32 protein-coding genes and 1 tRNA gene (2 of these 33 cut by a window edge) are annotated in these 57,671 nt (G+C 55.6%); 20 read left to right on the plus strand and 13 right to left on the minus strand.

Features of this window, described 5'->3' with window-relative positions; genetic code table 11:
• Positions 1-627 carry the 3' portion of a hypothetical protein gene (locus tag LAP85_06360; GenBank protein MBZ5496009.1) on the plus strand. Its footprint begins 42 nt before the window's first position, so 627 of the gene's 669 nt are visible here — the last part of the coding sequence; its start codon lies off the left edge, out of view; it ends in the stop codon at positions 625-627.
• A gap of 176 nt (positions 628-803) precedes the next feature.
• Here LAP85_06360 and LAP85_06365 read toward each other — a convergent pair whose 3' ends face one another.
• Positions 804-1,100 carry a hypothetical protein gene (locus tag LAP85_06365; protein ID MBZ5496010.1) on the minus strand — a complete coding sequence of 99 codons (297 nt, stop codon included), beginning with the start codon at positions 1,098-1,100 and terminating at the stop codon, positions 804-806.
• Between the two features lie 120 nt (positions 1,101-1,220).
• Between LAP85_06365 and LAP85_06370 the strand changes: the two genes are divergently transcribed.
• The 5 genes from LAP85_06370 to LAP85_06390 all read left to right on the plus strand — a co-directional run bounded on the left by LAP85_06370 (position 1,221) and on the right by LAP85_06390 (position 9,837).
• Positions 1,221-4,064, plus strand: coding sequence for a hypothetical protein (locus LAP85_06370; protein MBZ5496011.1), 2,844 nt, complete (start codon positions 1,221-1,223; stop codon positions 4,062-4,064).
• Between the two features lie 489 nt (positions 4,065-4,553).
• Entirely contained in the window at positions 4,554-5,951 is a 1,398-nt protein-coding gene (locus LAP85_06375) for a hypothetical protein (protein MBZ5496012.1), read from the plus strand.
• A gap of 184 nt (positions 5,952-6,135) precedes the next feature.
• A complete protein-coding gene (locus tag LAP85_06380; GenBank protein ID MBZ5496013.1) occupies positions 6,136-7,581 on the plus strand; it encodes a DUF362 domain-containing protein in 1,446 nt (481 codons plus the stop codon).
• Positions 7,582-7,596: 15 nt separating this feature from the next.
• Positions 7,597-8,583, plus strand: a complete 987-nt coding sequence (locus LAP85_06385) for a glycosyltransferase (protein MBZ5496014.1) — start codon at positions 7,597-7,599, stop codon at positions 8,581-8,583.
• Positions 8,584-8,637: 54 nt separating this feature from the next.
• Positions 8,638-9,837 (plus strand): TIGR03087 family PEP-CTERM/XrtA system glycosyltransferase, encoded by a 1,200-nt coding sequence (locus LAP85_06390; protein MBZ5496015.1) that lies wholly within the window; start codon positions 8,638-8,640, stop codon positions 9,835-9,837.
• A 9-nt stretch (positions 9,838-9,846) separates the two neighbouring features.
• Here LAP85_06390 and asnB read toward each other — a convergent pair whose 3' ends face one another.
• Positions 9,847-11,724 carry an asparagine synthase (glutamine-hydrolyzing) gene (gene asnB, locus LAP85_06395; protein MBZ5496016.1) on the minus strand — a complete coding sequence of 626 codons (1,878 nt, stop codon included), beginning with the start codon at positions 11,722-11,724 and terminating at the stop codon, positions 9,847-9,849.
• A gap of 521 nt (positions 11,725-12,245) precedes the next feature.
• On the opposite strand from asnB, the gene LAP85_06400 reads away from it, so the two are divergent.
• The 8 genes from LAP85_06400 (at position 12,246) to LAP85_06435 (ending at position 29,246) form a co-directional block, all read left to right on the plus strand.
• Positions 12,246-13,898 carry a glycosyltransferase family 39 protein gene (locus tag LAP85_06400; GenBank protein MBZ5496017.1) on the plus strand — a complete coding sequence of 551 codons (1,653 nt, stop codon included), beginning with the start codon at positions 12,246-12,248 and terminating at the stop codon, positions 13,896-13,898.
• Positions 13,895-15,970, plus strand: a complete 2,076-nt coding sequence (gene prsK / locus LAP85_06405; GenBank protein ID MBZ5496018.1) for a PEP-CTERM system histidine kinase PrsK — start codon at positions 13,895-13,897, stop codon at positions 15,968-15,970. Before LAP85_06400 ends, prsK begins: the two co-directional genes overlap by 4 nt.
• Before the next feature lie 164 nt (positions 15,971-16,134).
• Positions 16,135-17,520 (plus strand): PEP-CTERM-box response regulator transcription factor, encoded by a 1,386-nt coding sequence (gene prsR, locus LAP85_06410; protein ID MBZ5496019.1) that lies wholly within the window; start codon positions 16,135-16,137, stop codon positions 17,518-17,520.
• Positions 17,521-17,554: 34 nt separating this feature from the next.
• Positions 17,555-18,421, plus strand: coding sequence for an exosortase/archaeosortase family protein (locus LAP85_06415; protein MBZ5496020.1), 867 nt, complete (start codon positions 17,555-17,557; stop codon positions 18,419-18,421).
• A gap of 35 nt (positions 18,422-18,456) precedes the next feature.
• The gene (locus tag LAP85_06420) at positions 18,457-19,131 is read left to right on the plus strand and encodes an EpsI family protein (protein MBZ5496021.1); all 675 of its coding nucleotides are present in this window, start codon (positions 18,457-18,459) and stop codon (positions 19,129-19,131) included.
• 614 nt (positions 19,132-19,745) lie between these two features.
• The gene (locus LAP85_06425) at positions 19,746-23,858 is read left to right on the plus strand and encodes a tetratricopeptide repeat protein (protein ID MBZ5496022.1); all 4,113 of its coding nucleotides are present in this window, start codon (positions 19,746-19,748) and stop codon (positions 23,856-23,858) included.
• 69 nt (positions 23,859-23,927) lie between these two features.
• Positions 23,928-28,040: a tetratricopeptide repeat protein gene (locus tag LAP85_06430; protein MBZ5496023.1), complete on the plus strand. Its 4,113-nt coding sequence runs from the start codon at positions 23,928-23,930 to the stop codon at positions 28,038-28,040.
• A gap of 504 nt (positions 28,041-28,544) precedes the next feature.
• Positions 28,545-29,246, plus strand: coding sequence for a PEP-CTERM sorting domain-containing protein (locus LAP85_06435; protein ID MBZ5496024.1), 702 nt, complete (start codon positions 28,545-28,547; stop codon positions 29,244-29,246).
• Between the two features lie 397 nt (positions 29,247-29,643).
• Here LAP85_06435 and LAP85_06440 read toward each other — a convergent pair whose 3' ends face one another.
• Positions 29,644-29,811: a transposase domain-containing protein gene (locus LAP85_06440; GenBank protein MBZ5496025.1), complete on the minus strand. Its 168-nt coding sequence runs from the start codon at positions 29,809-29,811 to the stop codon at positions 29,644-29,646.
• A 1,216-nt stretch (positions 29,812-31,027) separates the two neighbouring features.
• Here LAP85_06440 and LAP85_06445 point away from each other — a divergent pair.
• Positions 31,028-32,092, plus strand: coding sequence for a radical SAM/SPASM domain-containing protein (locus LAP85_06445; protein MBZ5496026.1), 1,065 nt, complete (start codon positions 31,028-31,030; stop codon positions 32,090-32,092).
• Positions 32,093-32,195: 103 nt separating this feature from the next.
• On the opposite strand, the gene tnpB is transcribed toward LAP85_06445, so the two are convergent.
• From tnpB to LAP85_06475, 6 genes are all read right to left on the minus strand, one after another.
• Entirely contained in the window at positions 32,196-32,459 is a 264-nt protein-coding gene (gene tnpB / locus LAP85_06450; GenBank protein ID MBZ5496027.1) for an IS66 family insertion sequence element accessory protein TnpB, read from the minus strand.
• Positions 32,460-33,084: 625 nt separating this feature from the next.
• A complete protein-coding gene (locus LAP85_06455; protein ID MBZ5496028.1) occupies positions 33,085-34,935 on the minus strand; it encodes a hypothetical protein in 1,851 nt (616 codons plus the stop codon).
• 46 nt (positions 34,936-34,981) lie between these two features.
• Positions 34,982-35,785: a nitroreductase family protein gene (locus LAP85_06460; GenBank protein MBZ5496029.1), complete on the minus strand. Its 804-nt coding sequence runs from the start codon at positions 35,783-35,785 to the stop codon at positions 34,982-34,984.
• Positions 35,786-36,685: 900 nt separating this feature from the next.
• Positions 36,686-36,940 carry a transposase gene (locus LAP85_06465; protein MBZ5496030.1) on the minus strand — a complete coding sequence of 85 codons (255 nt, stop codon included), beginning with the start codon at positions 36,938-36,940 and terminating at the stop codon, positions 36,686-36,688.
• Positions 36,941-36,992: 52 nt separating this feature from the next.
• Entirely contained in the window at positions 36,993-38,195 is a 1,203-nt protein-coding gene (locus LAP85_06470; GenBank protein ID MBZ5496031.1) for a glycosyltransferase family 4 protein, read from the minus strand.
• 72 nt (positions 38,196-38,267) lie between these two features.
• Complete coding sequence (locus LAP85_06475) at positions 38,268-40,169, minus strand: TIGR03790 family protein (GenBank protein MBZ5496032.1); 1,902 nt, start codon at positions 40,167-40,169, stop codon at positions 38,268-38,270.
• 63 nt (positions 40,170-40,232) lie between these two features.
• Between LAP85_06475 and LAP85_06480 the strand changes: the two genes are divergently transcribed.
• Together LAP85_06480 and LAP85_06485 are read left to right on the plus strand one after the other, a co-directional pair.
• A complete protein-coding gene (locus LAP85_06480; protein MBZ5496033.1) occupies positions 40,233-40,886 on the plus strand; it encodes a CAAX prenyl protease-related protein in 654 nt (217 codons plus the stop codon).
• Positions 40,887-41,142: 256 nt separating this feature from the next.
• Complete coding sequence (locus LAP85_06485; protein MBZ5496034.1) at positions 41,143-41,661, plus strand: fibronectin type III domain-containing protein; 519 nt, start codon at positions 41,143-41,145, stop codon at positions 41,659-41,661.
• Between the two features lie 132 nt (positions 41,662-41,793).
• On the opposite strand, the gene LAP85_06490 is transcribed toward LAP85_06485, so the two are convergent.
• Entirely contained in the window at positions 41,794-44,154 is a 2,361-nt protein-coding gene (locus LAP85_06490; GenBank protein ID MBZ5496035.1) for a hypothetical protein, read from the minus strand.
• Positions 44,155-44,807: 653 nt separating this feature from the next.
• Between LAP85_06490 and LAP85_06495 the strand changes: the two genes are divergently transcribed.
• The 3 genes from LAP85_06495 to LAP85_06505 all read left to right on the plus strand — a co-directional run bounded on the left by LAP85_06495 (position 44,808) and on the right by LAP85_06505 (position 55,291).
• Entirely contained in the window at positions 44,808-45,545 is a 738-nt protein-coding gene (locus tag LAP85_06495) for a PEP-CTERM sorting domain-containing protein (protein MBZ5496036.1), read from the plus strand.
• Between the two features lie 976 nt (positions 45,546-46,521).
• Positions 46,522-52,113: a fibronectin type III domain-containing protein gene (locus tag LAP85_06500; protein MBZ5496037.1), complete on the plus strand. Its 5,592-nt coding sequence runs from the start codon at positions 46,522-46,524 to the stop codon at positions 52,111-52,113.
• A 424-nt stretch (positions 52,114-52,537) separates the two neighbouring features.
• Positions 52,538-55,291: a hypothetical protein gene (locus LAP85_06505; protein ID MBZ5496038.1), complete on the plus strand. Its 2,754-nt coding sequence runs from the start codon at positions 52,538-52,540 to the stop codon at positions 55,289-55,291.
• A 339-nt stretch (positions 55,292-55,630) separates the two neighbouring features.
• On the opposite strand, the gene LAP85_06510 is transcribed toward LAP85_06505, so the two are convergent.
• The 3 genes from LAP85_06510 to LAP85_06520 form a co-directional block, all read right to left on the minus strand.
• Positions 55,631-55,717 (minus strand) — tRNA-Leu (locus tag LAP85_06510).
• A gap of 39 nt (positions 55,718-55,756) precedes the next feature.
• The gene (locus tag LAP85_06515; GenBank protein MBZ5496039.1) at positions 55,757-57,034 is read right to left on the minus strand and encodes a tetratricopeptide repeat protein; all 1,278 of its coding nucleotides are present in this window, start codon (positions 57,032-57,034) and stop codon (positions 55,757-55,759) included.
• Positions 57,035-57,151: 117 nt separating this feature from the next.
• Positions 57,152-57,671 carry the 3' portion of an ABC transporter permease subunit gene (locus tag LAP85_06520; protein ID MBZ5496040.1) on the minus strand. Its footprint extends 293 nt past the window's final position, so only the last 520 of its 813 coding nucleotides appear in the window; its start codon lies off the right edge, out of view; it ends in the stop codon at positions 57,152-57,154.

Below are 57,671 nucleotides of genomic sequence, written 5' to 3' on the forward strand. Positions count from 1 at the left end.
ATGCATGGGTACGCACGACTGATGCGAACTGACCGGCAACTGCGCAAGCTCCTCGGCAATAAAACACTTTCGCGTCTTATTGCCGTGCCCTGCAACTATTATCTACGTACACGGAATCATAAATCTCTGCCTGATAACGCCTTGGACATTGCACCGCTGGAAGGTTCTTTCGGGGAAGAGTTCACCGCACTTGATCGTCAACTCACAGGGGCTGCGGTAATTCGTTGCCGTCGAAGTGCAGAATATCTCAACTGGCGATTCCGCGAGGATCCCCTAAATCATTATACGGTCCTGACAGCACGCCGTCGGAACCAGCTTGTCGGTTTTGCCATCCTTGCTGCTGACAAACAGGATGCGCATCTGCTTGACATCTGTGGGGCTCCCGAAGTCAGCTCGCAGTTGGTGGAAGCAGCGGCCAATGCAATCAAGGACATGCGCGTGGAGACGCTTCGTGCCACAATCTCACAATTCAATCCACTCTCAGTTGTGCTGCAGGAACGGGGATTTTGGTTTCGTGCGCCAGCGGCTAGGGTTATTGCTTACTGCTCTCCCGAAGCTGAGATGTTGAGAAACATGCTGGACAGTCCAAATAATTGGGTATTGACACACTCAGATATTCTAGCCTAACAAGGATGCGCCGAGCGACTCAGTACCAGACATGCCGTTTATGGGGAGTATCGTATGCCCACGCTGTATCTGCGCGGCCCGCAGCTCCCCCCTCAGAACATCTTGACAACTATACTAATAGTACTACTCCTCTAAATCTTGATTCCTGTGACATTCGTTACAATAGATTTTCTATTTCAGTGCGACAATGTGATCGCACCCTGTTGCCGACGCTGGGCTCGCAGGGTTTTCATGCTGTTATGGGAAGTTTCTCGAATGTTCAGACGCAATGAGACATTGGTGGATGCAGCTACCGCCACTGGGGCAAAATTCAGGTTGAGACATTGGCCTTTTTCTACCGCGCCGATGTTCGTTTCGTCGGCAAACTTCACTGCGGACCGTTGCCTGTGCCCAACCTCATTCGCCAATCCCGGTCTTTGTCCTGACGGATTTCTCCCCGATGTCTGGAAGGTGACAAGCTGCTTGGCGATCATATCCGCATCAAAGACGTGCATGCCCATGGCCTATAAAGACCTCTTGGAAGTCAGAACCATCGCCCATTTCAGGACTAACTCGACGACGCCGGCCGTATCGCAGACACTGAGGAGTATGTTATGAAATTGAAGCTCGTAATCGCATTTCTTTTCGTGCTTTATGCTTTTGCTGGACTGTCTCATACTCCCCCAGGACCTGTTGACTCCCTGCAACCAGGGCAATGGTACGAGGTGCCGAACTCGAAGCTGAGAACTTCAGGAGTTGCGTATCCAAACAATCCTTCTGGGCTTGGGGATATTAGCCAGATCATATCCATCTGGAATGGCGGCGCCTTCGACAGCAAACGGGATAGATTGATAATTTGGGGTGGAGGGCATGGAGTTACTTACAGGAACGACGTGTACACCTTCGATCTGAACTTGGTAAATCAGGGCGTTCAGGCCTGGGGAAGGGCGATTGATCCTTCGTTGGTTTTCAATAACCCGGAAACAGAGGTATATTATCCGGACGGTCATCCCAGGTCACGGCATACCTATGGTTATCTGACATATATTCCTGATCCCGTAGATCGGTTTTTAACCCTTGGCGGAACTGCATTTGCTCCCAATGGAAATGTCCATTCTGATCACGTGGATGCCTTCAACTTTACGACCGGAGATTGGGAGATACAGAAGTTTCCTGACCTTAGTGGTGGAACACCAGCCAGCATGTATGGGGCCATCAGCGATTATGACCCTTCAAGCGGTCATGTGTGGTACATGGCTCCCTCGGGGGGGCACTGGCTCATAGAACTAAACCCTGCGGCAAATGGCGGTGCCGGTGCGTGGATAGATCATGGGAACACTTACACAGAGCCAACACCTATAGGGTATTATATGACGGGCGCCCTTGATCCTGTCCGTCATTTGTTCGTTGCCATCGGATGCGCTGGCACCATACTGAACGAAGACTCCCTGCAGCTGCAATCCTGTTCCGGAAACGGCGAAGTGAGATGGTGGAATGCTCAACCGGGAACGCAGGCGGCACATATCGCCACACTCAGCGGGAATTTTGACGTTAACGAAATCATAAAGGAGCGCAATCCGGGCTTCGTTTTTGATCCAGCCATAGGAAAGTTTGTCGCATGGGGCGCCAGTCTGACCGACCCGACCAAGAGGACCTGCGTTTATACCCTCGATCCTGGAGCCGCGCCATATACTGCAGCCTGGGTATTGGAAAAGATTCCGGCGGCCGCGACTAACACCGTAACTCCGACGCATCGGGATCTGTATGGAACTTACGGCAGATTCCGATATAGCCCAAGTAAAAATGTGTTTGTGCTGGTTAATAGCGCAGATGACGATGTGTTTATCTACAAACTCGGCGTGCGAAATGGAGAAACTATCCCTCCGTCGGCTCCCACAGCATTGACCGCGACCACCGTTTCTGCAACGCAGATAGATCTGAATTGGACTGCCTCCGTCGACAATGTCGGAGTTGCCGGCTATATCGTCTACCGCGGCAGCAACCAAGTCGCCTCCGTCACAGCTCCGTCTTACCAGGACACGAACCTTTCGCCCAGCACGCCTTACTCCTATGCAGTCGCTGCCTTCGATGCCGCAGGCAACCTCTCAGCTCTGAGTGCAAGCGTCAGTGCCGTCACTCAAAGCACAACCTTTGATACCGCACCTCCTTCGGTTCCCACAGGCCTCACTGCTACGCCGCTTTCATCGTCACAGATAAACCTTTCGTGGAACGCATCTTCAGACAACGTCGGTGTTGCCGGATATCGGCTGTACCGTGATGGTTTGCTGCTTGCATCCACAACTTCGATATTCTACAGTGACACCATTCTTAGTCCCACCACATCTTACAGCTATCGTCTTGCCGCTTTTGACACGGCAGGTAATCAATCCGCCCAATGCAATGCAGTCACTGCGCAGACACCAGCCATTGGCCAATTGCCCGTTCTGACATTTTCCCAGCTATGCGCGCAGCCGGGTGTACTTAAGTGTGTAGGGTTCAACAGTAACGCTGACATTCCCTTAGGTGCGTATTACCAGCCTTATCAGTCCTTTGGATCACCTTCCGGTATTGATTATATAGTCAGCCAAACCAATCCATCGTTTAATGGAGTCCCGCCCACAATAGACACGACAACCTATGCTTCGGATGGCGGATCACTGAAATTCACCATCCCCTCGCAGTCACCAGCAAATACATCAGGAGATTATTTTACAAATTTTCCTCCCGTGTATCCTGGCAGTGAGTTTTATATCCGTTGGAAAATGAGATTTTCTACCGAGTTTTTGAGCACTCATTTTACAAACAGCGATGGCTTCAAGGTGCTTGCTGTAGGTGAGGGGGATCATGCCAACTGCAGTCCTCAGGCCGCCCTCTCGATCGACTCTGGCGGTGGCTGCTCCCTTACTCACAGTCCGCAAAACATTGTCATAGAAAACATCAATCAGTATGGCATCCCCAGGATGTATCACCATTCCGATGAGACTATAGAATTTGATAACAGTTGGATGGGTCCGATTCTCTGGCAAAATGCCCGACCTTCTCCCAGCTGCGGTTACCATGCTTCCGGCAACTGCTTCCAGTTTTATGCCAACGAGTGGATGACATTTGAACTTCACGTGAAGGTTGGCACTTGGTTTATTGGCCTGCGCAATGCGTGGAATGCTGCGATGGCATCGGGAACTACGCCTAGGAATTCACAGGTCGAACTGTGGGGAGGCCGGGAAGGGCAGCCAATGGAGTATATTATAAGTTTCAATCATTTTGATCTTATAAACAATGACCCAACCCACTATGGCAATTACGGAAAAGTATGGCTTCTCCCATATCAAACAAACAAAGATCCGACGCAAGTTCATCCGATATGTTATGTGTGGTACGACGAACTGATCATCTCGACTCGACCAATCGGGGCGCTTCCTCTGCGACCTGGTGCGCCGGCAAACGCCAAAAAGAAATAAAACACTGGCTCTTGTTGCCCGAAACAACCTGAGCAGCCAGAAGAGGGAGATGCAATCGATAGAACATCGAGTCACCTACTGAATGGACTTTCGCCCCGTTCAACACAATTGTGCTCGTGCGTGGAGCGCTATCCTCTCCAGGAAGCAAAGCCATAACATGCGCAGAATATGCCCGGCGCCGCCATGCACAGGCAATTAACATCGCCGCTTATGGACAGCCCACAGTAGCCTGTAACCAGCTCTGTCTGCAAAGGTTCCGCCAAACGAACATTATTCAACCTGATCTCCGGACACAATTCATGTTGCGTTGCGCATAAATTTCACTATGTTGCCGACCTCACTTTCTTCCGACAGATCGCCGCACGCGAGCGGCTCCCGTGGTACTCTCCGACATGTCCCCTAACACGAAAGGCATGGGCTCCGGTGGGTTTGCCTGGTGCCATTGGCATATTTCCTCGCTACGCCACAGGTTCCAAGGCTGCAGGGGTAATGATCGGCATGTTAGAAAATCTCTATAATCATTGCCCTGTCTCATTACAGACTCTACTCCTAAACGTAAAGGCGTTGGAACTCCACCTAGAACGGTACGGAAGCAAATTTCAGAAAGTCTATGAGCAGTTCACAAAGAATCAATGGATGTCTGTGGCTGACCTGAGGTCCTACCAGAATGAGCGGCTAAAACTCTTGATATCACATGCCTATCGCACCGTCCCCTATTACAACGAGCAGATGAAACGGCTCAGGCTCCTCCCTGCCGATATTCGATCGCTTGAGGATCTGCCCAAATTGCCGGTGTTAAACCGAGACCAGACAAGAGCCAATCTTCATAGACTGACCTCCACAGCATATCCTAAAATCCTACTACGTCATGGCCACACCAGCGGCACAACGGGCTCGCCGTTGGACATATATTACGATATTCGCACCTGCGTCGTTCACCACGCAGCCGACTGGCGCTTCAAGTCCTGGGCCGGTCTCCATTATGGGCAGCCTTACGCTTCATTGCAGGGGAGAATGATCGTACCGATACGACAAGAGCGGCCACCTTTCTGGAGATACAATTACATTAATCATCAGCTCTTTCTGTCAGCCTTCCATCTGCAGCAAGATAACATCGCCTGCTATTTTGACGAGATGTCGAGGCGAAACATACAATTCATCGAAGGCTATCCGTCAACGACCTATATTCTGGCTCTCTATCTTTTGAAAATGGGATCACGGTTTCCGCTAAAGGCAGTTTTTACCTCCTCGGAAACGTTATACGGGTATCAGCGTGAAGCAATCGAAGAGGTATTTGCATGCAGCGTGTATGATTCTTATGGCATGGCGGAACGTGTCACATTTGCCACGGAATGTCCCAGCCACTGCGGCCACCATCTCAACTCCGACTACGGTATCACCGAGTTTCTGGACACGAACGACGAACCCGTGTCCCCTGGCCAGCTCGGCAGAATTGTGGCCACAGGCCTGCATAACTTCGCGATGCCCCTGATTCGATTTGAAATGAAGGATGCGTCGTCGTTAAAGGGTCATGGATGCGAATGCGGGCGTTCTTTTCCTCTCATGCAGGATGTCACTACAAAGAATGAGAGCATCGTCACCCTTCCCGACGGCAGACTTATCTCTCCTTCCGTCCTGACGCACCCATTCAAGCCGATGCACAACATCACAGAATCCCAGATAATCCAGGAGAGCCTCGGAGAACTTACGATAAAGATCGTAAAGAGAGATGGATATACCGTTGAGGATGAAAAAGCGCTGCTCTCTGCCTTCTATGAAAGACTCGGCGGCCAAATCAAGATTCGGGTGGACTACGTGCCGTCCATCCCGAGAACAGAGAACGCCAAGTTTCGGTGGGTTATTTCCAAGGTACCCCCACGCTTTTAGCAAAACTGCCCGCTGCTTGCGCACCGATTGCGCGAGGTGCCTTTTGAGTTTAAAAACCACATCCTAGGAGTATCTAACGCCGGAAAAGCGGAGCATTTTTGTATCTCGTCCTCAGAGGCAATGATTTACTTTAATGGAATTACCTGAATAATAGATCGCACAATACATTACCTTGGGAGAGCCCATGGCATATGAGTGTTCAAGAGTATTCGCCGAGCCCTGCGCCACATATGATAGTCCTGAGATTATGGCCTGTATTGCTCGCTGGGATGACCTCTTTTCCCAGTATCTTCATCCGGGTCAATGTGTGATTCTCAAACCCAACTGGATCAACAGCGCTCATAAGTATCGCCCTGATGAATGGCAAAGCTTGATAACACATCCCAGCGTAATAACTGGCGTGCTTGATTCCGTCCTGCGTTTCCTTCAGGGTAAAGGAAGAGTTGTGATCACCGACGCTCCTGCGACTTCTTGCTCCTGGCGAGCCCTGATGGACCGCATGAGACCTGATCAATGGGTAGAAATGGGTAAGCGTCATGGCATACAGGTTGACATCGTAGACCTTCGCGATGACGAGTGGACCGTCAGTCACGACGTCGCACTGCAGCGCAGAAGACTGCCGGGAGACCCTCTCGGCTCCACACAATGTGATCTTGGCCAATTCAGCGAATTTAATACGCAGCAACAAGGTAGCCGTCGTTACTATGGTGCGGACTATGATATCAATGAAACAAATCTGACCCACTCCAATGGCCACCATAAATACAAACTTTCTAGATCCGTCATTTCGGCTGATGTATTTATAAATCTTCCCAAACTAAAAACCCACAAAAAGGCTGGCATTACCTCCTCGCTCAAAAATCTTGTGGGCATCAACACTTACAAGAATTGGCTTCCTCATTACTCAGTGGGCACACCCGAACAAGGTGGTGATGAATTCCAGCACAATTCAATGAAAAACCGCTGGGAAGGTGCATTGGCGCGTCGCATTAAACACCTCCTGTCGACACAGCCGCGGGCGGGGAGATATCTTCTGCCAGCAATAACCCTTGTGAGAATGTTTTTCGGCGATACCCGGCGAGTCATTCGAAGCGGAAACTGGCACGGGAACGACACCATATGGCGCATGATCCTGGACCTCAATAAGGCTTTATTGTACTGCAATCCCGATGGTTCAATACGACACGATATTCCGCAGACGCGCAAGCCCTATATCAGCATTGTCGATGCCATTACGGCCGGCGAAGGTGACGGCCCCTTGTCTCCGGACCCAAAACACACCGGCCTGTTGATCGCAGGAGCCAACCCGGTTTCCGTTGATGCGTTCTGTGCGAAGCTCATGGGTTTTGACTGGATGAAGATACCTGCAATCAAAAACGCCTTCGCCATCAGGCACTATCCCATCGCAGACTTTAACTACGAGGACATCCATGTTGTGTCCAGCGATCGGCAGTTAAACGGCCGCCTCCTCGACATCCCGGCTCAGATCGGGTGCCGCTTTAAGCCGCATTTCGCATGGGTCGGGCATATTGAAAGCGACCCTGCTGCAACGGGTGCGCCCTCGCGCCCGCCGATCCCGGGACACGCCGAACGAAGCACCTTTCCAAACTACATGCCCGGCGATAAATGAGAGGCAGACGAGCGCATGAGTACCCAGTGCTCCCATAACAACAAGCTGGTATTCATTTCGTGGGCCCTCTCCTGCAGAAGAAGCGACAGCATCGCCCGCAGGCTCGGAGGAACTTCCTATATGGTCTACTCGGGGGCATGGGGAAGCCGATATTCGACGATCGCTTTCAAGTATGCTTCCCAGATCGTAAAGACCCTGAAAATCCTGATCCGAACCAAACCGCATGCCGTCTTCGTAATGACGCCTCCCATCGTCGCCTGTCTTCCAGTCTTGGTCTATGCAAAACTTGCGGGGGCTTCTTACTCGATCGACGCGCACACCGCCGCATTCGTGGACCCACCATGGCGGCACATCCTTTTCATCCACAAATATTTTTCACGGCGCGCAGCTACGACGATTGTAACCAACGAGTATCTTCAGAAATTAGTGCAGGCATGGGGAGCGCATGCAACGATCGTCGCGGATGTGCGCGTCTGTTTCCCGGATCCTGCGCACGTGAGCCTCGACGGCGGTTCCAATATGGCCCTCGTTTGCAGCTTTACCAGGGATGAGCCCGTGGCATTGTTTTTGCGCGCCGCACGCAGCCTGCCCCAAATCAAGTTCTATGTCACCGGCGATCATGCGGATGCGGATCCGAGTCTTGTCAAAAATAGGCCGGATAATGTCGTGTTCACCGGATTTTTGCCGGAGGCCGAATATGTCGGTTTGTTGATGTCCTCGGACGCGGTCATATGCCTGACTACCGTGGACCATACAATGCAGCGGGGAGCGTATGAGTCCATTTATCTCGGCAAGCCGGTGATCACGTCCAATTTCGAGGTTCTCAGGAAAACATTCCATAAGGGCGCAGTCTTTGTCGATAACAGAGTCGAGGACATCGTACGGGGCATTGTTCAGATGAGAGCCGACCTCAGGAAATATCAAGAGGAGGCACAGCAATTGAGGGAAGAAAAGCTGCGTCAGTGGGAAACCGTGGAAGCCGAGCTGCGGCGTTTCTTATAAATCAGGGTTCCGCTCCCCGTCGTCCCCGACGACGATGCGCCAAAGGAATCAAGGATGAACCTACTTTACCTCTGTCATCGGATTCCCTACCCTCCTGACAAAGGTGACAAGATCCGATCTTTTCATCAGATCCGGCATCTTGCGCAACGCCACAGAGTGCATTTGGCGTGCATGATCGACCAGGTCGAGGATCTGCAGGGCATAAACGAGCTCAAACACTATTGTGCTGCTGTTGACACTGTCTACCGCAGCTCATCGTCAGCGAAAACCGCAATCCTGGCCGCCCTGCTGACCAACAAGTCGCTCTCGGTAGCGTCTTTTCACTCGAAGCAACTACAGAAAAAAATCGCCGAACGCCTGGCTTCCGAGCACTTTGACAGAATATTTGTCTTTTCTTCGACCATGGCAGAGTATGTCTGGGATGTAAATCACATTCCGCGCATCATGGATTTTGTCGACGTGGATTCCGAAAAGTGGCGCGATTATGCCGGCTATCATTCATTCCCACGGTCACTGATTTACCGGCAAGAAGCGGTTCGCCTGGCGCACTATGAAGAGCGCATCTCCCTGAATTTCGACCATTCGATATTTGTTTCTGAAGCGGAAGCCAACCTCTTTAGGAGAAGGATCAACCACAGGCCCATCTCTGTGGTTCCCAACGGCGTGGACTTCGACTACTTTGCGCAGCGCGTTGCCAGTCCGGTCCTTGCGGACGGTCCCGTCATCATTTTCGTGGGGGCAATGGACTACTTTCCGAACATAGATGCGGTTCGTTACTTCTGCAAGGACATCTTCCCTCTGGTGCGGAAAAGCAGGCCGGAGGCGCGTTTTTATATCGTGGGAAGCCGCCCCGCGCGCGAGGTTATCAGGCTGGGCCGAATCGCCAATGTCAAGGTAACCGGGTGGGTCCCCGATGTGCGCCCCTACCTGGCGATGGCGTCCGTATCCGTCGCTCCGTTCCGGATCGCCCGGGGCATTCAGAACAAGATTCTCGAAGCCATGGCATCGGGGGTTCCGGTCGTTTCGACCTCACGAGCGGTTCAGGGAATCGGAGCCTCCGAGAAAGACGGCCTCAGAATAGAAGACGAGCCAGGTGCTTTCGCCCGGCAGATCCTGCGCCTGTTGGACGCGCCGCAACTCGGCGAAGAGTGTGCCCAGCATGCCCGAGACTACGTCTGCATTCATCACCAGTGGCAGCAGATTGGAAAGCTGATCGAGGATATCCTCCAGGCCGTGCCGGCGCCCAGGAGCTGAACGGGAGCCTCATCCGACTTCAGGAGCGAAGCGCTGCAGCCACAATCGGAACATTAAGATACTCCACAGCTCGTTGGAGCGGTCTCTGACTCGAGACTGGTGTTGGTCCCACATCTTGCTGATAAATGCGGAGTTGAGGAAGGGATCTTTCCTCCCGATCAGGAATTCCCGGGCATAATCATGGATCCCGGACCGGAACCAATCTGCAAGAGGAACACCGAAACCCATCTTGGACCGATGGATAATGTTGTCCGGCAGGCATCCCTGCATCGACTTCTTGAAAAGGTACTTGCCGGTTCCTCCATTGAGCTTCAATCTGGAGGGCATCCTTGCCACCAGGCCCATCAACACGTGATCCAGCAGCGGGCATCGGACTTCAAGGGAATTGGCCATGCTGGCACGGTCCACCTTGGTAAGGATGTCGTCGGTGAGATAGGTCTTGATGTCGAGGTACTGGATCCGTGAGAGGGGATCGGCCGTACCTGCCCTGTCGTAATGCTCACGAAAGACCTCTATGGTCTGATAATCCTTGAGACGAGCCTTCAGATCGTCCGACAAAATAGAGGGCTTTTCGTAGCCGCGGAATGTCGACATGCTCTCAAAATAGCCCTCCAGAGCATCATGAGCCAGGCTCTGGAAAGTCGTTTTCGCGCGGATGAACCGGGGCGCCCAGTCCATTTTAGGATACATCCTGCCCAAGGGGCCGAAAACCGGCCTTCTCAGCCACAGAGGCATGACGGCCCTCAGGCGATTTTCCTGCTGGTCGAAAAAGTAGCGCCGATAGCCGGCAAAGTTCTCGTCACCGCCATCGCCGCTGAGACAAACGGTGACTTTTTCGCGGGCCACCTGGCTGACAAAGTAGGTGGGAAGCGCCGAAGAATCTGAAAAGGGCTCGTCATAGTGCCAGACCAGTTTCTCGATGGTGCCGATCTTCTCCGGAGTCACAACGCGCTCGTGGTGATCGCTGCCTAAATGCCTGGCCACCTGGCGGGCATAAGCGGATTCGTCGAAAGAATCCTCGGCAAAACCGATAGTGGCAGTCTTCACGGGCTGTTTGAGGATCTGGCTCATCACGAAGACCACTGCCGATGAGTCGAGCCCGCCGGACAGGAATGCTCCCAGCGGCACCTCGCTCATCAGCCTGATGTCCACCGCGGTTCTCAATTCAGCCAGGAACATTTCGAGCCATTGCTTTTCGGAGAACTCTACGTCCTCGGCGAATTTGAGATCCCAGTAGGGTATTTCCCGCAGGTTGGGTCCCTCAAATTTAAGATAATGTCCCGGCCGCACCTTGTGGATCCGGCGGTAGATGGACTTGGGCGCCGGAACGTAACCCAGTGAGAGATAGTCGCTGACGGCGTCCTCACGGATTTCGAGCCGGAGTGCCGGGTGGCAGAGAATCGATTTGATCTCGGAACCAAAAACCAGTTTTTCATCGTCCAGGTAGTAAAAGAGAGGCTTTTTACCCACACGGTCCCGGGCCAGGATCAGTGTTTGCCTGGCCTGGTCCCATAATCCGAATGAAAACATGCCTCGCAGTTTTTCGATGAAACTATCCGGATATTGCTCGTACAGGTGAACGACGGTCTCCGTGTCGGTACGGGTCCGAAAGTCGTGATGGCCTTTCAGCCCTTCCCGAAGTTCCTGGAAGTTGTAGATTTCGCCATTAAAGGTTATCCATATGCTGCCGTCCTCATTACTGAGAGGCTGGCGGCCAGTACTCAGATCAATGATGCTCAGGCGGCGGTGGCCCAAAGCGGCCTGCCGGCCCACATAGACGCCGGATTCATCCGGCCCCCTGTGCCGCTGGATATCGGACATTTTGCGGACCACGAGCTCGTCGATCGGTCTCCCGTCAAAATAGTAAACGCCGCAAATTCCACACAAAGCCGGTACCTCCTGTTCTTGTCGTCACTACCCTCGCCCCACGCCGCCAAGATGGGCACGGGCGAACTCATGAGCGTCCTGGATCGTTCAGTAACATCGGCTCAAATTCCTGCGCCGATATCCATATCTTCGCGGACATTCTAATAAGAATGCCGCCACCGGCAAAGTCCTTTTCAATCCAGCGTGGAAATATCCCCGGGATTGCTTTCCCCCGGCAGGCAATTCCCGTCTCCCGAAACCCGCATTGATCCGGCCCGGGCCCCAGCCAGTCAAAATGGGCCGAGCATGCTTTCAGATTTTGGAGTGCGGCGGCATGGCGCCGCGTTTGAGGTTCGTAATAGCCAAAGCGGCGTCATGCCGCCGCACTCCAGAGCGCCTGCGGCGCGAGAAATTTGTGGTATTTCCGAATCCGTTTGGGCATATCAGGAGCGATGAAATTCACGCGGCCGCTTCGCGGCCTGGTGTATCCATGAATTATTCAGGCCTGCGGGCAAAGGGCGACGAGTGCCGTTCCTTCTCTTATGAAACGTGAACAGATAGTCCGACTCTTGTGTCTCTGCATCCTCTTCGCTCTGACCGCCACGCTCTTGCTGCGTGGCCTGAGCAACACCAGCATTGGCTTTCCAGATGCCGATCGGAACCTGATGGATGGCGTTTTTATCAGAGACTTCCTTCAGGAAATGCCTCTGACCAAGGTATTCGAGTTCACGGCCACTTATTACGCAAGATACCCTGCTCTCAGCATCGGCTACAAACCGCCATTCTTCGCCTTTGTCGAAGCGATCTTTAATATCCTGTTCGGCATCAACCTCTGGGGCAGCAGGCTTGCTGTGCTTGCGTTCGCCCTGGCTGGGGTTTGGGCATATTTCCGCCTGGTGCAGCGCATGTCCGACACCCCGACGGCCTTTTTCTCCTCATCCCTTCTCGTCACGACGCCCTTTGTGGCGCAGTGGGGATGGTACACGATGCTGGAAATACCGGCACTTTCCATGTGCCTGCTGGCTTCCTACGCGTTTTATCTGTTCCTCACAGATCACGGCAAACGTTATCTGTACGCAACGGCAATCCTGGTTCCACTCTCCGCATGGACCAAACAGACCGCTGTCTTCACCGTTCTCTGGTTTTTCTTATATGCCGCACTCGCAGGAAAGCTCCTGGGAATATTAAAGCGCAAATCGACCTGGTTCGCGATGATCATTGCCGGGATGCTCCTGATTCCATTGGCGATCCTGACAATTTGGCTGGGTGAACTCAACATCGCCCAATCCATTGGAGGCGATCCCCCAAAAATCAATCTGCTTGCCAGCAACTCCCGGAGTTACCTGCTGCAGTATATCTATCTTATTTATCATCAACAACTAACCGGCCCGGTCCTGCTCCTTGGCCTGGCGGGCATGGCACTCGCGGCCGCCAAACGGCATCGAGCCAGCCTGTACTTCGCCTGCTTGATCGCAGCTACCTATATTGTCTTTACTTTTTTTGTCAGCGCCAAGGAAGCGCGCTACACGATTTTCTGGATTCCTGCCTTCACCTATTTTGCTGCTTTCCCGATTTACCAATTGAGGAATATCAAGCTCGTTGCAAAAGTTTCATCGTTGATTCTCGTCATTGTGATCCTATATCAAATCTATGCCACCTATCAACGCGAACCCCGTTATGCTACCGGCTACGACCAGGCGGCAAAAGTCGCCCTGAGCAATCTTCGCGGCCCAACGGTCCTTATAGATGCTTACAATAATGGCTATTTCACCTATTTCATTCGTTCCCTGGACCCTGCTCGCAGTACGGTTGTTCTTAGAGGAGATAAGCTGCTCAGCTCCTCCGCTGTCTGGCGTGGCCAGCTGACCATTCACGCTCACAATGAGAGTGATATTCGAGACATACTGGACAAATATGGCGTGACGATCATAGTCATAGAGACGCGGGATTATACCGGGATTCCAATCCACCGACTGCTGCGCAGTTTCCTTCAATCCGAAGACTTCGAACTCATAAAGGAAATCCCCATTGAATCCAACAGTGGTCCACTGTCCGATAACTCGCTGAAGATCTATCGGTATTTAAAAGCAAAACCGCCGAACGCAGAGTTTATCACCCTGGAATTGCCCATCGTCGGCCAGACCCTCAAGGTGCCGATGAAGAAATTGACGGACAGCAAAAAAGATCATCCATGACCTCCCTGGAATTTTTCCAGATCATTTCAGCCTCGATCGGGCTTATTAGCGCAGGGCTCGTGCTGCTGTTCAGGCGTTTCGGGCAGGCTTCGTGGTTGCTTTGCTGTTTCTTTTTCTTCAGCGCCGCCGCCCATGGCACCCTGACATTTGCCTATGATCCCAATGGGACGATGGCAGCGCCGTTTTTCCGTCTGGCGTTTTGCTGTGTGTTTCTGGCTGCCCCGTGCGGGCTTCTTTTTACCTGGAGCATAGCCCGCCCCCATTACCGTCAGGCGCTTGCAGAAAAACGGAAGCTGGTCGCGGCAATTCTCTTCCCGATTCCCGTTCTGCTGATATTTCTGTTATTGCTGCCGCCTGCAGTTGACCAGAGGTTTCTGCCCCCGGCGTTTGTCGCGCTGGGACCGGGGGGATACTTGGCCTCGATCTACCTGCTTGTGGTTTGTGTGATGGCCTTTGCCAACATGGAATCGATCCTCCGCAGTGTCGAAGAGAGTGTCAGATGGGAGGTCAAGTTCCTGATCCTCGGGCTCGCAGCCTCTTATGCGGCAATTACCTACATCGCCTCCAAAGTGCTCCTCTACTCATTCCAGTACGCACTCCTGCCGCAGGATGCAATCCATGTCTTTACCTTGATGTTTCCGATTTCATGCGCCCTGATTCTGGTCTCGTGGCGGAGGAGCTCGGGGAGAAGCGTCATCAGGGTCTCTCAGAGCTTCATCTACAGTTCGATCACCCTCCTGGCGGTCGGCACTTACCTGATTGCTTCGAGCCTGATTGCGCGCTGGGTGAGCCAACGGGGTGAAACGGGGATCAGGACGGAAGCGGTCATCTTCCTCCTTTCCGTTCTTCTGCTGGCGATGGTACTGCTGACAACCCAGTTCCGGCACCGGGCGCGAGCCTGGATTCATCGCAACATCTTTGCCGGCAGGTACGACTACCGCCATTTCTGGCTGGAGGCGACCGAAAGGGTTAAGTCGGTTGACGATCCCCGAAAGACTGCCGACTCCCTGGCGCGCCTGATCCAGAACGCTGTAGGGTCCATCGATGTGAGCGTCTGGCTCCGCCGCAGGAACCCGGACAGGCTGGTCCTGCTCGCCCTGTTGGGCACGATGGCCGACCCCGAATCGACCGAGGTGAGCGGCATCATCGACAAACTGCTGGAGCGAAGCGAACCGCTCATGGAAACCGATCTGGGAAAGATCGCAGACGCCGAAAAGCTCAGGCAATTCATGCAGCGGACGAACGCCTCGATCCTCGTTCCTTTGGTATCGAGTAACAGGATCGTGGGGCTCCTCACGGCCGGTTCCGATCGCACCGGCCGACATTACGACCGGGAGGCGCGCGAGTTTCTGCGCGTGCTCGCAAACCACGCAGCCAGCGAGTTCCACAAGTACGAGCTGCTGGCCACGCTGGTCGAAGCCAAAGAGACAGAAGCGCTGAAATCCTTTTCCACCTTCCTCCTCCATGACCTCAAGAATTTCGCCTCCACACTCTCGCTGATCGCCAAAAACGCCGCGCGCCACCAGGGAAACCCCGACTTTCAGCGCGACGCGTTCCAGTCGGTCTTCGACACTGCGGAAAAAATGAAGCGGCTCTGCAACAATTTACGGACGTTTTCCACCAATCTCGCCGCCAACAAGAAACTGGATGACCTGAATCAGATCGTGCACGCGGCGGTCGACAGTCTCAATGCCGGCCTTTCGTACCGGGTCCATCTTGAACTGGCCGAGCTGCCGCCGATTTTCCTTGATGCGGATGAGGTCCTGCGAGTGCTCCAGAATCTCTTGCTCAATGCGCGCGAGGCGCTATCCCCGGAGGGATCCATTACCATCAAAACGGCCCGTCACGACAGCAGCGTGGAACTCGCCGTGATGGACGACGGCAGAGGGATCGCCAGGGAGTTTCTGGAGAAGGAACTCTTCCTCCCCTTCCACACTACCAAGAGCGATGGCCTCGGCATCGGCCTCTTTCAGTCCAAGAAGATCATTGAAGCTCACGGCGGGAACATCTATGTGGAGAGTGAAGAGGGGAAAGGAACCGTGGTTCGGATCACTTTCCCTGCTGCGACTTAGTTCATAAATATGGCAATGTGTTTTTGGACGCGGATAAACGCTGACGGACGCCGACGGCACGAGGGAAAAGATTGGCGTGCAATCGTACCGGCAGAGTGCCGGCTCCGGAATAAACGATCGGCGCACAGCCTTGGCCCTTCGAACCCATGAAAACCAAGGATGCTATGGCAAGAGCCGGTAAGAACCAGGAAGGCGTAATATCTTCTCTGCCAAAGATTCTGGTGGTCGACGACGACGACCAGATCCTCAAGCAGATCCAATGGGCCTTTTCGACGGAATACCAAGTCTTTATTGCCGGCGATCGCCCCAATGCCGTCGACATTTTCAGGAAAGAGCAGATACCAGTGGTTCTCCTGGACCTCGGTCTGCCGCCGCATCCGCGAGAGGCCGACGAAGGCTTGCTCGCGCTCGAAGAGTTGCTGGCTGAGAATCCGATCGCCAAGGTGATCATCGTCTCCGGCAATTCCGAGAGACAGAACGCGTTGCGTGCCATTGAGAAGGGGGCGCACGATATTTTCCCCAAGCCGGTGGATCTGGATGAATTGAGCGTCGTGCTCAAGAGGGTCTATAAGCGCCTCCAACTCGAACGAGAGAGCATCGAAGAGCGCAGCCTGGCACAGCAGGTCTCTTTTGCGGATATCATCGGATCCAGCCTGCCGATGAAAGGGGTGTTTGCCACCATTCGCAAGGTGGCAAACACCGATGTTCCGGTGCTGATCCTGGGGGAGAGCGGCACGGGCAAAGAGCTGGTCGCAATGGCTATCCACAACCTCAGCCGCAGGAAAAGCGGTCCGTTTGCCGCCATCAACTGCAGCGCCATACCCGAGACGCTGCTCGAGAGCGAGCTGTTCGGCCACGAAAAGGGATCATTCACCGGAGCCACTGCGCAACGCCGCGGAAAACTGGAGTATGCTCAGGGAGGCACCCTGTTTCTTGATGAAATCGGGGACCTGGCACCGGCGCTCCAGGTGAAGATCCTGCGTTTTCTCCAGGATCGGATTGTCGAACGCGTAGGTGGGAGAGAGTCCATTACCGTCGACAGCCGGGTGATTGCCGCTACCCATCAAAATCTTGAGACTGCCGTCAAGGAAAACAGATTCCGCGAGGACCTTTTTTTCCGCCTGGCGGTCGTGACCATATCCCTCCCGCCATTGCGTGAGCGCGCCGATGATGTCATCGAGATCGCGGAGCATCTGGTCAGAGCCTTCTCCGAGGAACTCCATATCGCGCCGAAAAAGTTCACCAGGCAGGCGTTGGTAGCGATGAAAGCACACGATTGGCCGGGTAATGTCAGAGAGCTGCAGAACCGTGTCAAGCGGGCCATGGTGCTCTCGGACGGGCAGTACATCAACGCTGCTGAGCTCGAGCTGGATGCACCTGGCGAAACGCGTGCCAAACCCACATTGAAAGAGGCCAAAGACGAAGTGGAGAAGGAAGTGATCGCCAAGGCACTGCAGGAAAATGGGGGAAATATCTCAAAAACCGCCAAAGCTCTGGGCGTAAGCCGTCCGACATTATACGAGCTCATGGAAAGACACGGGCTTTCGTAGCTCAACAACGAAGAGATCGTAAAAAGGTGAGGACATCATAGAAGCTATCGGAGTCGCACTGCCGCGCAGGTCCAGGATAGCAGCCGTTTTTCTTCTGCTCGCCAGCTTTGCCTTCTCGTATTACGGCGTGATCGCCGGACTGGTCAACGATTGGACGATCGACGAGAATTACTCGCACGGCTTTCTGATTCTCCCGATCGCGCTCTACTTTGTGTGGGAGCGGCGCAGCCGGCTCGCACTTGCCCAGCTCCGGCCAAGTTTGCTGGGCTTGGTCGTGATCCTGGGAAGCATCGCCATGCTGCTCGCCGGCGTGCTGGGATCCGAGTTGTTCTTAACCAGAGTCTCGATTCTCGGAACCATCGCAGGAGCTGTTCTTTTCATTTGCGGCCGGCACCACCTCAAGATCCTCATTTTTCCGATCTCGTTCCTGCTACTGATGATCCCGATTCCCGCCATCATCTTTAACCAGATTGCTTTCCCCCTGCAACTGGTCGCCTCCCGGTTCGGCGAGCTGGTGCTCTCCGGCGCCGGCATCCCGGTTCTGCGCGAGGGAAATGTCATCCAATTGGCAAACACCAGCCTCGAAGTGGCCGAAGCCTGCAGCGGGATAAGATCGCTGATTTCACTGCTCACGCTCGGAATTATCTACGGCTACTTCACGGATGCCAGAATCTGGGCACGATCGGCGCTGGCCCTGGCAACCATTCCGGTCGCTATCCTGGCCAACGGGTTGCGGGTTGCCGGAACGGGAGTGGCGGCGCATCGCTTCGGGCCGGAGGCGGCGCAAGGGTTCTTTCACACATTTTCCGGCTGGCTCATTTTCGTCATAGCCTTTCTAATGCTCTTTGTGCTGCAGCATCTTATCCAATGGCTGGTCCCGGTCTCGCGGCGCAAGACCTGATTCAGACGCACTGCGTAGCATCTGATGGAGGAAACGTGGTCGGCAGAGCACTGATAGTCAGCTGTTTGCTGGTTGCCGGAGCAGTTTATATCGGCTTTGCTTCCAAGTCGGAACCGGTGCCCATACGCCGGTCATTATCAGAGCTCCCGGCCCGGATCGGAGTCTGGGAAGGAGAAGGCGCAACAGAATTGGATCCGACTACCCTCAGAGTTCTTGGAGTGGACGACTATACCAACAGGAGGTACTTCGGCACTGCAGGGGCGTCGGTCGGCCTCTATATAGGGTATTACCGCAGCCAGCGCCAGGGGAACACGATTCATTCTCCGCTCAATTGCCTCCCGGGTGCCGGATGGAATCCCGTTGAGAAGGACATCCTGCCCATTTCCATTAATGCCGGCGCTGTCTCGGAAGGCGCCGACCCGCCACAAACGGAGTTCCGTATCAACCGCATCGTGATTCAGAGGGGCATGGACAAGCAGGTTGTCTTGTACTGGTATCAAAGTCATGGTCGTGTCGTTGCCAGTGAGTACTGGGGTAAGATCTATGCCGTGCTCGATGCCATACGAACCAGCCGGACGGATGCCGCTCTCGTGCGCGTGATCAGCCCTGTGACCAGTGCCGGGGAAGCAGGCGAGACGACCGCCGAGCAGAATGCCGTCACTTTCGTCAGGGATCTGCTCCCACTCCTCGGCCAATACCTGCCTGACTAGCCCGGCTTCTTCCTGAATAAATGGCAGAAAAGGGATCTCTGGACGCGGGAAAACGCCGACAAACGCCGTCAGTATTGGTCCTGTCGCCGTGCAGAAGCTTTTGCCGCCCCGCAGGGGTCAGCGCTTCGCGCTGATCGTGCTTGCCATCCAACTTCGTGAATAATTCAGGTCATACAAAACGAATTAAATTCTGCCGCCTGCCGGGCAGTCGTATGTTGTCTGAATCCCTGAGGCACACATAAGAACCGGGAAGCGACTCTTCGTGCCCGCCAAAATGATTTTGTGGTCATTCAGGCCCGAAGGGCCGGCCGCAAGGCCGGGATAAGGATTGCAGGGAGATGGAGCGCCGAAGGCGTGGCACCTGAAGATTCAATAGTGCCGCGCCTTCGGCGCTCGATTTTCATCCGGAATCGGATCCCGGCCTTACGGCCGGGCCTACGAACTGGCGGCCCGTCGGGCCTTAAAAGCCATTGTTTCATGACACCCCCAAAACTCGTCGCACGCCCGAAATGATCGTTCGCTTGCGGCATTATTTATGGCGCTCTGTATAGCAAGAGAAGGGTCCCCTCTGCAGTCTCTCGCTCTCTTTGGTGAATTCTTGTTCGGAGGTTGAAATGTCGCGCCCGACTCGCTCTCGTTGTTTGATTCTTGTTATTGCGCTGTTGGCCTTTGCCGCGGCATGCAGCCGGGATCCGAGGACCTTTCTCGAAAACGGCAAGAAACAGCTCAGCCAGGGAAAGTACAGCGAAGCGATCATTGAACTCAAGAACGCCATCAAGAGAGACCCGGGCCTGGCAGAAGCGCACTACCAACTGGGGCTGGCCTATCTCCGTCTGGGAACATTTCCGGATGCCTACCAGGAGTTCCAGAAGACGGTAGCCGTCGATCAGAACCATCGCGAGGCTCAGCTTCGCCTTGGGAATCTTCTCTTGATGGATCGCAAGTTCGGCGAAGCGCGCGCCAAGGCGCAGATCATTCTCAAGAGCGAGCCGAACAATATCCGGGCCCAGATCCTGTTGGGAAACACCTACGCGGGCATAATCAGCGTGAACGATTCCATTGGCGAGGTCAGGCGGGGGTTCGAAGTCGAACCCAAGCTGCTCCCCTCCTACCTGCAACTGGGACCGGCACAGGATCCGGCCAGGCAGCCACAGATGGCGGAAGAGATCTTCAGGAAAGCTGCCGAAGCCGGCAATAGCTCCCCGGAAGCCCGGCTGGCCCTCGGCAACTTCTTCCTGATGAATCAGAGGCTCGCCGAGGCGGAGGAGCAGTTTAAGGGCGCGCTGCAGGCTGCCCCGCAATCCCGCGACACCGTGCAGGCACTGGCGTTCTTCTACCTGCAAGCCAGGAGATTTGACGAAGCCGGGCAGCTCTATCAACAGCTTGTGGAAATGAACAAAACGGATAGCCGCCAGCAGGCCGTCCTGGTTGATTTCTACCTGGCAGCCGGAAAAGTCGAGCAGGGTATTCAAACCCTTGAAAAAATGATTTCCGCCGAGCCCAAAAATCCCCTCCCCAAAAAGAGACTCGCCAATATCTACCTCAACCAAAGCTCATTCGATAAAGCCGAGAAACTGGCGGACGACATCCTCCGGGAAAATCCTAAAGAACTGGAAGCGCTCCTCCTCAAAGGAAGAATCCACTTGATCCGCAACCAGCCCACCGAGGCCATCAAAGAACTGCAGGTTGTGGTAAAAACCCAGCCGCGTTCCGCTACCGGCCATTTCTTCCTCGGCCTGGCATACCTGCAGTCCAAGAGCCCCGACCAGGCAGCCACTGAGCTGGAGACGGCAGTCAAAATCCTTGACCGCGCCGACCCGACTCTTCTTCAGGCATACCTGGCGCTGGCCCAACTCAGGCTGGATTCCGGCGATGCCGATGCCGCTATCCGCTACGCGCAGCAGGCGCTGAATCTCAACGCCACCGCCAGCCAGGCGCACCTCATGCTTGGAAGCGCATATGCAATGAAACAGGACTATGAAAACGCGGCGATTGAACTGGAAGGCTTCGTAAAGCAGAACCCTGGTAACCCGACCGGCTTCCAGCGCTTTGGCATGCTATATCTTGCGCGCGGCGATGCGGTCCGCGCGGAACTTCAGTTCGAGGCAGCACTGAAGATTGACCCGAACCACCTCGAAACGATCGCTTCCCTCTCGCAACTCTATCTCACGCAGAAAAAGCCGGAAAAGGCAATCCAGCGATTGACTGCGATCCTCGCCCAATCCCCGAATCAGCCTAAGGTGCATGAGGTACTGGCCAAGGTCTATCTGAGCCAGAAGGATCTGGCCAGAGCGGAGGAGGAATACCAGAAGGCACTTGCGATAGATCCAAAGAATACGGACCAGCAGGCGGCGCTCGCCGAGTTTTACGCAAGCATCGGCAGGCCTGAAAAAAGCATCGACACCCTTCACGCTATCCTGCGGGATAATCCGACTCAAACAGCCCCGCGGACGCGCGTGTCAGAGATCCTGCTGGCCACCAAACAATACGACAAGGTGGTTCAGGTGGCCGACGAGGCTCTCCAGAGCAATGTGAAGGACACCAGCGCCCTGCTCCTGAAGGGGCGCGCTCTGATGGCACAGAACAGAAGGAGCGAGGGCCTGGCGGTCTTGCAGAAGGCAGTTGAGAATGAACCCGGTTCGCAGGTTGCCCGATATTTCCTCGGACTGGCCTTCATGCAGGGCGGGGATCGCAAGCGGGCTGAGACGGAGTGGACCGACGGGGCCAACCGGGAAGGAAAGTATGCTCCCATCTATCTGGCGCTTGCGCAGTCCAAACTTGACGGCGGCGATGCCGATTCTGCCATCCGTTATTCCCAGCAGGCGCTGGACATGAACCCGAGGCTGAGCGCTGCGCGGCTTATTCTTGGCAGTGCATACGGCAGCAAGCGGGACTACCAACGAGCCAGTACCGACCTGGCAGAGTTTGTGCGATTGAATCCGGGCAATCCGGCCGGATTGCATCAACTCGGACTCTGCTACTTGAACCTGGGGAATCTACCGGAGGCTGAAGCCCAATTCGAGGCAGCCTTGACGAGCAGCCCGCAATTCACCGAGTCCATGGCGGCCCTTACCGACCTCTACATGAGACAGAATAAGCCGGAAAGAGCCATTCAGCGGTTGACCCAGCAGACCGCAAGATCTCCCCAAGATGCGCGCCTGCACCAGCTTCTGGCGCGGGTTTACCTCAGCCAGAAAAACAATCCGAAGGCCGAAGAGGAATATCAGAAGGCCATTGCGCTTGACCCCGGGAATCCGGCTCCGCGCGCCGACCTGGCAGATTATTACGCCGCTACCGGAAATGGAGACAAGAGCCTGGGGATCTATCAAGCTCTCATCAAGGACGATCCCGGAAATGTGACCCTCAAGAAGCGCCTGGCTGCTTCTTTTCTGAGCCAGAAGGCATTCGCCCAGGGCATCCAAGCGGTGGATGAGGTTTTGAAGGCCAATGCCAAGGACACCGAGGCCCGGATCCTGAAGGCGAGGATGCTCGTCGGCCAGAACAGGCTTCCAGAAGCTCTTGTTGAATTGCAGACGGCGGTAACCAATGATCGGGCTTCCGCCCCGGCACACTATTATCTGGGTCTGGCGCATTTTCAAAACAAAAACAATCAGATGGCCGAATCCGAGTGGAGTGAAGCACTACGTGCGGACGGCAGGTTCATCGCCGCAGCCGTCAGCCTCGCACAGCTCAAGCTTGATATGGCGGACCCGGACTCGGCCATGCGCTATGCCCAGCAGGCATTGAAGGTCAATCCGAACGCCGCCGACGCCCGCCTGATCCTGGGTACTGCCTATGCAGGCAAGGGGGCATTTAAAGAGGCAGCCGCCGAACTGGAGACGCTGGTAAAGCAGAACCCCACAAATCCCGTGGCCCTCTATCGTCTTGGTCAGGCATATGTAGAGCTGGGGGAGACGACAAAGGCCGAGGCCGCTTTTGAATCGGCCCTGCGAAGCAGTCCCGATAATCTGGACCCATTGGCGGGTCTGGCCAACCTGTATATAAGGAACAGGCAGCCCGAGAAAGCCCTGCAGCGAGTCAATCGACAGATTTCTGTGATGCCCATGGCGGCCAGGCTCTATGAGATTCTCGGTCAGATTTATCTGAGCGAGAAAAAATTCGCAAAGGCCGAGGAAGCCTATCGAAAGGCAATCTCGATTGACAAGAACAACATCACCGCCTATGGTCTGCTGGGACAGCTCTTTTTCGTTCAGAACTCGCGCGACAAGGCCATTCAGGAATTCAAGAACGCCCTGAAGGTGAATCCGAAGTCGCTCGGAGCGCATTTGATTCTGGGCTCGATCTACGATTTGCAGGGCGATCAGGAGGCGGCAAAATTCCATTATCGGGAGGCGCTCGACATTGACCCGAAATCCCCCGTAGCCGCCAACAACCTGGCCTGGCTGCTTGCAGAAACGGGAGGGGATCTGGACGAGGCGCTGAAACTGGCCCAGACGGCAAAGGAAAAATTACCTGCTTCGCCGAACGTCTCCGATACCCTTGGATGGGTCTATTACAGGAAAGGGGCGTACCGGCCCGCAATCGATCTGTTGCGGGACTGTGTGAGTATGGATCCGAAGAACGCCACTTATCATTTTCACCTCGGCATGGCGTACTTCAAGAGCGGCGATCGTGAGAGAGCAAGGGCTTCCCTCAGTCAAGCGATTCAATTGAACCCGTCGTTCCCGGGAATTGATGAAGCCAAGCAGACTCTAGCCAAGTTGTGAGTTAGCATTTCTCTGCGATCTCTGCGTCCTCTGCGTTGATATTTTGGTGTAGTTCCTTTGGAGGATTAAATGGCTGCAATCACGATTCATGCCGCGCGTAAAATCGCCATCACCTTGCTCCTGATTACTCTACTTCTGATCACCGGTTCGTGCTCCCAGGACCCGAAACAGCTCATCGAAACCGGCAAGAGTTATTTCGATCAAAAGAAGTACGGCGACGCACTCATACAGTTCCGGAAGGCCGTACAAGCGGATCCACGCCTGGCGGAGGCGCACTATCAATTGGGCCGCACCTATCTGGTCTCTTCATATTTTGCCGAAGCCAAACAAGAGCTCATGACCGCTGTCGATCTGGATCCAAACCACCTGCAAGCACAGCTCAAGCTGGGCAATCTCCTCCTTCTTGACCGCAAGGCTGCCGAGGCTCGCGGCAAGGCTGAACTCATATTGAAGCGGGATCCCAAGAATGTTCGCGCCCTGATATTGTTCGCCAATTCTTATGCCGGAGTCATTGATCTAAACAATTCGATTGAGGAACTCTGGATCGGGTATCGGGTAGAGCCAAGACTCTTGCCTTCCTACCTGGATCTTGGCGCCGATCTGAATGCCAGGCGCAACCCTGAACTTGCCGAACAAATCTATCAGAAAGCGATATCCAGCGATGACCGCTCAGTCGAAGCCCGACTCGCGCTCGCGAATTTTTACCTCTACTCCAAACGCCCCGCAGATGCGGAAGCAACCTTGAAATCCGCTCTGGCTCTCGATCCCAAGTCTGTGGATGCCAATCAAGCGCTGGGCTTCTTCTATCTCCAGGATAGGAAACTCGATCTTGCGGAACAAGTCTATAAAGAGTTGCAGGAGCTGTACCCCAAAGATGTCGGCCACAGCATGGTTCTGGCGGGCTTCTACCTCGCCGCCGAGAAAGTGGATAAATCGATAGCTACGCTGCAACAGATGGTTGCGGCCGACCCGAAGTACCTCCTCGCCCGGAAGCGCCTCGCAGACATTTATTTGAACCAGAGATCGTTCGAGCTGGCTGCGAACCAGGCCGACGAGATTCTCAAGCAAAGCGCAAGCGACGGCGACGCGCGCCTCATCAAGGGAAGGGTTCTTCTTTATCAGAAGAAGACGTCCGAATCTCTGGCAGAATTCCAGACGGTCGTAAAAGCATCTCCAGGATCCGCATGGGCACACTACTTTCTCGGCCTTGCGTACCTGCAGGCAGGAGACAGGTTGCACGCGGATGAGGAATTGTCATCAGCGCTCAAGAGAGACGAGACCCTTTTTCAAGCAAATCTCGCGATGGCCCAGCTCCGGCTGGATACCGGCGATTTCGAATCCGCTGTCCGCTATGCCAAACAGGCATTGAACCTGAACCCCAATGTCAGCGAGGCACACCTGATTCTCGGAAGCGCATACGCAAGCCTGGGAGATGCCCAGAACGGCAGTCATGAACTGGAGGATTTTGTCCGCATAAATCCCGATAATCTTGCAGGATTGCGCAATCTTGGTCTGCTCTACATGGCCCAGGGGGAGCAGGACCGGGCGGAGGCTAAGTTCGATGCGGCACTCAAGGCGGATCCGAAGGATTCTGATACCCTGGTTGCTCTCGCGAACCTCTATGCCAGCCAAAAGAGACCCGACAAGTCAGTCCAGAGAATCTCTCAGGCGATCGCCCAGTTCCCAAACGAGGCCAGACTCTATGAAGTTCTGGGACAGTTCTACCTGACCCAGAATAACCGCGAAAAAGCAGAGCAGGCGTATCAGAAGGTGGCTCAGCTGGATGCCAAAAACCGGCCTACAATCCTGGCGGATTATTATGCCCAGGTTGGAAACCCAGAGAAGAGCATCGAAGTTCTGCAAACCGTTTTGAAGGAACGGCCTGCAAACACATCTGCTAGGAGCCGGTTGGCGGAAATATACCTTGGCCTGAAGGCTTACGACAAGGCTACGAGCACGACAGATGAGATCTTGAAGCAGGATGCCAAGAACAGTGACGCGCTCCTCCTGAAAGGGCGCATCCTACTCGCCCAAGGCAAGAGTGCCGAAGCCATTCCCCAGCTCACGGGTGCGGTCAGCAGCCAGCCCGGCTCCGCAACGGCTCGCTATTTCCTCGGCGCTGCGTATCTCCAATCCAATAACCCACTGCGTGCGGAAGCCGAGTGGACCGAAGCCATCAAGACCGCGGGTCGATTCATACAGCCCTATATTGCTCTCGCCCAGCTGAAGCTGAACGCCGGCGACTCCGACTCGGCGATCCGGCACGCCCAACGGGCATTGAACATTAACCGGGATTCTGCTGAGGCTCGCCTGATCCTCGGCAGCGCTTATCTCAACAAAAAAGATTACAGGAGTGCAGTGGCGGCACTGCAGGAGTATGTCAAACGGAATCCCAAGAGCGCGACCGGATTTCAACGCCTGGGTCTTGCCTATCTTGCGCAAGGCAACTTCCAACAGGCCGAGGCCAGCCTGGAAGATGCGCTCAAGTGCGATGCCGGCTTCATGGATGCCCTGGTCAGCCTGACAAATCTGAACGTCTCACAACAAAGGCCCGACAAGGCTATCCAAAGACTGAACCAGCAAATCGCTTTGTTGCCACGGCAGCCGCGTTTGTATCAGCTTCTCGGTGAAGTCTATCTGACGCAGAAGAACAACGCCAAGGCTGAGGAAGCCTACAAGAAGGCAGCGGAAGTAGATCCCAAGGATTTGAACCATCGACTGTTACTAACGGACTTTTATGAGAGAACCGGGAGACCCGAGAAGGCCCTGGAGACCCTTCAGGAATTGATCAAGAATGCCCCGACTAATCTCGACTTGCAGAAACGGCTCGGCAATCTCTATCTCAGCCAAAAATCCTTCGATAAGGGACTGAAGTTGGCGGATGACATCCTGAAGGGCAGCCCGAAGGACCTGGATGCCCGTGTCCTGAAAGGAAGAGTTCTGCTCGCTCAGGGCAAGAATGGGGCCGCCATATCTGAGTTGCGGAACGCCGTGAACGACAACCGGAACTCGGCAAATGCCCACTACTTCTTAGGACTGGCCTATGCACAGGACAAGCAGATGCAACGGGCGGAATCGGAATTCAATGAAGCCATCCAGAGGGACCAGAAACACGTGGCTGCCCAAGTGAGCATGGCTGAACTCAAGCTGGCTGTCGGCGACGGCGGAGCCGCAATCCGTTATGCGCAAGAGGCGGTCAAGTTGAATCCCGATCTGGATCATGCGCATCTCGTACTCGGAACCGCCTACATTACTCAGAAAGATTTCAGGAGAGCTGGCCCGGAACTCGAGGGGTTCCTGAAGCTGAATCCGGGCAATCCAGTCGCCTTGCATCGCCTTGGGCTCGCCTACGCCGGCCAGGGCGATATGCCGAAAGCGCAGGAATTGCTCGAGCGAGCCCTGAAAGCAAACCCCAAGAGCACGGAATCCCTGGCCGCACTCGCAGACATTCAGTTGGCGCAAAAAAAACCTGCCATGGCTATCCAGCGGATTAATCAGCACCTGGCTCAAAATCCTGCCGATGGCAAAGCATACGAGCTTCTCGGCCAGCTGTTCACCAAGCTGAATGACCGCGCGCAAGCAGAGCAAGCCTACAGGAAAGCACTATCAGCGGATAGGAACAGCTTTTCCACCTATGCCCTGCTTGGGCAGCTCTACATGGATCGAAAAGCCAGCGACCAGGCGATCGGCACCTTCGAGAGTGCCTTGAAAGAGAATCCCAAGTCGGTGGAAGCCAACACCATGCTCGGCATAATCTATCAATCGCTGAAGACCGATCCGGAAAAAGCCAAGAATTACTACCGAGAGGCCTTGAAGAGTGACCCGCAATTTCCGGTGGCCGCCAACAACCTAGCCTGGATACTCGCAGAGTCGGGAGGAAGTCTCGAGGAAGCTCTGAAGCTCGGCAAGATGGCAGAGGAGAGAATGCCGGACTCGACGGAGGTAAGAGATACACTGGCATGGATTTACTATAAGCAAGGCGCCTACAGGACGGCAATTGATCTGCTCCTCGATTGTGTCAGAAAAGAGCCTCAAAACTCCTCGTTCCTGTTTCACCTGGGGATGAGCTATTTCAAGAACGGCGATCCGAAAAAGGCGAAGGAAGTGTTGTCCCAGGCTACCAAGCTGGACCCGAATCTGTCCGCTATGCCGGAAGTTAAGAGCATTTTATCAAAATCTTGAATTCCGATTGGCTCCTTGGCCCGGATTATTCATGAATGAATGGCCAAGACAGATCTCCGGACGCCGAAAAGCGCGGCCGTCCGCCGACAGTTTTGCTCTTGTCAGCGTATAGGCAGTTTTGCCGCCCCGCAGGGGTCACGGCTTCGCGCTGATCGGGCTTGCCATGCAACTTCAGGAATAATTCAGGTTGGCTGTGTTTTTCGAAAGTGTCGCTAACGTTTACAATGACTGAATTCTCGATATCTCATTGATGAACAATCACTTGCGATGCATTCACTCAAATCCGCTTTTTCCAAGTGTAGCTGTTCTTTACAAATTCAAGCATGTCCCAAGGGTAGCCGGGCTCCCAGGGGATTCCTACCATCGATTCATTTAATTGAAAACAAATGAAATACCTCATGTCGAACATATTCCTTCTGTTTTCGGCACGGTACTTGCTTTAATCAGGCTGAGCATCAAGAGGGATGGCCGTAGGGGCCCTTCCCAATCGATGGAGGAATCACAATGAGACGTCTCGCAGCTCTTTCACTCATCGCTTTGGCAGTTCTGATTTTGGGAATGCCCGCTTACGCCGGACCGATATTACGTCTGACTGATGTTACAAAATCGATACAGATCGCGATCGGCGATAACACCACCCTGGATCTCGATCCTACCGTTGGCGTTATCACTATTAGCGTTAACCTGGCCAATCAGACTCTGTTCCCCGGTTCAACTTCCACCTGGACGGTCAATGCGACAACGGGTTTAACCAAACCTTATCAGGGCACAGCCATCGTTCCGAGCATGGATCTGAATTCGGTCGATGCGAAAGGCCCCGGTACTTTAGTGATTGAATTCACTGATACCGATTTCGGGCCTCTCCCGGTCAACTACTCTTATGTGGGCGACATCGGCGGGACTACGGTGGGCAAGGTGAGCTACAATGCCTACTTAGATCCTGGAAATGTGGCGTTTGCTCCGACGGTGAGCCTCTTTGGCATCGGGCCCTTCGGACCTGGAGGTTTCAATGGAACCGGCACCTCTGGGGCATTAACCGCTGCTTTCCCTTACTCCATCACCCAGTTGGTGACAATCGTTCACACCACAACGGGAACGTCGAGTTTTGACGCCACCCTCACGGCGGTGCCCGAACCATCAGCTCTACTCTTGCTCGGTTCCGGACTCGCAGCTTTGGGGGTTTGGCGGTTGCGCAAGCGGAACTAGAACACATCGCATTTATTACGGCGTTTAAAAAGAACCTCATCCCTTCGGGGTGAGGTTCTTTTTTTTGCTCATCGATCAGGTTCATGCGGCGGGGGCATCGAGAGTACGGCGGGCCAACACCTCAGCAGCCAGTTTCTCCTGTCCCTCCGTAGTCGGATCCCAGCTGAACTGCTCGTCGAAACGACGCACAGCCGGTGCGTGACCTATGAATCCATCTTCCACCGGTGACCTTCCGAAGTGGCACTCCCTAGCAGCGGAGATGGGTGTGCGCAGTGCGCACATTTGAACTGAACAGAGAGTGTCGATGAAAGGGAAACAGCAGAACTTTTGTACGCGTCCGGTGAACCCATGACGCGATTTTCCCGGGATGAATGGTTCTGTTGTGACAGGGCGTGGATCAGAGAACGGCTGCCGCCCGTGCCGTCTTCCACTTGTCGTGCAGCAAATCCTCCAGGTTGTTCTGAGGATGTGTGCTGATGCGTTGAAGAATGTCGCGCAGGTATTCGAATGGATCGACGCCGAGACGTTTGCACGTCGTTGTGATGCTCGTCGCAAGAGAAGGCATATAGCTTGCGCTTGTCCTCCTGGTATTCGAGCGTGCCGAAGTGACACCAGTCAATCTCAAAGCGATCACCAGGGCTGGAGTCGACACGAACGAAAGCACGCGGCGGCCGCACTATCTTGCGCACCGTCTTCAGGTACTGCTGCAAGATCGTCAGGCCCCCTTCGTGACCCAGGGACGCAGCCGGTCGGCAAGAACCACGTCGCTTGCCTCTGGATCCGTGTCCATGAGCTCGCGAATGACCGGCTTGAACGCATATCGAGGTTGGTCTTTGTCGGCTGCCTGACAATGGGCGGCGGCGCAGGAGAACACTCGTACTTGACAACCGCGTCGCGGCTGACATGGAGTTTGCGGGCCACACGCCGGACCGACCATCGTTCCCCGTACCGCAAACGGTAGATCGAATCAATCCTGACAAGTGGCGGCGGAGCAAATCTTCTGGTCGGGAAGGAAGCAGGCAGGAAAACCTCTCCGCAATATGGGCAGATGCAGGGTTGAACGATCATGTCGGTTCTCCCGAAAGGAAACTGGTCAGACTCCAAAGCGCTGAGTATGCTCCAGGAGATCGCGTCAATCCGTCGCTCTATGTGTAGAAGGTGACTAGAGAGTTTTTCTTCTACCTCCTCGCAGATGTTTTCTATTTAATTGAATTCTATTGCTGATGTAGTGCGGCAGGCTCTGGATGCGATGTCCAGGCCATAGATCCGTTGGACTGAATGAGGATTCTCGCCGCCTCCCATTCGCCGTAGTCGATTTGAAAAATACTCGACTTTCTCGGCCTCCCTTCCAGACCGCATCCGGTTTCCCGCGCACTATCTGATCACGAGATCGACGAGCGTAACTTTTCGCAAGCAGGGAGATTATCCGCTGTGCTGGAAGTGTAGGGACGTGTGTGAAAACTCCATATCCGGCAACATCGTTTTGGTGTAAAATCCCCTTTGTGATCGACTCGGGGCTCTGAGCAGTTGCAGCAGACGAGCGAAGTTAACACAACATCTTATCTCAGAACCTGAATTGCGGCCGCACCCAGGCTGTGATCCGAAATGCAGTCAATTCGGACTATCCTTCTCAAACCGCGAATCGTTCCCGGTGAGGATCCGCATTGACGCAGCGAAAACTAGAGCCGAGCTGCATCCGATCTGCCGCTTCTTCGGCGCAGACGAGAAATAACTGCAGGAGGACAGGCGCTCCTGCATCCTATGTGGAGCGATTTTTCACCATGCTACGACAGATTAGGCTTGAAGCGTCGACGGTTTGCCAGCTCAAGTGTCCAGTTTGTCCGACGGCGCGAGGCATCATTCGGAACGAATTGGGCTCCGGTTACCTCACACTTGCACGATTCCGGGAACTGGTCGATCGGAATCCGCATATCTCCTGCATAGAGCTGTCCAATTGGGGCGAAGTGTTTTTGAACCCTGAGATCTATGAAATAGTGGAACATGCTTACAAGCAGAACGTCGTATTAACCGCCGCCAACGGATCTAATTTCCAGTTTGTCAGCGAAAAAGTTCTCGAGGGATTGGTCCGATACAAGTTTGGCCTCATAGTTTGTGCCCTTGATGGCGCAAGCCAGGAGACATATGGCAGATACCGAGTAGGTGGAGATTTCCAGAAAGCAATACGGCATATCGAAATCATCAACTCTTTCAAGGAACGTTACCGATCCCCCTTTCCACTTTTGCGCTGGCAGTTCATCCTCTTCGGACACAATGAGCGTGATATTCCTTCGGCCCGGGCATATGCCAAAAAACTGCGCATGAGTTTTCGGATCAGACCGAATTTTGATGAAAGTTATTCTCCCATTACCAACAGCGGTCCCATCCGCAAGAAAAGCCGGTCGGGGGTCTCGAGCCCGAACGGATATTTAAAAAGTCATCGCACGATGTGGCTCGAAAAACATTTGTGCGGTGAATTGTGGCGATCGCCTCAAATCAACTGGGACGGCCGAATTCTCGGTTGCTGCATCAACTATTGGGGAGACTTCGGCAACGCTTTTGGAAGGAGCCTCAGAGACGCTCTGAATTGCCCCCAACTCTTGCGAGCCAAAATGATGCTGCAGGGTAAGGCGGAACCACAAGAGGGTATTCCCTGTGCGACGTGCCATGTCTACCAGCGGATGCGATCTGCTAATGACTGGATAAAAGACAGGGATATTCTGGTGGGAAGACTTGTGAATAAAGAGTTCCTCTGCCTTCTCATTCAGCGTATCGGATGGAGAAGACTGGAACCGTTACTTCGAGTTATCGGCACCATAGGCAATCGGTTACTCTCTGAATTGGCATGAGTATAAGGCCTTTCCTGTGTTTCTGCAGGCGGTTTCGGCCTTCCTGCTCCATTTCCAACTGTTTCAGCGACACATCATCGCCACAGCTAACAGCCAGATTTTGTCAACAAAACACCCTGAGAAGTCTGATGTGCGAACCGAGCCCACAAAGGTAGCTACGGAATCCGGGGGCAGGCTGTATTGGAAAGGCCCAGTAGAGGATCTTCAGGCGATCGGTCCGGCGGTTGCAGAAAACCAGCAGATATCCTGCCAACGGGTTACAGCGGATGATGCGCTCCGCCATCATCGATAAACCGTCAAACAACCTGCGCATGTCGCACGGTACCGTGCACAGGTAAACCTTGATCGCGGCTGGGAAGCTCAGCATCGATCCGGTTCCATGGCGGCCAGCACGGCGCGCAAAGTTTCTCCGTCAACACCTTTATGAATGCGAAGCCGACGACCGTCGCTGAGCACCAGCTCGATTCCGGCATCTGTGGCGGCTAGGTCATCGCTGACCAGGGCAAGACTCGCATGGCGCTGGTCACCAGCCGCCTTGCACAAAGTGCCTTTCCGAACGTCCGTCTCCAGGCGGCGCCGCTACCAGTAGAACTGGCTCACGGTCAACTTTCGCTGTCGGCAAAACTCGCGGATTGATAATCCGCTGCGCGCTGCTTCACCAATTGTTCTCTGCCAACGTCGATGCTTGCCCGGATCTATACATCTTCGACCTCGAGTCATGTGTCCCTCCGTTAGTTCGCACACATGCGGCATGTACGTGTGCATTTGCTGGGAAGTATCGCCCTGTTCCTTCAGGAGGGAAAGGATTGCCAGCTTTCTTCAGCTTTGAACGCAGCTGTTTAGCCTTGATTAGGAGAAGGGCTGATCACTCACCACCAAGAGGGCCTGCTTCCCAGTGGCATTCGTTTGGGTTTTATGCCCGGTAGCCCGTGGGCGGATACTGCCCTGGAGTCCAACAGGAGGCTACGGAAGCGCCACTCGATCGAGGAATGTCAAGATGGGTTTCCGGAGGCATCCGACGGTGTAAGCTCAACTGAGTAGATCATCTCCCTTGCGCTGCAGTGGCCCTTGTAAAGGCGCAAGGTCGCCAAACCATCACTGCTCCAACCCCTGATCTCCGATTGATAATCGAGACCTTGGACTTCCACTTTCGCTTCGGGGTAACAGCGAACGCAAAACTGGACTGTTTGTAATCCCGAGTCTTTACGAAGAGTATCTTGAATTCGGAGGGAGTTCTCTCCGAGTTCGATGCGCCGCAAGAGGATCATGCCGGGTGCGGACATCGGTTCGGGACATATTGGATCACCTGTCTGTATTCCGAGGTTATCGCGCAGGAGCTCCATCAAATGGGCCAATGCGATACGAAAACCACGAAACCTGACGCGAACGAAATCGTACTCTAACTCCAAACCTCCGGAATTTAGCGTCGCGTGCTTGGGTGCAGACGGAATGCACGCGGAGGAGCCGTGAACAATAACGGGTACGTAACCGACGGGGAGCACATTTAAGTGCTCCAGACCTCGCGCGTAACGGTACCACAGGAGGCTTGCGTGCCTGCGGAGGCGTCCGTCGGGCATGGACGTCACCCCCCAATCCGTCGAAAAGGTCTTTGGAATCGCACCGATCAACCTTCGTTCCCCGATTCCGAGGTGCAATATGGTCGGTCCAAAATATCTGCGATCGCGCACACGAGGGCTCCAGGAAGTGCGAACAAACACCTCCGCTGTAGAACGACAGAGCTTTGTGACTCCCAGGTCTACGGAACTCATCATCTGAATTGAGCTTGCCGCTGGAGCTTGTGGAGCTTGATATGTTGCAGGAGGGCAGAACAGGTCACCTAATAGTACATAGGCAGACGACGCAACTGAATACTCGCTCGGAACCGTATAACCGTCGCGCGACCAAGAGCACTCATCATTGCTCTCCGAACCTCGGAAGTAGTTCACTTGGAGCCACTCCGAACGTGTGCGTGGTGTACTGATGTAGACCCGCTCTTGTCTCCGAGCGAGGTGTAAGTAATGCTCGCGGTTTGATGGATCAAGTGCGGCAGCCATTTTGAGGCAGAAAATCGTGAGGCCAACAGCAAACGTAGTATTATCTGAGCGACCGAAATACGAGAATCCACCTGCTGCCGTCATCAGAGGAACAATTTGCCGCATGCCTTCCACGAAGAGAGTCTTTATCCGCTCATCGGAACAAAACAGGTGACAGATGGCGAGCACAAACTGAAACTTCATACAGTACGTCGGAGGGAATTGCCGGTGATCCGCACCCGCCCTGGGCAGGTCCCAATAAAAACCCTCGGGGGACCGATATCGTTCAAATTGGGATATCGCAAATGCCAGCGCGGATCGCGCGACAGGCATACCAATCGCCAGGGGCCGCAGTAGCAGCTCAGCAGCTACCTGCAGAACATAAACATTGTTGCCACAAGGCCGATTGTAAACATCGCTGTATGTTGGTCGCGCATTGCGGCAGTGAGTTTCCAGAATCTGCCATAGTTCCGCGTGCTGAATTCGCTGGGAACGGAGAATCAACAGAGCCAAACAGTTTGCAAAGCTCGTAAATGCGTTTTCCTCGCCCTCTTCGTTCCAGATCCGCAGGCGTTCTGCAGCCCGGTTTAAGTCAATGGGGTTTCGGCCATCGAGCACGTACAAGAGGATTAACGCTAGGGCGAAATAGGGCTCGGTGTAGAACGCCCAAGCTGGTTTCGCGCACATATCCTCTGTAACATAGTCATGCGGATATTCCCGAGCGATGGCCTCGACAACGGAGCGAGCAAACTCGATGGTCTCTGCCTTGCCTGTACGAACCGCGGGTTCGAAGGATTCCTCAGTGCCCAACTTACAGCCTTTCCCAGTATGTCCGCATGGCAGCTTGCCAACAAGTTCAAATTCCAGTCGGCACGGTCACGGCAATATCGTCGGGGTGTGCCCTCTTCTCGGTGACCGTATGTTCTGCGGGATAGCCGAACAGGAACATCAGATACATACGTCGATATGGAGGAATGTGGTACCGTTTGCACCACTCATCCTGTGCGTCGTCGTCGCCGCCGTACATGAGACATCCCCCCAATCCTAGGGCAGTTGCGGCAAGCGCCATCTGCTGCCCCACAATGCCGGCATCCTCGGCGGGGGCCCATTTCTCAGGGTACAACCGGATGTCGATGGTGATAAAAATCGTGACCGGCGCACGTTCTTGGAGGTTCGTGTTGGAAACACTGCGAAGCTTGCTGTCCCCTCCCAGGTTCGGGTTCCTGTGAACATAGAGCTTCCATGTCTGCCGGTTGCAGGAACTGGGGGCATGGGTGGCCGCCCTGAGTATCTCGTGGATTTTTGCTTCTTCGACAGGAATGGGCTGCCAGAAACGAACGCTCGATCGCTTCAGCAGAACGTCGAAAACAGGCGAATGTGGATTAAACAGCTGCGAATGCTCGACCGGATGCGATTGAATCTCGCCGGTTTCGGCCCACCTCATATAGTCCTGGAGGTTGTCTTCGGCCCAGAGAATGAACTCCCGCTGGGGATACTTGCGCCGATACCACTCGTCGAGCGCCGCTCTCACCAACGCGGGCTTGCTGTGCCCCCTGCCCTCGCGTTTGTCATTGCGAACCCCCTTTTCGACGGAGTGGCCAAACCAGCGAATGTACATGGCCAGCAGATCCTGGTCCATTTCCTCCAAAGGTAGGCTCACACAGTCCGAACTCCGCTTCTGTTCGATCGTGCTATGAAGGATTCGATATTGGATCCAGAGGGAAAACCTGTTCAGCCACACACAAAATGCAAATAGCCTTCCCTTCAGAAACCGCCTTAACCTCTTGGCGACATCTGCTGAAGGGGCAACTGGAGTGCACGCGGCCACTCTCTGACCACGGGCGGTTGGCGTATGAGCCCATTCGGGAGCGCAACCGGCGCGCTCTTCATTTTCTGCCTTCGTCGGACGACCTTCTCCCATTTCGCAGCAATGCACCTTGCGCCGGTTCGAGCAGGCACAAACATAGAATTGAGTACCGAACGCAACCAAAATATTCTATCGGAGGAACCATAGTCTTTTTATATCATCGTGCAGAATTTTTCCAGTTAAATCAGACAGTGTGTCGCGCTGCGGGCATCGGCCCTTGTAAGAATGCCAGCGGACCAAAAAAATGAATCGCCCGCAACACTATTTTCTAACCTCCCAGTTCAGCTGTCTCATCTTTGATCTGGGCCGGCGGCAGCGCGTAAAGTCTCCTGCGCCGGTCCTTTGCCAAGCAAGCGCTTTCCGGTAGCACGCCGAACTCTCAGGCCGCGATCTCTTTTTTGCCCCGTGTCCGCAAACGGAAACTGAAATGTCCTGGCTTCGAGCCGTTTATACCAGATGACCCAATCATCCCAATCCCAGCAAAAGATTTCCGGCCGGTCAGTGCGGCTGTCGCATAAGGCTGGCGGCCTGTAACGGTGGATTGGTATTAACTGCGATTCCATGTTCCGTATCCCGGTACATCCACTTGATTGGCTTCCGCTGTCTATTATAGAGGCGAATGTACCTCCTAAGCTTGGGACTGAGGTCCTTAACCGAAGTAAATATGCCTCGAGCAACCATGTCGTGCTCAATTTATAAAGACCATGTCTCTACCTGGTTAAGCCAGGAAGAAGAGGTCAGGGTCAATTGAAGTTGCACATTCTGATAATCGCCAAGGAACTGCTGAACCCTATGCGTCCTGTGAGTCCAGAGGTTGTTGACAATGATGTGAATCTCCTTGCCGCGCGGTTGGTGCGCCACAACATCGGCCAGAAACGCAACGAATTTCTCGATCGAGTGGCGGGGTACCGTCGCACGAATGACATCGCCAGTTAGGGAAGGGTGCACATATGGGGCTTGAGTGACGCATACAGGCTCTTTCTCTTTGCTGTGGTCAGATTCATTTGCTCGCGGCGTCATGAATGGGGCAGGCTAATACCTCAGCGAATAGTTTCTCCTGTCCCTCCGTAGTCGGATCCCAGCTGAACTGCTCGGCGAAACGCCGGGTCGCGGCACGGTCCGGATAGCATGCAAACAACCGCACTATGCCTTCGGACAGACCCCTCGTGCTCCGGTCGTCGATCAGGACACCGGCTTCAGGAACTGTCACAATCTCAGGAGTGCCCCATATGCGGGTCGCGGCCACGGGCGTCCCGCATGCCATCGACTCCAGGAGCACGTTTGCCCACCCTTCCCGGCTGGAGGCGAGTACCAAGGCATCGGCAGCACCATAGTATCGAGCCAACGCTTCATGGGACAGAGTCCCAAGGAACGTCACCCGCTCTCTCAGCCCGAGGGAGTCTGTGAGTCTTCGCAGCTTGCCTTCCTCTGCGCCTCCGCCCGCTATCGCCAAACGAAAACCAGGCAGGCAAGCTAAAGAGCGAATAACAAGGTCATGGCCTTTGCGCGGGATCAAACCACCCACCGAAAGTAGTGTCTGACCGGTTACGCCCAGCCGGTCGCGCACCGCATGTCTATCCTGCGGTGGCTTAAAAAGCGCGAGATCCACACCATTGCGCAAGACTGTGACCTTATGAGCCGGGATTCCGAGTTGAACGAGAGTGTCCTTCAGCGCCTGGCAGACCGTGATGATTGCAGCGCAACGCCGCGCAGCCCACTGGATCATTCGGCGCGGGAAGTGATGGCGCGGGATCAGATTCAGATCTGTTCCCCTCGCAGTGACCACCACCGGCTTTCCCAGGGCACGGCCCAGCATCACTGCGGCTACGCCGTCGGGATAGAAATAGTGGGCGTCAATGATGTCGAAATCGTACCCTGTCTCGACGATCCGCACGAGCATCGGCTTGAGCGCCGCAGCCATCAGCCATGGCGCCGCTGTCATCCCAACCTTCGGGATGAGGGGATATCGCGGATGATCGACATCGATCCCGTGCCAGACTTCGCGGCGCGGAACCCTGGCGAGTTTTGCATAGGATCCGAAGATCGAGTGCTTGAGTGGAAACCAGGGCACCGGCGCCACCACCCTGCTCTCCACCTTTCCGCCTGCGAGCAGGTGTCTAAGCCGGCTTTCAACGAAGATACCATGGGTGTGCCGGATCGAGTCAGGATACAGGGTGGTAAAGGTGAGCAGCTTTAGGGCCAATCTGTGAGACTCCTGCACGCCGACATGATCAAGACCATCGGCGGCCGTCGGCGCTTTTCGGCGTCCAGAAATCTATCTTTGCCATACATTCATGAATAACCAGGGATCAAAGAATCTGTCTTCATGCGCTCGGTTGTGCCCCGGGTGCTTTTGCGAGGCCGCCTCGTGTTTCTTAAGCTTCAGGCGCAGTTGCTTGACATCTTCCAAACTCTCGAGTTTGGGATCCAGTTCCAGGGCAAGGGCGAGTTCCACAGAGGCCCGTTCGGTTTTACCAAGGGCTGCGGACACCACCGCCATGTGAAGATGAACCTCGGCGTTTTGCGGTGCTCCCTGGATAGCTTCTTGTAGAAGTCCGCCGGCCTTCTCGTCGTTGCCGGTCAAGTGGCAGATCCATCCTAGAGTATCGGCGATGTTGGGATTCCCTTTGGCAAGGCTGTATGCCTTCTCTGCGAGCGGGAGCGCCTCCTGCGGGGAATTGCGATGCACTGCCAGCGCATAGGCCAGGTTGTTGAGGGCGATCGGATTGTCGGGCGCCAATTCCACGACCTTGCTGTAGCGCGCAAAGGCCTTGTCATATTCTCTGTCTTGATCGTAGATCGTGGCCAGCAAGAGCTGAGCAGATGCGAGACGGCTGTCACGCGCAGTCGCATCCTCGAGCGCCTCACGTGCTCCAGCATAATCCTGCTTGCTCATGCGCACCTCGGCGCGGAGAAGGAGCCTGACCGTGTCGGGAAGAACCGCAGCCTGCCTGAACAGTGGGACAGAAAAAAAGCGCAGCCGCCGTTCCGAGAAATACCGTGGCAGTTCCGTCCCCGAATCGATTCCAGGGTCAATCTGCGGGCCGGTCAGAAATCTCGATCTATGAGGAGCACAGAGCGGATCACCCACAATAATGGTCTGCCAGCTCAGAAAGGGCATTGCCAGGTAATAGGATTCGATCAGGTTGAAGCCCGACAGGTAAGCGGGAAACAGGATCTGCGGCCGAATTGTCGCCTCGAGATAAGGCTCTGCCACATGAGCCGCCACCCCCGTTACTCCATCCCGGATCAAGTCGCCCGCCAGTGACTGCGGAGATCCCGCAAACTTCGGGCTCTTGTCATCCCAGGGCCCTACCTGCCAGTCCGGCGGGGGTTCGGTGAACGTCCTGCCGTCCGAACTCACAAACATCGCAGCGAGCGCCCCGGGAACGAAGCCGAGACTAAAATGCCGGATGCGGATCGCCGGATCGTTTGAACCCCAGGAGTAATATCCAAGGACGCCGTTCTGCTCGCGTAGGATGTTGCTGCCGGTATCCAGGATGGCCCGATCTTTGAATCCATTCGCGTTCAGCCAGTCGGCGGCAACCTGCAGCCAGCTGTCCCCCTTGTCGTTCGGCGATCCCTTCTGATCCAGCAGAATCTTCCCTTCAGCCGAGGGAGCAAAGCCCCGGTCAATGAGGGCACGGATGTCGGCGCTCGTGTAGCCATCGAGCCGGCAGACCAGGAAAATATCAAAGGCCTCGTGGCTGAACTGGGACGCGCGGCCGACGGGTGCGTCGCCCAAGAAATAGGGATTGCTGATGCGGCCGGCGGCCGGAACCTGCTGACCCACCAGTTTGCGGTATAAAAGCGTAAGCTCCGAATCAACGCTCGCGACCGTTCCGTCCGCACCATTTGTTCCCGCAACGCGCAGAGGAATTCCCTTGGTGAGGACGATATAGAGAATGCGATCCTGGGCCGAGTTGCGATTCAGCCAGGCGCTGATGGGTCTCTCAATCTGGAGCGTGAAGTCGTCGCGTGAGATTTCGTCGCTGAGAGTTGTCCGTATGCGGAGGATATTCTGAGATGGCACGCCACGCTTTTGGGCATAATATTGACCGACTTCCAGCGAAAGCGGGCTCGATTCATTCAGCACCAGCAGCACGTTTTCGGGGGATTGGGCTTGAACGGCAACAGCGAGAAGCAGGATCGGCAGAATAAGTTTTATGGGTCTCATCGGGCCCTCATGGTAGCATAAAAAACCTGACCGCACGCAGCGCGAAGAACTCTGAGAGAGTGGATGATAAGACACCCGGCAATACCTTACATAGCACCATTTGCGCTGTTTCTGTTTTTCCTCGCCATCCGAGGATATCTGCCTCACGAATACGCTGTCCGTGTGCTGGTGACCACAGCAGTATTATTAATATTCTCCAGGGGCGTTGTCTCCCTGCGTCCGTTGCGGCCGGCATCCAGCATCCTGGCCGGTGTGCTGGTCTTTGCCGTATGGATCGGCCCCGATCTCATCTGGCCGGCTTATCGACAGCACTGGCTATTTCATAACATTCTCACCGGAGCCGCCCGGAGTTCCCTGCCGGAAAATATTCGCACCGACCGACTCTTCCTGCTGTTTCGCATCGCCGGGACCGTCCTCCTCGTGCCAGTCATTGAGGAGCTTTTTTGGCGGGGCTGGTTGATGCGCTACCTGATCTCCCCAGACTTCCAGAAGATCCGGCTCGGCGCCTATGCGGCGCTCTCGTTCTGGCTCACGGCGGTGCTTTTTGCCAGCGAGCACGGTCCCTATTGGGACGTGGGGTTGCTCGCCGGGATCGTTTACAACTGGTGGATGATACGCACCGGCAGCCTGGGCGATTGCATCCTGGCGCATGCGATTACGAACGGCTGCCTCGCGGCTTATGTCCTGGCTGCGGGACAATGGCAGTATTGGCTCTAAAAAAACAAAAGCAGCCAGGAAGACCACAAATGATAGGAACCTCTTGTTGGGCGTGATTATTGCAATCAGTGGCTGCCTTTGTTTTTATGGCCTCTTCCAGCCCCCAATCAAAAGCCCCTGAACCGAAGAATCTGTGACATGTAACACAGGAGAAGCGCAGTTCTGCAGCGATAATAGGCAATGGAGAGATGGAGTTTATCCTGGCCAAGCGCTAGACTCTGGCAAGATCCGCATGATCGGCCGATTGGAGAGGAGTATGGTTAGTTTGAGACAGATCTGTCGTCGCTCCTGCAAACTCGTTTTCGCCACTCTGCTTTTCTGTGCTTGCAGCGCCTCGGCCCTTGCGGTTGATATCACAATTGCATGGGATCCGAACAGCGAAGCTGACCTCGCCGGATACAAGATCTATTACGGAACGGCATCCGGCGTCTACGGTACTCCCATAACCATAGGCACTCAAACCACTTACACGATAACCGGCCTGCCTCCCGGCACCTACTATGTCGCCGTCACCGCCTACAACACGCTGGGCGTTGAAAGCGGCTTCTCCAACGAAGTCTCGACCGCCTCATCTCCGCCCCCCACGGCCAGCAAGTGCGACATCAACAACGATGGCGCTACCAACGCTCTCGACCTCCAAGTTATGATCAACGCGATTCTGGGAATCCAGCCCCTTTCCGGTAAGGGCGATCTCAATGGAGACGGCAGGGTCGACGTGCTCGACTTGCAGATCCTTGGCAATGTGATTCTCGGCATACGAAGTTGCCCGTTATGATGAACGCCTCGGCTCCAGCCGGGACGCTAAAAGACTGTGTTGAGATCCTCGCCCATAAGCTCTCGGTGACGGTCAAATCGGTCAGATATCAATCTCCAGGCTGTGGCAAGCGTTTGCCAGACGGCGTCACTCTCACCGAATAGGAGCCACAGGCAGGGTCGTGAACTGTCCGAGAGTGGTCCCCAGATCCAAAGCTGTAGCCGCGACCTTGCCGCCGCTCACTTGGACGACCAGCGAGCCGTCGTAATCATCGAGGGCACCGCTGTTGAGCACTTGGGGGAACAGTTGCCAAATATATTCCGCGAAGTGTCCCGAGGCAAGCAGGCTGCGGGTCGCCGTGCCATTCGCCATTTGGTGACCATCCTTGTCCCTTAGGGACAGGCTGATGGTCACAGGTGCATTCTCAATATTCTGGATCGCAATACCAGAGTAGATGCCTGCAAGTTTTTTCCCACGCACCGGCACGATGAATCCGATAAGGGGCTGACTGGAACCAACTCCTGTTACTCCCAAGTCGGGCAGGTTAAACCGGACGAAGCCCGCCACCGTCCCATTCGAAGTGACCCGCACGCTGCCCTTCAAAAGGCTTCCCGATCCGTCCGTGGAGAGAGTGATCGTGCCGTGTGGCTGCAATTGGAAATCCTTATAGGTTATAGGGGGCGATCCCGAGATGCTCAGCGCCATGGGTTTGCCATCGTCATCAATAAACTCGGCACGGCCCGACGCCGTCGCTGTCTGGGATGGATTTGTAAGTATAAGCTCCGAGATAATGCCAGTCCCCGTTGCGAATTGGGAAGTGTAGAGAGTCTCGGTCTGGATCGCAGCTGGACAAGGTTGAGAGGTGGGCACCATGGCGCCCGAGTTATCGATCGACAACTTCACGCACTTCATGCCATCCGGCGACTTCAGAACGATCCCCTGACCGGGGGAGCCCACGTAGATGTCACCGTTTTGGACATGAAGCCGTGCGACCGGTGCGGTTGTTCCGATGCCAACGTTGGTGTCCGCAGCCGCACCATTCACACCGTTGATGCCGCCGAGAACCAGGCTATGGCTCTGCGTCACCTTGGCACGAGACCCAAGGGCAGTAGCATTGGTGATGCCTGCCACAATGTCAGCGTGGGCGCCCATGAGACTGTTGTCGCTCTCCGTGCTGCTGGAGAGACCCGTGCTGTAACCGAAGAAGGCATTGCGGGAGCCCGTGTTCGCATTCCAGGTGCCGAAGCCGGCGTTCCAGCCAAAGAAGGAATTACTGGAGCCCGTGGAGTTGAAATAGCCGGCGTCCCAGCCATAGAAAGAATTGCCGGAGCCCGTGGTGGTGTTGTAGCCGGCGTGCATGCCGAAGAATGAGTTGTCGACACCCGCGCTGTTAAAATGGCCGGCATCGCGACCGAAGAAAGAGTTGTGCCAGCCCGTCGTGTTGGAAAAGCCGGCACCTGCACCGAAGAAGGAGTTTTTGTACCCCGTGGTGTTGGAATAGCCAGTCCCATCCCCCAAAAAGGAGTTCCAGACACCCGTGGTGTTGGAATAGCCAGCCATCATGCCGAAGAAGGAGTTAGAGTCACCCGTGGTGTTGGACTGGCCGGCACCGAATCCAACTGCCGTAAGATCGAATCCTGTGGTGTTGGATTGACCCGCAGAGTTGCCGACAAAGGTGTTATGAAGGCCCGCGATGCTGAGAACAGCGCCAATTCCGGTTATCTTGAAGCCCGTGCTCGACTCGATATCCCCTGCTACGGTCAGCTTCGACGCCGGATTGGCCGTCCCAATGCCGATATTCCCGTTGACATCGATCATGCCCGAGTCGCCGATGCTGCCGTTGGCATCTACGAACTTGGCAATCCTATTAGGCGTCCCGGAACCGTTGATAACCGCATTCGCCTGCGTCGTGCCGGAGGATGCTGAAAAATTGATGGCCCTGGCTCCCTGATTCGTCTTCCGCCCCACCTCCTGGCGTGTACCTGCCTGCTCAACTAATTGCGCACGCGCGATTTCGGTCGCCTGCAGGCGGGCCAGATCTTCGTACAAGACAATCGCGGACAGCGGCTTTCCTCCCACTGTGTCCGCATCCGCTGCCTTCAAAGCATACGGAACCGCAACCAGGAGAACGCGTTGCTGTTCTTCCCACCCCTCGGGACGGACCCCAAGCCACTGAGCCATTGCAGTAGTGAAAAGCTCCAAGGGCAAGCCTGCCTTTTCCGAGGCCCCCAAGAATACCGTGTAGTGTCCTTGCTCATCCGCTTCTACCAGCTGACGCTCGCTCCACAGCGAATCACCGCCGTCCTGAGATGCGTAGAGCGCAAAAGTCACCACCACGGATCCCATGAGCGGCCTGCCAACGTAATCCTTCAGCACTCCGCTGAACTTGATCAAGCGAGGAGTAACTCCCTCGCCGGCCGCCATTGCTCCCGAGTTGACTTGTTGCCCTGCTGATGCCGCGGAAACGATGACAAACGCATTTATAACGATGACTGCCAGAAAAGTGCGTCTCATTCCAGTTTTCCTCCTTCGATCGGCAGTTGAGCTGCGCCTCATGGGCGAAGTACTCCCCTCCTATCGTCACCCAGCAAAACTTTGATTAGACTATGATTAGGGGTTGTGCCGATCAGGCAAAAAATTCACCAATCAGACAATCCACCTCCCGCATCGATAGGCACCCTCAAGATTTTACGTCATTATGATGAAATGGGATTTTGTTCGACAACAACGAAATCATGCCGCTCAGTCGGTTGAGGACCGTCTGCGCCAGAACATAGAGGTCATTAAATCCGCGTCTCATGTCCACAAATGCGAGAGCCATGATGACAGCGAACAGTCACATTCCCGGGGCTAACCAACGAAGTTTCCGACTCCTAAGCGGCCATTTTTAAAAGGATTATCCAGATTTTGAATGTCGGCCTGCTTTACATTTTACGGATAGCTAATAAGTCATGCTATTCCCATACTTCCAAGTAATTCGAAAGAGCACTTCAAATTGATTGTAAAGGGTGTTTACAACGGCACAAGTCCAAACGCGCGGTTTGACGAGCGGCAGTGTTTATAAACCTACCATAACGACTTCAATTGCAGTAGTTTGGAGGTGATGATGGAACATTGGCTCCGTTCTTGCTTGACTGGTGGCGTGTAAGATTATTTGGAGGGACCGAATGCGAAGATTCGTTGTCACCGTTGCACTGATGCTGCTGGTGTTCCTTATGATCAAGGGATCGGCGGCTGCCGACACCATTTATCCGTGGGTGGATAATACCAACCACTGGCCGGGCTACGGAAATTCAAACGAAAACTCGACCGACACCATCGGCGAGCCCAATATCACGGGTGGGACGGTGGTTGTCAGTGGCACAGGTTTTTTGAAATCAATCAGTTATGATTTTATCACCCCGCCGGGCTGGAGTTTTTCCAAGATGAAGCCCGGCGATCTGTTCCTGGACACGAACAACGATCAGACCTGGGATTACGTTCTGTCACTTGGATATGACAGCGCTCATCAATACGTCCCCACCGGGGTCGTCACGTTGTACCAGATTAATTTCAGCGCAGCAGGCTATTTGATTACCGGCAGTGACAATACGGGCTATTGGTCCGGTTACGGCATTCGCAACAACCATCCTTATGCCTATGTTGATTTCAGTAATGCAGTTAATTTAGGATCTGGTTCGGTTTCCGGCGGCATTTCGGCATTGCCGACAAGCCCCTTTACCTATAGTTTGCCGATCAATGCGATTAGTGTCAGCGGCCCCCTGACATTCGGCTTCACAGAGAACTGTGCGAACGATGTGGTCAAAGAAACTGTGACGACCGCTCCCGAGCCGGGAACAATGCTCTTGCTTGGTACCGGCCTGATTGGTGCTGCAATTTTCGGCAGGAAGCGGCTCAAAAAGTAAGAGTCATCGGCCGTATCCCCTGGAATAGGCCTTGGGCGCTCACATATCCTCTCCTGGTGTGAGCGCCTTTTGTTTTTCTCCCCGGCCCCGCGATCCTCAGCAGGGCTCCTGCATTGCTGCGATTGAGAAACCACCGAGAAACAAGCACAACCGCAGCACCATCACCGAGCCCCGCAGCCACGACTGCAGCACCATCACCGAGCCCCGCAGGGGCAACCGCAGCCGCCAGCCCAGGGCGCAAGCCCATAAGCGCTAACTTAAGCCACTTTCCCGACCTGGACTTGGACTTGGACGTGGACGTGGACCTTGACGCTCTGCTGCGCCGCAAGCGATAAGAAGCGACCCGTAGCCTGATAAAGGCTGGGCGTGCAAGAGTTTGTCTCCGCTCAAAAGGTCCACGTCAAGCCCTGGGTCCAGGCGATCGCAAAAACGGAGCCCTGTAAGGGCGATGCAGCTCACCCGCTTTTTCCGTGTCGCCCTGTCATCCTTGGACTCCGGTCCAATCCCAGGCCTTGGTGCGGCCTGGGCTGGTGGCTGCGGCCGCCCCTGCGGGGGCTGGCACTAACCCACGGCTCGCCGGAATGGCTGAGCCTGCCACGGGTCGCACCACCAGAAGCCGTGGGTTTAGCACGCATTAACCGAAGGGCGCGGTGGTGGAAGTGGCACGCCGCGGCAGGCCTCAGCCTTCGCCGGGAACACGCGAATTGGTGACGGGTGACCAATATGATGGATATGGGCCGTCGATACGATCAAAGCCGGGCATCTGATTGATTAATTCGGCTGGTATTTCAGCCCAGGATTTCTATCGTCAGGAAGATTCGATCTGCAATTTGCGCGCAGCAACTCCAAAACGTGGCGGCAGGAGGCCGAGTTCAGACCCTCAATAATGCTGTCGCGCAGGCGCTTTGACTTGCACATACCGCATCAAGCGATCCCCCCAGCCGAGAGGCGCAGTCCTGGCGGGAAGGAGATCGCGATGTGTACGTTCCACTGTCCTTCAGTTCCCCGCGAAGTCCCATGCTCTAATATCCTTAATGCAGCACTCGCTCTCATAGCAGCGCTGGCGCTCCTTCTTGGGGTAGCGAGCACCGGACAGGCATATCCGCCACAGTCTTCCGCCACCCTCATGATGGGATCAGCCAGTGGCACAGCCGGGGGCAGTGTAAACCTCACCATCAGCCTCGCACCCGGCTCAATGAATGTCTGCACGCTCCAATTCGACCTGCTGTATTCATCCTCACTGAGTTACGGATCTGTAGCAACCGGCTCTGCCGCCGCAGCAGCCCAGAAGACCGCCTCAGGCAACGCAATCAGCGGGGGCGCCCGCTTACTGGTCTTCAACGTGAATCAAAACATCATCGGCGCCGGGCCCGTGGCAATCGTGACCCTGATGATCGCACCAGGGACACCGGCTGGATCAATTCCGATAACAATCTCAAATCTGATCGCTTCGGATCCGTCAGGGAACGCCGTGGCGATTACCCCGGTGGATGGCGCGTTGACCGTGCGGCCGCCCGCCGACACGACGCCGCCGGTGATCTCCGCAGTTGCCTCTTCCGGTGTGAGTCCCACGGGCGCCACGATTACCTGGAATACAAACGAAGCTTCTGATTCCCAGGTGGATTATGGGACCACGACCGCTTACGGCAGCTCCACCACCCTTGACACAAGCATGGTCACTTCACATTCCCAAGCCCTGAGCGGGCTCTCCGGCAGCACTACTTATCATTACCGCGTAAAATCCAAGGACGCCGCCGGCAATCTCGCAACTTCCGGAGACTTCACCTTCACGACCTCCGACTCGACTCCGCCCGTGATTTCCGCCGTCGCCACTTCTGGCGTGACCGCGACCGGCGCCACCATCACCTGGACGACCAACGAGGCTTCCGATTCCCGGGTGGATTATGGAACCACGACCGCTTACGGCAGCACCACCACCCTCAACACAAGCATGGTCACTTCACATTCCCAAGCCCTGAGCGGGCTCTCCGGCAGCACTACGTATCATTACCGCGTCAAATCCAGGGACGCCGCCGGCAACCTCGCAACCTCAGGCGATTTTACTTTCACGACCGCTGACGGAACTCCGCCCGTAATTTCCGCCGTCGCCAGTTCCGGTGTGAGTGCCACGGGCGCCACGATTACCTGGAATACAAACGAGGCTTCCGATTCCCAGGTGGAATATGGGACCACGACCGCCTACGGCAGTTCCACCACCCTTAACACAAGCATGGTCACCTCACATTCCCAAGCCCTGAGCGGGCTCTCCGGCAGCACCACTTATCATTTCCGCGTAAAATCCAAGGACGCCGCCGGCAACCTCGCAACCTCCGGAGACTTCACGTTTGCGACCACAGCTGCACCGGACACAACGCCACCGATTATCGACGCCGTGGCCAGTTCCGCCATCACCAGCACGAGCGCCACTATCACCTGGGCAACCGATGAGGCTTCCGATTCCCAGGTTGAGTACGGGACCACCGCCGCCTACGGCAGCTCGACCACACCCAACACGAGCATGGTCACCACCCATTCGCAGGCCCTTACCGGACTCGTAGGCAGCACCACCTATCATTACCGCATCAAATCCAGGGACGCCGCCGGCAACCTCGCAACCTCAGGCGATTTTACTTTCACGACCGCTGACGGAACTCCGCCCGTAATTTCCGTCGTCGCCAGTTCCGGTGTGAGCGCCACGGGCGCCACGATTACCTGGAATACAAACGAGGCTTCCGATTCCCAGGTGGAATATGGGACCGGGACCGCCTACGGCAGTTCCACCACCCTTAACACAGGCATGGTCACCTCACATTCCCAAGCCTTGAGCGGGCTCTCCGGCAGCACCACCTATCATTACCGCGTAAAATCCAAGGACGCCGCCGGCAACCTCGCAACCTCCGGAGACTTCACGTTTGCGACCACCGCCTCGCCGGACACGACACCGCCGATTATCTCCGCCGTGGCTAGTTCCGCCATAACCAGCACGGGCGCAACTATCGCGTGGGCAACCGATGAGGCTTCCGATTCCCAGGTTGAGTACGGGACCACCGCCGCCTACGGCAGCTCGACCCCACCCAACACGAGCATGGTCACCGCCCATTCGCAGGCCCTGACCGGACTCGTAGGCAGAACCACCTATCATTACCGCGTCAAATCCAAGGACGCCACCGGCAACCTGGCAACCTCAGGCGATTTTACTTTCACGACCGCTGATGGGGCTCCGCCGCTGATTTCCGCCGTCGCCAGTTCCGGCGTGACCGCGACCGGCGCCACAATTACTTGGACGACTAACGAGGCTTCCGATTCCCAGGTGGATTATGGAACCACCACCGCCTATGGCAGCTCGACCACGCTAGACGTGAACTTGGTCACATCCCACTCCACGGTTCTGACGGGACTCACGGGCAGCACCACATATCATTACCGCGTCCAGTCCAAAGATGCCGCCGGAAACCTCGCAACTTCGGGCGACTTCACGTTCGCGACCGCGGCAGCTCCCGACACGACGTCACCTGTGATTTCGGGCGTGACCGGCTCCGGCATCACCAGCACGGGCGCAACGATCACGTGGACTACCAACGAGGCTTCCGACTCCCAGGTGGACTATGGCACGACGACCGCCTACGGCAGCTCGACCACACTCAACACGAGCATGGTCACAGCCCATTCGCAGGCCCTGACCGGACTCATAGGCAGCACTACCTACCATTATCGCGTCAAATCCAAGGACGCCGCCGGAAACCTGGCAACCTCCGGTGATTTCACTTTTGCAACCTCCGACTCGACTCCGCTCGTAATCTCGGCCGTGGCCAGTTCCAGCATCACCAGCACGGGAGCGACCATAAAGTGGACTACCAACGAGGCTTCCGACTCTCAGGTGGACTACGGAACCACGACCGCCTATGGCAGTTCGACCACACTCAACATCATCAGGGTTACGGCTCACTCCGCGCCTCTGACAGGTCTCACGGCCAGCACCACCTATCATTACCGCGTCAAGTCGAAAGACGCTGGCGGCAACCTGGCCACTTCCGGCGACTATACCTTTGCCACCGCGCCGGACACCACCGCCCCCATGATCTCCGGCGTTTTCACCTCCAATGTCAGCAGCACGGGAGCAACCATAAAGTGGACTACCAACGAGGCTTCGGACTCCCTGGTCGACTACGGCACCACGACTTCCTATGGCAACTCGACCACGCTTGACGTGAACATGGTCACATCTCACTCCATGGCTCTGACGGGACTAACGGGCAGCACCACATATCACTGCCGCGTCAAATCCAAGGACGCGGTCGGCAATCTGGCGACTTCGGGCGATTTCACCTTTATGACCTTGGCTGCGCCTGATACGACGCCGCCGATTATTTCCGGCGTCGCGAGCGCCAACGTCACCAATAAGGGAGCTACCATCGCCTGGACGACCAACGAGGCTTCCGATTCCCAAGTCGACTATGGAACGACGGCATCCTACGGCGCATCAACCGCGCTCAGTGGCCTTCGGGTTACCTCGCACTCAATGACACTTATGGGACTCAGCCCCAGCACAACGTATCATTATCGCGTCAAGTCCAAGGACGCTGCCGGCAATCTGGGAATCTCCGCCGATTACGTCTTTACCACCGCCGCGGCCCCGGATACGGCTCCGCCGGTCATTTACGGCATCGCCAGTTCCGGCGTTACCAGTTCAGGCGCGATCATCGTCTGGACAACCAACGAAGCCTCCGATTCGCAGGTCGATTACGGAACGACCCCCTCGTATGGCAAGTCGACCACGCTGAATCCGAACCAGGTGACGCAGCACTCACAAACTGTGAGCGGCCTGACTGCCGCCACAACCTATCATTTCCGCGCCAAGTCCAAAGATGCCGCCGGCAACCGCGCCACATCGCCCGACTACACCTTCACGACCCTGAACGCCTCCACTGCCGCTCCTGTAATTTCCCGAGTTGCCGTCTCCAAAATCTCCTCACAAGGAGCGACAGTCACCTGGGATACCGATGTCCCCTCGACTACGCAGGTTCTTTATGGCCTCACAAACGGGTGCGAGGGCACGGGCAGGTTCTCAAAGACCATGGTGACGTCTCACTCTCAAGGCCTGAGCGGCCTTCTTCCCGACACTACCTACTATTTCAGCGCGCAGTCCAAGAACGCCGCCGGAGCCCTTGGCACCGCTGGAGTATTCAGCTTCCATACCACGCCGTCCCGAAAGCTCAAGCTCGTGTACCCGCGCCTGGCAACGAATGCGACCGGCAACGCCGCCGGAGCCGCCGGCGAACCCGTGGACAACAGCCAATTCACTGGGATTGCGATTGCCAACCTCGGCGCCACCGACGCCGTCGTTACCTTCACGGCTCATGATGAGACCGGCGCCGTGATTGCCGGAGAGAGTGTTACCAACCCGGTCGAAAGGGTTCTCTCTCCGGGTGCGCAACTGGCGATCGTGGATGTAGAACTGTTCGGCAGCGGCCTTCCGGATCAGCACGCCTTCGGCTGGATCGACATCGAGAGCAGCATCGACGCGGTAACAGGTTTCACGATCACCTTCAACGCCAGCCTCTCGATGATAGACGGTGCGCCGATCTCCCCTGACACCATGACGCAGTTTGTATTCACCGAGATCGAAGATCAGGGTTTCACAGAACTCCATGTGGCCAATCCGAACATTAGCCCTGCCAATGTCACGTTCCAGCTCGTGCAATCGAACGGCATGCTCCGCTGCACGGCCGTCCGCACAGTCAATCCTCTGGGATCAGTGGCCGAATCCATGCCATCCCTCTTCCCCGACGTTGCGCCGAACGCTACCGACTACATTCGCGTCGTGTCCGATGCGAACGTTGTCCCCTTCCAATTGCTGGGAGAGGTTTCGCAGGACATCGAGGGCCTGAATGGGCTCGACGTGGGCACGGGCGCAACCATGCTTTACTGCCCCCAGTACGCCGTCGGCGGCGCCTACCGTTCAACCCTGTCCATCACCAATCTCGACGGCTCGGACGGGACCCTGACCCTCCGGCTCATCGGGGATGACGGTGCACAGATCGGGCCGACGAAGATCATGCCCATCGTGGGCAATGGAAAGGTCTATATCTCGGATCAGTCGTTCTTCGCCATCCCGGGCTCTAGTGCCATTCAGGGTTATGTCGAGATCGAGAGCAACGGGCCAAGAATTGCAGGAACCGTTGTCTTTGGTGACCCCGATCGCAAGACATTCATAACCGCTCTTCCACTCGTATCCGAATTGGTGGATTCCATGGTTTTCAGCCATGTCGCCTCCGACACCACCTATTTCATGGGTATCGCCCTAGTGAACCCGAGCGATGCGGAGCAGGTGGCCACCATCGACCTTTACAGGATGGACGGCGCCCTGGAGGCCAGCGTCAATACGACGATCCCGGCCGGCCAGCGCCTGTGTCAGCTGCTCGATCAGCTCTTTCCCCAGATTGCCGGACAGAACCGCACTTCCGGGTACGTCCGGGTCACTGTGGACCAGGGTGTGGCCGGCTTCTCGGTATTCGGCACACGCGACCTCAAGACGCTGTCCGCAATACCGGCGCAGATCCTGCGCTGACGGTTAGGCACAGGCAAAGAAGCCCAACGCAGAGGGCGCTGAGTTCGCTGAGACGTTATTGACCTGAATTATTCATGAAGCTGGATGGCAGGCAGAAAAAACCAGGGAATTGGACGCCGATAGAAGCACGATCAGCGCGAGGCGCTGACACCTGCGGGGCGGCAAGAGCCCCTGCACGCTGACAAGAGCAGAACGGTCGGCGTCCGTCTGCGTCTTTCAGGGTCCAAAGATCCATTTCTGCCATTCATTCATGAATAAACCGGATTATGTTGTCCATTCTCTGCGGCCTGCGTGTCCTCTGCGTTGCGAAGTTGCTTACCCTGCATGATCCACCGAAATCTCCCGAATTGTGACGGGTGACGCACTCAATCGGCCTGGGCGCGCGATATGAATATCACCGGATCTATGCTATAAGGAGACTGCTATGTTCGAGACCCGTCGTCCTTTGGGCACTCAGGCGGTTGGGCGCACTAAAACAATTCATTCAATCATTGTACTAATGACAATCGTGGGGTGCAGTCTGGCCCCTTCCGTCCCCGCGCTCGGATATTCGCCTCAAGCCTCTGCGACACTTGGCGTCGGATCGGCCAGCGGTAACGCCGGTGCCAGCGTCGACCTTGCCGTGAGCCTCACACCCGGATCCGTCGGCGTCTCCACGCTCCAGTTCGATTTGCAGCTATCATCGTCCCTCAGCCACGTTTCGACGACCACTGGGACGGCAGCCGCTGCCGCACAAAAGAGCGCTTCCGCCAACGTCGTCAGCGGCGGGGTCAGAGTCCTGGTATTCGGTCTGAATGCAAACACCATCGGAGCGGGTTCTGTTGCGGTTGTGCGCCTCACAATTGCCGGCGGAGCACCTGCCGGGGCCATTCCGGTTGCCATCATAAACATCACATCTTCGGACCCTAACGGGAACACGGTGCCCACGACCGGGATCGATGGAGTCGTGACGGTACTGTCATCCTCCGGCCATACGACGCCACCCGTAATCTCAGCGGTCGCCAGTTCTGGTGTCACCCAGACGGTAGCGATCATCTCCTGGATCACCGACGAGCCCGCCGATTCGCAGGTAGACTACGGAACCACCACCGCCTACGGCAGTTCAACCTCCTTAAACGCGAGCATGGTCATTTCGCATTCTCGGGGTTTGGAGGGCCTCGCCTCAGGCATAACCTATCACTATCGAGTTAAATCCCGGGACAGCGCCGGCAACCTGGCAACTTCCGGCGACTTTACCTTCACGACGGTTGACACGGGAACACCGATCATTTCCGGGGTTACCAGTTCCAACGTGACCAGCTCCGGCGCGACCATCGCCTGGACAACCAACGAGGCCTCGACTTCACAGGTCGATTACGGAACCACCACCGCCTACGGCCGCTCGACCACGCTCAACTCAAACATGGTTACCTCGCATTCACAGACGGTGGCCGGCCTGGCTGCGAATACGACGTATCACTTCCGGGTAAAATCCGCGGATTCCTCCGGCAATCTCGCCATATCCAGCGACTTCACGTTCAAGACCGCCGCGACGGGCACGGGCTCACTGGCAATTTCCGGCATCACAGTCTCCCAAGTCACCCCTCAACACGCCACGGTTTCCTGGACCACCAACGTTGCGGCGAATTCACGAGTGGCGTATGGGACCACCCCCGACTGCAGTCTCTCGACCAGCCTTTACACCAGCATGGTGACCTCCCACGCTCTGGATCTGACCGATCTGCAGTCCAGCACCACCTACTATTTCCGCGTTTATTCAGAGTCATACGGGCAGTTTGCCGCGTCTGACCTGGGAAGCTTCCAAACGCCGTCTTTTGCGGAGTTGAAGCTCGTGTACCCACGGTTGGAAACCAGAACGAGCGATACGACCCCTGCGGCCAACGGTGGATCATCGGACAACAGCGAATACACGGGGATTGCTATCGCCAACCTCAGCGATGTTCCTGCCATTGTGACTTTCACGGCCTATGACCGGACCGGGGAGGTGATTTCCGGTGCGAGTATCACCAATCCAATCCAGCGGGTCATCCCCCCCGGCGCGCAGCTGGCGATCATGGATGTGGAGCTGTTCGGCAGCGGCCTGCCCGATAAGCATGCTATCGGCTGGATCGATATTGACAGCAGCATCAAGCAGGTGACCGGGTTCACGCTGACATTCAACGCCAGCCTGTCGATGATGGACGGAGCACCGGTCACATCCACCTTCCTGAAGCAGTTTGTGTTCCCGGAGATCGAGGATCAAGGATTCACCGATCTTCATGTCGCCAATCCGGACACCATTTCGGCAAACATTACGTTCCAGCTTGTACAGTCCAACGGCATGATCCGTGACTCAGCGTCTCGGGCAGTGAATGCGCTGGGCGTCGTAGCTGAATCTCTGGCAACTCTCTTCCCCAGCTCAGTCCCGGACGGATCCGACTACGTACGCGTCACCTCCGATGGGTACGTCGTACCCTTCGAACTGCTGGGCAAAGTCGCGCAGGACGTCGAAGGCCTGAACGGACTCGATGTGAATTCCGGAGCGTATAGGCTTTACTGTCCGCAGTATGCCGTCGGCGGCTTCTATCGTTCGACCCTGTCGATCATCAATCTCGACAGCACCGATGGAATGCTGACTCTGCGGCTCGTCGGAGATGATGGCGCGCAGATCGGGGCGACCAAGACTCTGCCCATCCTGGCGAACGGAAAGGCCTACATTTCTGATCAGTCCTTCTTCACCGGCGCCGGGGACCAGACAATCCAGGGGTATCTGGAAATAGTGAGCAGCGGCCCGAGAATCGCGGGGAACGTCGTCTTTGGTGACCCGGCTCGCCTCACTTTTACGACCGCCCTTCCCCTCCAGGCTACGCTGCAGAATTCCCTGGTATTCAGCCACGTGGCCTCGGATGCGACGTATTTCATGGGTTTGGCGCTCATGAATCCAAACAGCGTCGCCGCCACTGCTACCATCAACCTGTACAAGGAAGACGGCAGCCTGGACAACACGCTCATCATAACAATCCCTGCCCGGCAGAGAATTTCCAAGGTGCTCGACCAGATCTTCCCCCGGCTCGTGGGTCAAAGCCGCACCTCCGGATACATCCGTATCAACGCGGATCAGGGAATCGCCGGTTACTCCGTATTCGGCACGCGCGACCTGAAAACCCTGTCCGCTGTGCCGGCCCAGGTGATCAAGTGAGGTGTAAAAGCGAGCCACGAATGCACGAGTTTTTGGAAGGCAGGATTCGGCTCACTTCTTCCGCATGCTGGGCAGTTGTATGTTATCTGAAATCCGAGAGGCACACACAAGAACCTCGAACTGACTCTTGGTACCCGTCAGTGGAATTTTGTTGTCATTCAGGCCCGAAGGGCCGCCATTGAATAGGCCCGGCCGTAAGGCCGGGATTCGATTCCGGATGAAAAACCGAGCGCCGACGGCGCGGCACCTGAAATTTCAATAGTGCCGCGCCCTCGGCGCTCGATCTCTCTGCTTAGATATTATCCGTGTCATTCGTGGCTAGCTTTTGCTTTTGGCGGGTGGTGCCGAAGGGGGGACTCGAACCCCCACGAGCTTAAGCCCACTAGACCCTGAACCTAGCGCGTCTGCCAATTCCGCCACTTCGGCACTGTCGGGAGCATATCTTATGGGGGAGAAGGAGCCTTGTCAATGGCGTTGGCGGTTAGCGCCGCTCCTATCGATCGTGGCCCCAGTGATCTTCACCGCGCCGGCCCACGCCAGCCCCGGGCGGCGGGTCCACGAAGGGAAAATCCGGGCCCAGTTCCGGGGATCCTGCCGTTTCATCTTCTCCGGGTCAATACCGAGCTTTTGCGCCTGCTCGAGGGCAGCGGCCGCCTTCTCTGCCTCGCCGCGACTGCTGAGAGCCAGGCTGTACAGGTACTGAACAATTCCCTGCTCCGGGTGCGACCTGACAAGTTCTTCGAGAACAGCCAACGCGGCAGCTTCGTCCCCTTCGATATGCCGCAGGAGTGCGAGGTTCAGCCCCACCGTCACGTCTGTCCTTGCCACTTTGCGAGCCTCGATCAGATTCTGGACCGCCAGAGGATAGTCTCCCCTGCGCAGGTAGGCCACCCCCAGGTTGTTGAGCACTTCCAGCGCCTGATCCCGTCCCATGAAGGCGCTGTAAGCCTGGATGGCTTCTGCCGCGTTATCCTGCTTCAGATAGCAGGTGCCCAGCATGAATTCGGTCTCGAGAAGATTCTGTGCTTCCGTTAATGCCTGCTTGAGGTATGGAATCGCCTTGAGGCAGTCGCCGCTTTGATAGTAGTGGGCTCCAAGCAGGAAAGCAGCCTGCGGGAAGTTCCGGTATAGCTCGACCGTTTTCAGCAGCAATTTGGAACGCTCTTCTTCGTCCGTAACCGATAGACAGGCAATGAAGCTGGAGTAGGGCTTGTTCGGCACGGTTCTGGTCCGCGCCCTGAAGTCGGCCCGCGACAGTATGCCGTTCCATCCGCCATCGGACAGGATCTCCCAAGCCAGTTCGTTTTCGAGCTGTGGCAGCGCCGTGAGCGGCCCATTTGCCACCTTCTCCCCGCCCATCCGGAGAGACTTGACATCGAGCACACGGAGTACGATGCGAAGATTGTCCTCCGTCCCCGTGTAGCTCCCGAACACCATCTTGTCGGCTGCAGCCCTCTGAGCTATGCGTATCATGCTGGCGCGGCTCAGCGGCGTGTTCGGCGGCAGGTCGGAGGACTCGACGAACCTGACCCGCTCTTCCCAACTGATGGTCTCAATGTTCGGCATCTGCATCTCTTCCGAGATTGCGATGGCGAGCCCTTCTCCGATCCAACTTAGGGTCTGCACTCTGGACTGATTTTCAAGGGGAAAAACCACGAAAGTGGTCTTGGCTGCCGCAGGCGGAGCCAGACAAAACCCAAGCAGGCAGGACAACAATACCTTGTGCACGCAATTTGATACCATGTGCGAAGCCGCCATTTCAAAGCAAATATCAATGCAGAGGGCACAGAGCACGCAGAGCAGATTCGCTTCTTCTCTGCGCCCCTCCGCACCCCCGGCATTGATCGCTCAGAGTCCGCCCTATTGTTCGAGAACGTATTCCTTTTCACGCACCATCAGGCTGGCGGTGGCAAGGAAAAGAGAGGTCAGCAGCACCAGCGTCACAATGGCTTCCACCGGATCGGTGCGCTGCCCGATCAACATGGAGATGGCGCCGAGCGTGTCCTCATGGGGGAAAATCGACTGGATATAGTGCGTGATGGTCAGTTTCCGGGTAAAACCGGGGAGGAGGGCCAGGATACCTTCCCAACCAAAAGCGTAAGCAAGGCCGACCAGAATCGAATGCTTCAGCCAGGCACCGAGCAGGCTGAATAACGAGCCGTAGGCCAGCAGAGCGAGGAGGATGATGCCGATATCCCGCACCAACACATGCAGGTCCTGAAAAAACGGCAGCATATCCGAACGCAGGTACAGGATCAGGTAGCTGAGAAGCACGGTAGGAAGCACCATGATCGCGCCGATCCAGATCAGCGCCAGGAACTTTCCCAGCATGATCGTCGGCTTTGGAATCGGGCGCATGAAGAGATAGGTCAGGGTCTTC

It is taken from the genome of Terriglobia bacterium, from assembly GCA_020072565.1.
GTDB lineage: Bacteria > Acidobacteriota > UBA6911 > UBA6911 > UBA6911 > JAFNAG01.

Excerpts from the sequence above, each read along its gene's own strand:
- LAP85_06365 (MBZ5496010.1), bottom strand. The coding sequence starts at position 1,100 with ATGATCGCCAAGCAGCTTGTCACCTTCCAGACATCGGGGAGAAATCCG.
- LAP85_06370 (MBZ5496011.1), top strand. The coding sequence starts at position 1,221 with ATGAAATTGAAGCTCGTAATCGCATTTCTTTTCGTGCTTTATGCTTTT.
- LAP85_06375 (MBZ5496012.1), top strand. The coding sequence starts at position 4,554 with ATGATCGGCATGTTAGAAAATCTCTATAATCATTGCCCTGTCTCATTA.
- LAP85_06380 (MBZ5496013.1), top strand. The coding sequence starts at position 6,136 with ATGGCATATGAGTGTTCAAGAGTATTCGCCGAGCCCTGCGCCACATAT.
- LAP85_06385 (MBZ5496014.1), top strand. The coding sequence starts at position 7,597 with ATGAGTACCCAGTGCTCCCATAACAACAAGCTGGTATTCATTTCGTGG.
- LAP85_06390 (MBZ5496015.1), top strand. The coding sequence starts at position 8,638 with ATGAACCTACTTTACCTCTGTCATCGGATTCCCTACCCTCCTGACAAA.
- LAP85_06400 (MBZ5496017.1), top strand. The coding sequence starts at position 12,246 with ATGAAACGTGAACAGATAGTCCGACTCTTGTGTCTCTGCATCCTCTTC.
- prsK (MBZ5496018.1), top strand. The coding sequence starts at position 13,895 with ATGACCTCCCTGGAATTTTTCCAGATCATTTCAGCCTCGATCGGGCTT.
- prsR (MBZ5496019.1), top strand. The coding sequence starts at position 16,135 with ATGGCAAGAGCCGGTAAGAACCAGGAAGGCGTAATATCTTCTCTGCCA.
- LAP85_06425 (MBZ5496022.1), top strand. The coding sequence starts at position 19,746 with ATGTCGCGCCCGACTCGCTCTCGTTGTTTGATTCTTGTTATTGCGCTG.
- LAP85_06430 (MBZ5496023.1), top strand. The coding sequence starts at position 23,928 with ATGGCTGCAATCACGATTCATGCCGCGCGTAAAATCGCCATCACCTTG.
- LAP85_06435 (MBZ5496024.1), top strand. The coding sequence starts at position 28,545 with ATGAGACGTCTCGCAGCTCTTTCACTCATCGCTTTGGCAGTTCTGATT.
- LAP85_06440 (MBZ5496025.1), bottom strand. The coding sequence starts at position 29,811 with ATGCCTTCTCTTGCGACGAGCATCACAACGACGTGCAAACGTCTCGGC.
- LAP85_06445 (MBZ5496026.1), top strand. The coding sequence starts at position 31,028 with ATGCTACGACAGATTAGGCTTGAAGCGTCGACGGTTTGCCAGCTCAAG.
- tnpB (MBZ5496027.1), bottom strand. The coding sequence starts at position 32,459 with ATGCTGAGCTTCCCAGCCGCGATCAAGGTTTACCTGTGCACGGTACCG.
- LAP85_06475 (MBZ5496032.1), bottom strand. The coding sequence starts at position 40,169 with ATGAGACCCATAAAACTTATTCTGCCGATCCTGCTTCTCGCTGTTGCC.
- LAP85_06480 (MBZ5496033.1), top strand. The coding sequence starts at position 40,233 with ATGATAAGACACCCGGCAATACCTTACATAGCACCATTTGCGCTGTTT.
- LAP85_06485 (MBZ5496034.1), top strand. The coding sequence starts at position 41,143 with ATGGTTAGTTTGAGACAGATCTGTCGTCGCTCCTGCAAACTCGTTTTC.
- LAP85_06490 (MBZ5496035.1), bottom strand. The coding sequence starts at position 44,154 with ATGAGACGCACTTTTCTGGCAGTCATCGTTATAAATGCGTTTGTCATC.
- LAP85_06495 (MBZ5496036.1), top strand. The coding sequence starts at position 44,808 with ATGCGAAGATTCGTTGTCACCGTTGCACTGATGCTGCTGGTGTTCCTT.
- LAP85_06500 (MBZ5496037.1), top strand. The coding sequence starts at position 46,522 with ATGTGTACGTTCCACTGTCCTTCAGTTCCCCGCGAAGTCCCATGCTCT.
- LAP85_06505 (MBZ5496038.1), top strand. The coding sequence starts at position 52,538 with ATGTTCGAGACCCGTCGTCCTTTGGGCACTCAGGCGGTTGGGCGCACT.
- LAP85_06515 (MBZ5496039.1), bottom strand. The coding sequence starts at position 57,034 with ATGGTATCAAATTGCGTGCACAAGGTATTGTTGTCCTGCCTGCTTGGG.